55 protein-coding genes and 1 pseudogene (1 of these 56 running past the window's edge) are annotated in these 57671 nt (G+C 29.7%); 52 read left to right on the top strand and 4 right to left on the bottom strand.

Annotated elements, in window-relative coordinates:
- Window positions 1-1229, bottom strand: partial view of a membrane lipoprotein lipid attachment site-containing protein gene (locus TR13x_RS07600; protein ID WP_054871320.1) — the 5' portion only. It extends 334 nt beyond the left edge of the window; the window shows 1229 of its 1563 coding nt (coding positions 1-1229); the start codon lies at window positions 1227-1229; the stop codon falls past the left edge of the window.
- Between the two features lie 171 nt (window positions 1230-1400).
- Here TR13x_RS07600 and uvrB point away from each other — a divergent pair, with 171 nt between their 5' ends.
- The 26 genes and pseudogenes from uvrB (at window position 1401) to TR13x_RS07480 (ending at window position 24176) form a co-directional block, all read left to right on the top strand.
- Window positions 1401-3374, top strand: coding sequence for an excinuclease ABC subunit UvrB (gene uvrB, locus TR13x_RS07595; RefSeq protein ID WP_054871319.1), 1974 nt, complete (start codon window positions 1401-1403; stop codon window positions 3372-3374).
- 16 nt (window positions 3375-3390) lie between these two features.
- Window positions 3391-6216 (top strand): excinuclease ABC subunit UvrA, encoded by a 2826-nt coding sequence (gene uvrA / locus TR13x_RS07590; RefSeq protein WP_054871318.1) that lies wholly within the window; start codon window positions 3391-3393, stop codon window positions 6214-6216.
- 12 nt (window positions 6217-6228) lie between these two features.
- Window positions 6229-8094 (top strand): YgiQ family radical SAM protein, encoded by a 1866-nt coding sequence (locus tag TR13x_RS07585; RefSeq protein ID WP_054871317.1) that lies wholly within the window; start codon window positions 6229-6231, stop codon window positions 8092-8094.
- A 329-nt stretch (window positions 8095-8423) separates the two neighbouring features.
- Entirely contained in the window at window positions 8424-8969 is a 546-nt protein-coding gene (locus tag TR13x_RS07580; RefSeq protein ID WP_054871316.1) for a copper amine oxidase N-terminal domain-containing protein, read from the top strand.
- Between the two features lie 268 nt (window positions 8970-9237).
- Window positions 9238-9576 carry a Nif3-like dinuclear metal center hexameric protein gene (locus TR13x_RS07575; protein ID WP_255351325.1) on the top strand — a complete coding sequence of 113 codons (339 nt, stop codon included), beginning with the start codon at window positions 9238-9240 and terminating at the stop codon, window positions 9574-9576.
- Between the two features lie 7 nt (window positions 9577-9583).
- Entirely contained in the window at window positions 9584-9763 is a 180-nt protein-coding gene (locus TR13x_RS11430) for a Nif3-like dinuclear metal center hexameric protein (protein WP_082394830.1), read from the top strand.
- A gap of 104 nt (window positions 9764-9867) precedes the next feature.
- Window positions 9868-10497 (top strand): bis(5'-nucleosyl)-tetraphosphatase (symmetrical) YqeK, encoded by a 630-nt coding sequence (gene yqeK, locus TR13x_RS07570; RefSeq protein ID WP_054871314.1) that lies wholly within the window; start codon window positions 9868-9870, stop codon window positions 10495-10497.
- A gap of 419 nt (window positions 10498-10916) precedes the next feature.
- Window positions 10917-11669 (top strand): cyclopropane-fatty-acyl-phospholipid synthase family protein, encoded by a 753-nt coding sequence (locus TR13x_RS07565; RefSeq protein WP_054871313.1) that lies wholly within the window; start codon window positions 10917-10919, stop codon window positions 11667-11669.
- 722 nt (window positions 11670-12391) lie between these two features.
- Window positions 12392-12850, top strand: coding sequence for a hypothetical protein (locus TR13x_RS07560; protein ID WP_152912132.1), 459 nt, complete (start codon window positions 12392-12394; stop codon window positions 12848-12850).
- 198 nt (window positions 12851-13048) lie between these two features.
- Window positions 13049-13354, top strand: a complete 306-nt coding sequence (locus TR13x_RS07555; protein ID WP_054871311.1) for a DUF3795 domain-containing protein — start codon at window positions 13049-13051, stop codon at window positions 13352-13354.
- Window positions 13355-13583: 229 nt separating this feature from the next.
- Window positions 13584-14048 (top strand): annotated as a pseudogene (locus TR13x_RS11290) (DUF5680 domain-containing protein).
- A 122-nt stretch (window positions 14049-14170) separates the two neighbouring features.
- On the top strand, window positions 14171-14923 hold the full coding sequence (locus TR13x_RS07545) for an alpha/beta fold hydrolase (RefSeq protein WP_054871309.1): 753 nt from the start codon (window positions 14171-14173) through the stop codon (window positions 14921-14923).
- A 54-nt stretch (window positions 14924-14977) separates the two neighbouring features.
- Entirely contained in the window at window positions 14978-15382 is a 405-nt protein-coding gene (locus TR13x_RS07540) for a cyclase family protein (RefSeq protein WP_054871308.1), read from the top strand.
- Window positions 15383-16034: 652 nt separating this feature from the next.
- Window positions 16035-16889, top strand: a complete 855-nt coding sequence (locus tag TR13x_RS07535) for an aminoglycoside 6-adenylyltransferase (RefSeq protein ID WP_054871307.1) — start codon at window positions 16035-16037, stop codon at window positions 16887-16889.
- A 105-nt stretch (window positions 16890-16994) separates the two neighbouring features.
- The gene (locus tag TR13x_RS07530; protein ID WP_054871306.1) at window positions 16995-17243 is read left to right on the top strand and encodes an NUDIX domain-containing protein; all 249 of its coding nucleotides are present in this window, start codon (window positions 16995-16997) and stop codon (window positions 17241-17243) included.
- 148 nt (window positions 17244-17391) lie between these two features.
- The gene (locus tag TR13x_RS07525; protein ID WP_054871305.1) at window positions 17392-18306 is read left to right on the top strand and encodes a Cof-type HAD-IIB family hydrolase; all 915 of its coding nucleotides are present in this window, start codon (window positions 17392-17394) and stop codon (window positions 18304-18306) included.
- 198 nt (window positions 18307-18504) lie between these two features.
- Window positions 18505-19005 (top strand): hypothetical protein, encoded by a 501-nt coding sequence (locus TR13x_RS07520; protein ID WP_054871304.1) that lies wholly within the window; start codon window positions 18505-18507, stop codon window positions 19003-19005.
- A 54-nt stretch (window positions 19006-19059) separates the two neighbouring features.
- A complete protein-coding gene (locus TR13x_RS07515) occupies window positions 19060-19551 on the top strand; it encodes a hypothetical protein (protein ID WP_054871303.1) in 492 nt (163 codons plus the stop codon).
- A 73-nt stretch (window positions 19552-19624) separates the two neighbouring features.
- Entirely contained in the window at window positions 19625-20398 is a 774-nt protein-coding gene (locus TR13x_RS07510; RefSeq protein WP_054871302.1) for a hypothetical protein, read from the top strand.
- A gap of 46 nt (window positions 20399-20444) precedes the next feature.
- Window positions 20445-20714 carry a hypothetical protein gene (locus tag TR13x_RS07505; RefSeq protein WP_054871301.1) on the top strand — a complete coding sequence of 90 codons (270 nt, stop codon included), beginning with the start codon at window positions 20445-20447 and terminating at the stop codon, window positions 20712-20714.
- Window positions 20715-20826: 112 nt separating this feature from the next.
- Window positions 20827-21498, top strand: a complete 672-nt coding sequence (locus TR13x_RS07500) for a LiaF transmembrane domain-containing protein (RefSeq protein WP_054871300.1) — start codon at window positions 20827-20829, stop codon at window positions 21496-21498.
- 71 nt (window positions 21499-21569) lie between these two features.
- Window positions 21570-21725, top strand: a complete 156-nt coding sequence (locus TR13x_RS11245) for a hypothetical protein (RefSeq protein ID WP_176718780.1) — start codon at window positions 21570-21572, stop codon at window positions 21723-21725.
- A gap of 17 nt (window positions 21726-21742) precedes the next feature.
- Entirely contained in the window at window positions 21743-22276 is a 534-nt protein-coding gene (locus tag TR13x_RS07495) for a GNAT family N-acetyltransferase (RefSeq protein ID WP_054871299.1), read from the top strand.
- 128 nt (window positions 22277-22404) lie between these two features.
- Window positions 22405-22938, top strand: a complete 534-nt coding sequence (locus tag TR13x_RS07490; protein WP_054871298.1) for a hypothetical protein — start codon at window positions 22405-22407, stop codon at window positions 22936-22938.
- A 215-nt stretch (window positions 22939-23153) separates the two neighbouring features.
- Window positions 23154-23492 (top strand): hypothetical protein, encoded by a 339-nt coding sequence (locus tag TR13x_RS07485; RefSeq protein WP_054871297.1) that lies wholly within the window; start codon window positions 23154-23156, stop codon window positions 23490-23492.
- A 198-nt stretch (window positions 23493-23690) separates the two neighbouring features.
- The gene (locus TR13x_RS07480) at window positions 23691-24176 is read left to right on the top strand and encodes an NUDIX domain-containing protein (protein WP_255351324.1); all 486 of its coding nucleotides are present in this window, start codon (window positions 23691-23693) and stop codon (window positions 24174-24176) included.
- A gap of 210 nt (window positions 24177-24386) precedes the next feature.
- Here the strand turns inward: TR13x_RS07480 and TR13x_RS07475 are convergent, their stop codons facing one another.
- Complete coding sequence (locus TR13x_RS07475; protein WP_054871296.1) at window positions 24387-25076, bottom strand: hypothetical protein; 690 nt, start codon at window positions 25074-25076, stop codon at window positions 24387-24389.
- Window positions 25077-25210: 134 nt separating this feature from the next.
- On the opposite strand from TR13x_RS07475, the gene uvrC reads away from it, so the two are divergent.
- The 11 genes from uvrC to TR13x_RS07420 all read left to right on the top strand — a co-directional run bounded on the left by uvrC (window position 25211) and on the right by TR13x_RS07420 (window position 37237).
- Complete coding sequence (gene uvrC, locus TR13x_RS07470) at window positions 25211-27076, top strand: excinuclease ABC subunit UvrC (protein WP_054871295.1); 1866 nt, start codon at window positions 25211-25213, stop codon at window positions 27074-27076.
- 69 nt (window positions 27077-27145) lie between these two features.
- Window positions 27146-27337: a PspC domain-containing protein gene (locus TR13x_RS07465; RefSeq protein WP_054871294.1), complete on the top strand. Its 192-nt coding sequence runs from the start codon at window positions 27146-27148 to the stop codon at window positions 27335-27337.
- 88 nt (window positions 27338-27425) lie between these two features.
- A complete protein-coding gene (gene hprK, locus TR13x_RS07460; protein ID WP_054871293.1) occupies window positions 27426-28352 on the top strand; it encodes an HPr(Ser) kinase/phosphatase in 927 nt (308 codons plus the stop codon).
- A 36-nt stretch (window positions 28353-28388) separates the two neighbouring features.
- A complete protein-coding gene (locus TR13x_RS07455; protein ID WP_255351323.1) occupies window positions 28389-29147 on the top strand; it encodes a phosphatase in 759 nt (252 codons plus the stop codon).
- Window positions 29148-29160: 13 nt separating this feature from the next.
- Window positions 29161-30111, top strand: a complete 951-nt coding sequence (locus TR13x_RS07450) for an ROK family protein (protein ID WP_054871291.1) — start codon at window positions 29161-29163, stop codon at window positions 30109-30111.
- A gap of 144 nt (window positions 30112-30255) precedes the next feature.
- The gene (locus TR13x_RS07445) at window positions 30256-31596 is read left to right on the top strand and encodes a sugar ABC transporter substrate-binding protein (protein WP_242851741.1); all 1341 of its coding nucleotides are present in this window, start codon (window positions 30256-30258) and stop codon (window positions 31594-31596) included.
- Window positions 31597-31840: 244 nt separating this feature from the next.
- Window positions 31841-32755: a UDP-N-acetylmuramate dehydrogenase gene (gene murB, locus TR13x_RS07440; RefSeq protein WP_054871290.1), complete on the top strand. Its 915-nt coding sequence runs from the start codon at window positions 31841-31843 to the stop codon at window positions 32753-32755.
- 12 nt (window positions 32756-32767) lie between these two features.
- Window positions 32768-33514 carry a PHP domain-containing protein gene (locus tag TR13x_RS07435; RefSeq protein ID WP_054871289.1) on the top strand — a complete coding sequence of 249 codons (747 nt, stop codon included), beginning with the start codon at window positions 32768-32770 and terminating at the stop codon, window positions 33512-33514.
- A 4-nt stretch (window positions 33515-33518) separates the two neighbouring features.
- Window positions 33519-34370, top strand: a complete 852-nt coding sequence (rapZ, locus tag TR13x_RS07430; protein WP_054871288.1) for an RNase adapter RapZ — start codon at window positions 33519-33521, stop codon at window positions 34368-34370.
- 17 nt (window positions 34371-34387) lie between these two features.
- Window positions 34388-35701: a YvcK family protein gene (gene yvcK / locus TR13x_RS07425; protein ID WP_152912131.1), complete on the top strand. Its 1314-nt coding sequence runs from the start codon at window positions 34388-34390 to the stop codon at window positions 35699-35701.
- Between the two features lie 156 nt (window positions 35702-35857).
- On the top strand, window positions 35858-37237 hold the full coding sequence (locus tag TR13x_RS07420; RefSeq protein ID WP_054871287.1) for a tryptophanase: 1380 nt from the start codon (window positions 35858-35860) through the stop codon (window positions 37235-37237).
- Window positions 37238-37274: 37 nt separating this feature from the next.
- Here the strand turns inward: TR13x_RS07420 and TR13x_RS07415 are convergent, their stop codons facing one another.
- Entirely contained in the window at window positions 37275-38960 is a 1686-nt protein-coding gene (locus TR13x_RS07415; RefSeq protein ID WP_054871286.1) for a sensor histidine kinase, read from the bottom strand.
- A gap of 217 nt (window positions 38961-39177) precedes the next feature.
- Between TR13x_RS07415 and TR13x_RS07410 the strand changes: the two genes are divergently transcribed.
- The 8 genes from TR13x_RS07410 (at window position 39178) to TR13x_RS07375 (ending at window position 50278) form a co-directional block, all read left to right on the top strand.
- Entirely contained in the window at window positions 39178-39948 is a 771-nt protein-coding gene (locus TR13x_RS07410) for a LytTR family DNA-binding domain-containing protein (protein ID WP_242851743.1), read from the top strand.
- A 155-nt stretch (window positions 39949-40103) separates the two neighbouring features.
- On the top strand, window positions 40104-41762 hold the full coding sequence (locus TR13x_RS07405; RefSeq protein ID WP_054871284.1) for a carbon starvation protein A: 1659 nt from the start codon (window positions 40104-40106) through the stop codon (window positions 41760-41762).
- 286 nt (window positions 41763-42048) lie between these two features.
- On the top strand, window positions 42049-43359 hold the full coding sequence (locus TR13x_RS07400; RefSeq protein ID WP_054871283.1) for a nucleobase:cation symporter-2 family protein: 1311 nt from the start codon (window positions 42049-42051) through the stop codon (window positions 43357-43359).
- 151 nt (window positions 43360-43510) lie between these two features.
- Window positions 43511-43915: an NUDIX hydrolase gene (locus tag TR13x_RS07395; RefSeq protein WP_054871282.1), complete on the top strand. Its 405-nt coding sequence runs from the start codon at window positions 43511-43513 to the stop codon at window positions 43913-43915.
- Between the two features lie 30 nt (window positions 43916-43945).
- Complete coding sequence (gene whiA, locus TR13x_RS07390; RefSeq protein ID WP_054871281.1) at window positions 43946-44938, top strand: DNA-binding protein WhiA; 993 nt, start codon at window positions 43946-43948, stop codon at window positions 44936-44938.
- Complete coding sequence (locus tag TR13x_RS07385) at window positions 44907-45173, top strand: HPr family phosphocarrier protein (RefSeq protein ID WP_054871280.1); 267 nt, start codon at window positions 44907-44909, stop codon at window positions 45171-45173. Before whiA ends, TR13x_RS07385 begins: the two co-directional genes overlap by 32 nt.
- 261 nt (window positions 45174-45434) lie before the next feature.
- Entirely contained in the window at window positions 45435-46733 is a 1299-nt protein-coding gene (locus TR13x_RS07380; protein WP_054871279.1) for a DRTGG domain-containing protein, read from the top strand.
- A gap of 59 nt (window positions 46734-46792) precedes the next feature.
- Window positions 46793-50278 carry a DNA polymerase III subunit alpha gene (locus tag TR13x_RS07375; RefSeq protein ID WP_054871278.1) on the top strand — a complete coding sequence of 1162 codons (3486 nt, stop codon included), beginning with the start codon at window positions 46793-46795 and terminating at the stop codon, window positions 50276-50278.
- Here TR13x_RS07375 and TR13x_RS07370 read toward each other — a convergent pair.
- Window positions 50275-50712: a hypothetical protein gene (locus TR13x_RS07370; protein WP_054871277.1), complete on the bottom strand. Its 438-nt coding sequence runs from the start codon at window positions 50710-50712 to the stop codon at window positions 50275-50277. The genes TR13x_RS07375 and TR13x_RS07370 overlap by 4 nt on opposite strands.
- Window positions 50713-51005: 293 nt before the next feature.
- On the opposite strand from TR13x_RS07370, the gene pfkA reads away from it, so the two are divergent.
- The 7 genes from pfkA to TR13x_RS07335 form a co-directional block, all read left to right on the top strand.
- Window positions 51006-51965, top strand: coding sequence for a 6-phosphofructokinase (gene pfkA / locus TR13x_RS07365; protein ID WP_054871276.1), 960 nt, complete (start codon window positions 51006-51008; stop codon window positions 51963-51965).
- Window positions 51966-51983: 18 nt separating this feature from the next.
- Window positions 51984-53741 carry a pyruvate kinase gene (gene pyk, locus TR13x_RS07360; RefSeq protein WP_054871275.1) on the top strand — a complete coding sequence of 586 codons (1758 nt, stop codon included), beginning with the start codon at window positions 51984-51986 and terminating at the stop codon, window positions 53739-53741.
- Between the two features lie 144 nt (window positions 53742-53885).
- Window positions 53886-54305: a thioesterase family protein gene (locus TR13x_RS07355; RefSeq protein WP_054871274.1), complete on the top strand. Its 420-nt coding sequence runs from the start codon at window positions 53886-53888 to the stop codon at window positions 54303-54305.
- A gap of 16 nt (window positions 54306-54321) precedes the next feature.
- Entirely contained in the window at window positions 54322-54717 is a 396-nt protein-coding gene (locus TR13x_RS07350) for an FxsA family protein (protein ID WP_054871273.1), read from the top strand.
- Between the two features lie 10 nt (window positions 54718-54727).
- The gene (locus TR13x_RS07345) at window positions 54728-55744 is read left to right on the top strand and encodes an aldo/keto reductase (RefSeq protein WP_054871272.1); all 1017 of its coding nucleotides are present in this window, start codon (window positions 54728-54730) and stop codon (window positions 55742-55744) included.
- A 122-nt stretch (window positions 55745-55866) separates the two neighbouring features.
- Complete coding sequence (rlmD, locus tag TR13x_RS07340; protein WP_054871271.1) at window positions 55867-57228, top strand: 23S rRNA (uracil(1939)-C(5))-methyltransferase RlmD; 1362 nt, start codon at window positions 55867-55869, stop codon at window positions 57226-57228.
- 81 nt (window positions 57229-57309) lie between these two features.
- Window positions 57310-57671, top strand: a 362-nt coding sequence (locus TR13x_RS07335) for a transposase (protein ID WP_242851740.1), incomplete at its 3' end; no start/stop codon positions are given.

Genomic DNA, 57671 nt, shown 5'->3' with positions numbered 1-57671 from the left:
ATATGGTATTTGTCTATAAATTTTATTGAAAAACCTTCAGAGACTTTCTTGAGTTCATTTTCTGTTTTTAAATATATATTAAAATTTTTCGTGTTATTATTAAATTCGGTGAAAATCAAATTATTATTATAGATATCAAAGTCACTAATTTTCTTATCTGTTTCAATAATTTTATTTGTCTGATTGCTTTTGATATCGTATAAATATATTGATGAATTTTGATTTTCAGAAGTACAAGAAAAATAAAGTTTATTATCTTTCCAGATTATATTATCTATATTTGAGAAATCAGTATTTTGGATTTTTTGAATAATATTATTTTTTAAATTTATTAATATTAATTCTGAAAATTTTTCTGTATTTTCAATAACGGCTATATAATTAGAATTACTATTTATTTTGGCTGTTTTTATAATATTATGTGTAGAGTATATTTTATTAGATGTATTTGTTTTTAAGTCATATATATTTAAAGATTGATAAGGTTCATTATTATTTTCACTAGTATTAGATTCACTATAAATAAGTAATTTGTTTGACAAATCTAGTATTTTTCCTTCTCCATAGTATTTTGAAATTATTTTTTTATTTAAATGAATAATTTTACCTGTGTCAGAGTCTACTTTAACTGTTAGATTAGCTAAAAGATTATCAGAGAGTGTTCTGTCAAAGACATTATCAAGATAAACTTTCCAAATAAGTTTATTATTTTCTTTTACTAAGAATACTTTTGGTGTTGAACTTGGGGTTATCTTAAGTTCTGCGTAAATTTTACTTAATATTTCATTTTTATTGAAGGTTAGATTGATAGGTTTGTAGTTGGTACCAACAATTTTAAATGATTTATTGTTCAATTCACTGACATCCATATTATCAAATCTTATAATCAATTGAGGAACTACAATATCATTATTTTCTGTAGATAATACTCGAGTTGTATAAATTATTATTTCATTGTTAAATAGCGTTACTTTATCAACAATAATATCAGCACATTCAACAACTCCTAGGTTTACTAGTATTTTAGGAGAATTATCCGAATTTAATATTTCTACTTGAGGCAGAATAGTCTGGAAACCTTTTGTAAGAGAAGATTTTTCTACTGTAAAATCTATTGTTTTTTCTACAGCTATATCAGTTTCGTTTTTGCTACTAATCTCCATTTCAGTTTTATAACTACACCCGCTTAGGGTAATAAAGGCAAATAGAATTAATAATATTTTTTTCATAATATTAACCTCCAATCTCACTTTATATTATTCGACAAATACAAACTAAGACCTTCCTATTTTTAAAATTAGATTTTTCAAACTGTATATTGACTTAAAAAATATAAAAATATATAATTATAGCGAACAAGTGTTCCGAAAATTTAGGATATTATTAATTGAGGTGAAATAATGGGGCAATTTAAAATAAAATCTGATTTCAAACCAACAGGAGATCAGCCCAAAGCAATAGAGGCTTTGGTAGATGGGATAAATAGCAAACTAAAACATCAAACATTATTAGGAGTAACTGGTTCAGGTAAGACTTTCACAATGGCTAACATAATTGAAAGAGTACAAAAACCAACCTTAGTTATTGCTCACAATAAAACACTTGCTGCTCAATTAGCTAGCGAATTTAGAGAATTCTTTCCAGAAAATGCAGTAGAGTATTTTGTTAGTTATTATGATTATTATCAGCCTGAAGCTTATGTTCCCCAAACCGATACGTATATAGAAAAAGATGCTTCTATAAATGATGAAATAGATAAATTAAGGCACTCAGCAACAGCTGCATTATTTGAAAGAAGAGATGTAATAATTGTTGCAAGTGTATCGTGCATTTATGGTTTAGGAGACCCGATTGACTATGAAAATCTAGTTTTATCAGTCAGACCTGGGATGATTAAGGATAGAGATGAAGTTATAAGAAAGTTAGTGGATATCCAGTATGAGAGAAATGATATTAATTTTGTCAGAGGGACTTTTAGAGTAAGAGGCGATATTGTTGAGGTTTTTCCAGCGTCTTCGAACGAAAATGCAGTTAGAATAGAGTTTTTTGGAGACGAAATTGATAGAATAGTAGAAGTAAATGCACTTACAGGTGAAATAATTGGTATAAGGAACCATGTTTCCATATTTCCTGCATCTCACTATGCAACATCAAGGGAAAAAATTGAAAGAGCTATTAAGAGTATAGAAGAAGAGCTTAAGGAAAGGTTAAATGAGTTTAAAGCTCAAGGTAAACTTTTAGAAGCTCAGAGACTTCAGCAGAGAACAATGTATGATATTGAAATGCTCAGAGAAATGGGATATTGCCAGGGAATAGAGAATTACTCAAGGCATATTAGTGGAAGACCACCAGGTAGTAAACCATATACGCTTATTGACTATTTTCCTGATGATTTTCTAATGATAATAGATGAATCTCATGTTACGATACCTCAGATAAGAGCAATGTATGCTGGGGATAGGTCAAGAAAAAAGACATTAATAGAGCATGGATTTAGATTGCCTTCTGCTTATGATAACAGGCCATTGAAATTTGAAGAATTCGAAAAACTTATAAATCAGGTAATATATGTAAGTGCAACACCTGGTCCATATGAAATAGAGCATTCACAGAAAATTGTTGAGCAAATTATACGCCCTACAGGGTTACTTGATCCAGAAGTTGAAGTAAGACCTACAGAGGGGCAGATTGATGATTTAGTTAAGGAAATAAACTTAAGAATTGAAAAAGATCAGAGAGTTTTAATAACTACTTTAACAAAGAAAATGGCTGAAGACTTGACGCAGTATCTAAAAGAAATAGGCATTAAGGTTACTTATCTACATTCAGATATAGATACAATCGAAAGAATGGAAATAATAAGAGATTTAAGACTTGGTAAATTTGATGTTCTAGTTGGTATAAATTTATTGAGAGAAGGTTTAGATTTACCTGAGGTATCTTTAGTAGTAATTTTAGATGCTGATAAAGAAGGATTTTTAAGATCAGAGACGTCTATGATTCAAACAATAGGTAGAGCAGCAAGAAACTCAGAAGGTAAAGTTATAATGTATGCCGATACTATTACTAAATCTATGAAAAGAGCTATAGATGAGACAAATAGAAGAAGATTTATGCAGATGGAATATAATAAGAAGCATGGTATAACACCACAAACTATAAGAAAAGGTGTAAGAGATATCATAGAAGCGACAAAAGTAGCTGAGGATAAGGATAAATACGGTTTTGATAATGATAAGAAAATGAGTGATAGTGAAATAATTGAATTGATAAAGAAACTTGAAACAGAGATGATGAAGGCTGCTGAAGAATTGCAGTTTGAAAGAGCAGCTGAGCTTAGAGATAAAATTAATGAATTAAAAGAAAAGCTATAATAGATGAGGTGAAGATATGTCAAAGGACAAAATAATTATAAAGGGAGCTAGAGAACATAATTTAAAAAATATAGATTTAGAAATACCTAGAAATAAATTTGTAGTTTTTACAGGGCTAAGTGGTTCAGGCAAATCCTCATTAGCATTCGATACTATTTATGCAGAAGGGCAAAGACGATACGTTGAGAGTTTATCAGCTTATGCAAGACAGTTTTTAGGTCAGATGGAAAAGCCTGATGTAGATTATATAGAAGGGCTTTCACCTGCAATTTCTATTGACCAAAAGACTACTAGCAAAAATCCTAGGTCAACAGTAGGTACTGTTACTGAAATATATGATTATTTACGTTTATTGTTTGCTAGAATAGGAATTCCTCATTGTCCTAAATGTGGCAAAGTTATATCATCTCAAACAGTAGATCAGATGGTCGATAAAATTTTAGACTTAGAAAATGGTACTAAAATTCAAATCCTTGCACCTATTATACGTGGAAGAAAAGGTGAACATCAGAAGGTTTTTGAAAACATCAGAAAAGAAGGATTTGTTAGAGTAAGAGTAGATGGAGAAATAAGAGATATAAATGAAGATATAAAGCTTGATAAGAATAAAAAACATACAATTGAAGTTGTGGTTGATAGGATAAAGATTAAAGAAGGTATTCAAAATAGATTAGCTGATTCTTTAGAAACTGCACTAAATTTAAGTGAAGGTATAGTTATTATAGATGTTGTTAATGAAAAAGAGATGTTGTTTAGCCAAAAATTTGCATGTGTAGATTGTGGAATAGGCATAGAGGAATTGTCGCCTAGAATGTTTTCTTTTAACAGTCCTTATGGTATGTGTTCATATTGTAATGGGTTGGGCAGTTATAAGAAAGTTGACCCTGAGCTTATAATTCCTAATCCTAATTTATCCATTAATCAAGGGGCAATAGCTCCTTTTAACAGTACTTCAGAAGATACTTATTATTACAAGATATTCAAGGCTATAGCTGAGTATAATGGTTTTGATTTAGATACACCAATTAAGGAAGCACCGAAAAAGTTTATAAAAGAGCTATTATATGGAACAGGTAAAAGAAGTGTTACTTTCAAATATGAGAGTAGATTTGGAGGACTAAGGACTTATAAAGCTCCATTTGAGGGTATTATTAACAATCTTGAACGAAGATATAAAGAAACAGTTTCAGATTATATGAGAGAGAAAATTGAAAGTTACATGAGTATAAATCCTTGTCCTCATTGTAATGGTGCTAGACTAAGACCAGAGAGTTTAGCAGTAACTGTTGGGGGATTAAATATAGCAGAAGTTACTGAATTATCTGTTAGACAAGCTTTAGAGTTTTTTGATAAACTAGAGCTTGATGAAAGACAGAAATATATAGCAAATCAGATTTTAAAGGAAATCAAAGAAAGATTGAAGTTTTTAGTAGATGTGGGATTAGACTATTTAACTTTGTCTAGAAGTGCTGGAACTCTATCAGGAGGAGAATCTCAGAGAATAAGACTTGCAACACAGATAGGTTCTAGTTTGGTTGGAGTTTTATATGTTCTTGATGAACCTAGTATAGGACTTCATCAAAGAGATAATGAAAGACTAATTAAAACGCTCAGAAATTTGACTGATTTGGGGAATACTTTAATAGTAGTTGAACATGATGAAGATACAATGTATAGTGCAGATTATATTGTAGATATTGGACCAGGTGCTGGAGTTCACGGTGGTGAAGTTATTGCTAAAGGCACTGTTGAGGATATTAAAAAATGTGAAAAATCAATTACTGGTCAGTATCTAAGTGGTAAAAAGAAAATAGAAATACCTAAGACTAGAAGAAAACCAAATGGTAAATGGATAGAAGTTATCGGAGCTAAAGAGCATAATTTAAAAAATATAGATGTTAAAATTCCTTTAGGTGTGTTTACATGTGTTACAGGTGTATCGGGTTCTGGTAAGAGTACTTTAGTAAACGAAATATTATATAAAAGACTTTCTCAGCAGCTGCACAGAGGCAAACAAAAGGCAGGAAAACATGATGAAATAAGAGGAATAGAGCATATAGACAAAGTTATTGATATAGATCAGTCACCTATTGGGAGAACACCAAGGTCAAATCCAGCGACATATACTGGCGTATTTGACTTTATAAGAGACGTATTTGCTATGACTCCTGAAGCTAAAATGAGAGGCTATAAAAAAGGTAGATTCAGTTTTAATGTTAAGGGAGGAAGATGTGAAGCTTGCAAAGGTGATGGAATAATAAAGATAGAAATGCATTTTCTTCCTGATGTATATGTTCCATGTGAAGTATGTAAAGGTAAAAGGTATAATAGAGAAACTCTTGAAGTTAAATATAAAGGTAAGACGATATCTGATGTATTAGAAATGACAGTAGAAGAAGCATTGGAGTTTTTTGATAATATACCAAGAATAAAGAATAAATTAAAGACTATGTATGATGTTGGACTAGGATATATAAAATTAGGTCAGCCTTCAACTCAATTATCAGGAGGGGAAGCGCAAAGAATCAAACTGGCAACAGAATTAAGTAAAAGAAGCACAGGAAAGACATTATATATCTTAGATGAGCCAACTACTGGACTTCATATAGCTGATATACACAAATTAATAAAAGTATTAAACAAGTTAGTTGATACAGGAAATACAGTATTAGTAATTGAACATAATCTAGATGTTATAAAAACTGCTGATTATATAATAGATTTAGGTCCAGAAGGTGGAGATAAAGGTGGAACTATAGTAGCTCAAGGAACACCTGAGGAGATTTGCAGAGTAAAAGAGTCTTATACAGGGCAGTTTTTAAGAAAAATACTTGAAAGATAAAGGAAGGGTATTATGAAAGAGTTTTTACCTATTACGAAAGAAGATATGAAAAAAAGAGGTTGGACTGAGCTTGATTTCATATTAATTACAGGAGATGCATATGTAGACCATTCTTCATTTGGTAGTGCAATAATTAGTAGGCTGTTAGAAAGATATGGATATAAGGTTGGGATTATAGCTCAGCCCTCTTGGAAGAGTATTGATGACTTTAAGAAACTTGGAAAGCCTAGACTTGCGTTTTTGATAACAAGTGGAAATATAGATTCAATGGTTAATCACTATACAGTAGCAAAAAAGAGAAGAAAAAAAGACGTATATTCACCAGGTGGAAAAATTGGATTAAGACCTGATAGAGCTACAATAGTATATGCCAACAAAGCTAGAGAGGCATATAAAGATGTACCTATAATACTTGGAGGTATTGAGGCGAGTCTTAGACGATTAGCTCATTATGATTATTGGTCTGATAAGGTTAGACGTTCAATTTTATTGGATGCAAAAGCAGATTTATTAGTGTATGGAATGGGAGAAAGACAGATCATTGAAATAGCAGAGGCATTAGACAGTGGTATTCCTATTAATGAAATAACTTATATCAGAGGGACTGTTTACAAAACGAATGATTTAAGCAGGCCGTATAAACCTATTATCCTGCCTTCGTTTGAAGAAATAACTAAAAGTAAAGTAAAATTTGCAGAAAGCTTTAAAATACAATATCAAAATATGGACTATATAAATGGTAGAACATTGGTCGAACCTTATGAAAATATTTACATAGTACAAAATCCACCTGCAAAGTCGCTAGATCAGCTTGAATTAGATGATATCTATGATTTGCCTTATACTAGAACGTATCACCCTGTTTACGAAAAATATGGTGGTGTTCCTGCAATTGAAGAGATTAAGTTTAGCTTGACTAGCAGTAGAGGGTGCTTTGGCAATTGCAATTTTTGTGCACTTGCATTTCATCAAGGAAGAGTAGTTCAAGCTAGAAGTCATAAATCAATAGTTAAAGAAGCAGAAGAATTTGTTAAAGAACCTGATTTTAAAGGATATATACATGATGTAGGAGGACCAACAGCTAATTTTAGACATAGAGCTTGTAAAAAACAAATAAAACATGGAGTATGCAAAAATAAAGAGTGTTTATTTCCGACACCATGCAAAAATCTATATATTGACCATAGAGATTATCTAGAATTATTAAGAAAGTTGAGGGAAATAAAAGGTGTTAAGAAAGTTTTTATAAGGTCAGGTATAAGGTATGATTATTTAGTTTATGACAGAGATTTAGAGTTTTTCCATGAACTTTGCAAATATCATATAAGTGGGCAGTTAAGAGTTGCACCTGAACACATATCATCACGTGTACTATATATGATGGGCAAGCCTGATAAAAAAGTTTATTTTAAATTTGTTGATACTTTTAATAAAATAAATAAAAAGATTGGTAAAGAACAATTTATAGTACCATATTTTATATCTAGTCATCCAGGTTCGACATTAAAAGATGCAGTTGAATTAGCTGAATATCTAAATACTTTGGGATATATGCCTGAGCAGGTGCAAGATTTTTATCCGACTCCGGGAACTTTGTCTACTTGTATGTATTATACAGGAATTGATCCAAGAACTATGAAAAAGGTTTATGTTGCTAAATCTCCACATGAAAAGGCAATGCAGAGGGCATTGATGCAATTTAAGAGACCAGAGAATTATGATTTAGTCTATGAAGCACTTAAAAGGACTAATAGATTAGAATTAGTAGGCTACTCAAAAAAATGCTTGATTAAACCTAGAGAAAAAGATACCTTGAAAAATAGTGGATATAAAAATAAGAAACAAAATAAGAAGATTAGGAAGAAAAGAAAAAGATGATTAGACTGTAGACAAATAAAATATATATGAAAATAACGCTCATGCGAAAGAATTTAGAAAAAACTAAAGGTTCAAATTTTTAGAAAATCCTAACGCACCTAATCAAGACGTCCTGTCTTGTAGGATGCTGGTTTGACGTCCTGTCAAACCTACGGATTTTCTTGAAAATTTTCACCTAGTTTTTTTAACTAAATTCTTTCAAGCATTCGCTTATATTTTCATGTATTTTTTAAAAAATTAACTTTGTCAACAAGCTAAAGTTGATAATTATGTATAGTAAGAGGTATAAGTGGAAATAATCCCTGAAAACAGGTTATGGAGGTATTGTAATGAAATTGAGTAGGGGATTTATTTTCACTTTTATTTTTATATTCTTATTTTCTGTAACAGTTTTGGCTGATGGTGTTTATAAAAATATTAAAGTATACTTTGAAAATATAAGCATTAATGTAGATGGGAGTAAAATTGAAACTGATGTAGAACCTTTTATTTATAATGATAGAGTTTATGTTCCGATACGGTTTGTGGCTGAAAAATTAGATAAAGAGGTAGAGTGGAATAATGAAACAAAAACTGTTTTGATAAAAAGTTATAAAGACTTTCCTGAATGTAATTATTTAGAAGGAGAAAAGTTTGTCTATGGACTAATAACTTCAATTGACTATGAAAATAAACGAATAGTCATTGAGCAGCATTTCGATGATAACAGTATAGAAGTAACACCTTTATTAGAACTTGATGAAAATGTAGTTATTATTCTAAAGAGAAATGATAAAAAAATGAATATTGAATTTAAAGATTTAGTTGTCGGTGATGATGTAGGTTTAGTAATTAATAAATATGGAAAGATTAGAGGAATTATTATTACTATTTAAAAATACTGATACTAAAATGCCGAGGTTTATCCTCGGCATTTTCTATGTTATGTTAAAAATTAATTTACTACAAAAAATAGATAATCATGGAGGAAATTGTTATTAAATGGAGAAGCTATAAGGTAATGTAATGTCAAAAGGGGTCAGGCTTGAAAAATTTCTATTTACAGCTGACAAATATCTTTCAAATTAAAACAAATCAGAGGAGAAGATAATATGAGATTAACTGAATTAGAACAATATATAACAAATTTATTTGATACTAGAGATAACGAACATTTTTATAAAGAAAGCGGGGTTACTGTATTTTAATCACCTTCCATTAGATGATTGTGATTTTGGAACTAATAATTCTTTACTTGAAAAGCTTGGATTGCAAATTATAGAGAAGTCGCATGAAGAAGATGGCTTCTACTGTGGACGGATAGCAGAGTTTAAAGAAGAAATAACGTTAGAGGAATTAGTTAAAGAACTTGAAAACGTATTAGGAGAACCAGTAAAGGCATGGCGATTCAAAGCTGGAGGTATAAAAAGAGTTGGGTTGGTTTGTGGTGGAGGAGGATTAACATCAGATGTAAAGATAGCAGTAAGTAGAGCAAGATTGTGATGTTTATATAACTGGTGAAAAGAATTTATATACAATTGAGTATGCAAAGTTTGCAAGAATTAACTTAATAATTGGTAGCCATACTTTTACTGAAGTGTTTGGAGTTGAAAGTCTTGCAAAGAAAATAAAGGACAAGTTTGATGATGTAGATATTATTAGATTAAAAGAAGAGTATCTTGAAGTGTAATTTTGCTATTGTTGTAATTTCATTAATAGCAAGATTAGATTATAGATTTAAAATATTTCTTTTTATATGGTGTTAATTAGTATTTAATCAAAGGGGATTTTTTTATGAATAAATTGTTATCGAAATTATTAATTGGAATTGATTTTGATGGAGATATTCAAAAGGATTCGTATAATCTTCTCATTCATTATGGACAAGAAGAAGTAGCTAAACACTCTTTGAAGGTAGCGAATGAAGCTAAGAAAATAGCAAAAAAATTTGGAATAAATCAAGAATCAGCATTTATTGCTGGATGTTTGCACGATATTAGCAAAGTGTATTCAGACTCGGAAAAAATAGAAGTTGCAAAAGTCTTAGGTATTAAAGTATTAAATGAAGAGGAAGAGGTTCCCTCACTATTACATCAGAAACTTTCAAAAATTATGGCGGTTGAGATATTTAGAATCACAGATGAAGACATTTTGAGTGCAATAGAATGTCATACAACATTGAGAAATGAAGTGAAGGAAATGGATATGATTTTATTTGTAGCTGATAAATTACAATGGGATCTTAATCATAGTGAAGGTTTTAGAAAAAATGTAATTAAAGGTCTAGATATATCGTTAGGACAAGCAGCATTTGAATATGTAAATTATATGCTTAAAAACAAAGATAATATGAAAGTAGTTCATCCATGGATGTTAGATGCGTATAACTATTTAAAAGATAGATGTAAATGTTTTAGGCTCTAATTTTTTTTGATAACATGTGAAATATTTGGTTATTAAGAAAATAGCAGAAGAACTGGGAATAGTTTTTTGAAAGTAAAAATTTGCCTATGTTAAGGTTTACTTCAGTATTTTCTATGCAAAAATTAATTTACTATAAAAAAATAGATAATCGTGCAGGAAATTGTTACTAAATGGGAAAAAGTGTAATATGCTGCATTAAACAACAGTTTATATAAAAAGAAAAAATGAGATTAACTGGAATTGTGTCTAATGGGATTGTAATGCCCATATGACGTAAATATAAATTGAAAGGAGTTGGTTTGTGTGATGGTAGAAATTTTCTATAGTTATGGCAAAACTGACAGAGGAGGTATGATTAATTAATAAAATTATCATAATTCCTCTAATAATAAAATTTTAAATAATGGAGGAATGTAAAAATGGTAGATAACGAGACAAATATTTTATATAATGAAAACTTTCCACTGTCCAACAAATATGACCCTGAATGGATTTTTGATAATTCAATGGGGCCCAATGTTTTATGGTTAAGTGAATGGCTTTGTAGAAAAGTTAACTTAAAGACCAATATGAGAGTTCTTGACTTAGGAAGTGGAAGAGCAATTTCGAGCATATTTCTTGCCAAAGAATTTGGAGTAAAGGTATGGTCCTACGATCTTTGGGTTAAGCCTACAGAGAATTGGAAGAGGATTATAGAAAAAGGAGTTGGAGACATGGTGTTTCCAATTCATGGAGACGCAAGAAATATGCCATTTGCAGATGGTTTTTTCGATGCGATTATTTGTGTTGACTCATACATCTATTTTGGGACAGATGATTTGTATCTAAATTATCTGCAGAAATTTCTTTCTCCTGGAGGAATTATTGGAGTTGTTATTCCAGGGTTAATGAAAGATTTCGAGAATGGTGTTCCAGAGCATCTGAAAGATTTTTGGGGGCAAGATTGTTGGAGTTGGCATACAGTTGACTGGTGGAAAAAGTTATGGAGTAGGACTGGTTTAGTTGAAATTGAAGTTGCAGATACAATGCCAGATGGATGTGAAGTTTATACTCAATGGAAAGAAGCTCAGGACATAGTAGGTAAAAATCCTTGGCCTCAAGATACGGCTATTTTAAAAAAAGATGCAGGTGAATATGTGGGTTTCATTAGACTTGTTGCGAAGAAACTTTAGAAAATATTAGGTGAAGTGTGGTGTAGGGCATTGACATTTATGTCATGCCCACACAACTTCAGCTTATGATAGTTTTTATTTAATGTTTATCCCTCTTGGACTTAGGTCAATATTTTGGACACAAAAAGTTTAACATTTAAGAAGCATGCTTTAAATAATTCTCAAACTGTTCTGGTGTCATATAGTTTATACTGCCATGTATCCTTTTTCTGTTTTACCAGGATTCAATATATTCAAAGATAGCAAGCCTAGCTTCATTGTAATCTCTATATTTTTTATGGTTTATTTCTTCTTTCTTTAAAATAGATAAGTGATTTATCATCTATTTTTTCGCGAATATGGTTAAAGCCTTTTTTAATATTTCTATTTCTTCTTTTAATCTAGTATTTTCTTTTTTCAATTTGATAATGTTTTTGTGGGTAACAGTTTCATTATCATCAATTTATATTTCTGTATTATCTTTAATCCAGTATAGATAGTAGTTCGGGGGATACCATATTCGTGGCTTAAATCAGTTATAGTACTACCTGACTTTTATAATTCAAGTATTGTTTGTTTAAATTCTTCATTATATCTTTTACTCATATGGGCACATCCTTTCACTTAACTTAATTCTATATTGTTAAACTAAATGTGTCCATGATTTTATACTAACATCAAAAATCTTTAAGTACACAGTAAGGACCATATTCTATTCAATTGTATTTAAATGAGGTGTAAAAATGAATAAAAAATGGTTTTATTTGTTATGCATTGTTATAATCATATCTTTTATATTGTACCAACAATTTTTAAGGAAGACTAATTTGAAAGAACCTCCACAAATAATTGTAAAATCAAGCTTTGATGATATCAAAGCGGTATTAGGAACTTATTCATGGGAATATAAAACTTTATTAGGTGGTAAAACAGGTTTTTGTGCTGATTCACCAGCACCACCAGAACTTGTGAAAGATAAAGAACCTTTAGTAGTTGAAGCTAGAACAGAGTTAGAAATTGTTACATATTATAAGCCTGAGGAATTAACTGTGAGATTATGGGAAGATAGTAAAACCATAACTCAAAAGATTAGAGAAAATAAAATAGTAGTCCCGAAAGAAAAAGGTAGATATATTTATGAAGTATTAGCAAAATGGAAACAAGGTAAAGCTAATTATGCATTTTTAATAGAGGTTAAATAGTAGGCAATGGAAGACGTCCTCTAACATGAGCTTGTCGACATTGAAGCTATCAAATAAGGGAAAGTCATTAATGTCAGCAAACTCAGGAACGTTATATGCCATCACTATGAAAGTTTTTTAGATTAGTAACTCAAAGTACATATGCATAATCAGATGAATAACCATATTTGTTTACTATTAAAAAAAGGGGGAATTGTTATGGAAAAAGTTATTGGAGCATGTGGATGCATTTGTAGTGATTGCAGAATTTATGAAAAGAATTGCAAAGGATGTCATGCTATAAAGGGCAAGCCATGTTGGTTACATGAAGTAGGACTTGATGTTTGTGATTTTTATAAATGCTGTGTATTTGATAAAAAGCTAGAGCATTGTGGAGAATGTATAGAAATTCCATGTAACAAGTTTTGGAAGAATAAAAATCCTGCATGGACAGAAGAACAACACAAAAAAATTGTTGAAAAGAGGGTTGTTTTACTTAAAGGATTAGCTCAGAATAAATTTTGATTTTAGAAGTCAAAGTAATTGCTGTCATTAAATAGAAAAACTAAATAATTTTGTAGATAATAAAGGAACATATGGATAGTTGTTTTTTAAATATTATTATGTGAATGTGAAAGTAAATTTAGTGCTGAACGGGACAGCAGATAACACAGCATTCCTGCAGCTTTGCCATGGTGAATGCGAAAAGGTGCTGCTGGAATGCTCAAAACGTTAAGTGAAAAACCGCTACAATATGAAAGGGGATATTGAATTGAATAATTTAGGAAAGTTTTTAGTTAATGCAAAAAGAAATACATATGCTGCTCAAAAAGGTAAAGTTCTATCTTCTCGAAAATTTTCTAAAGATCTTGCTTTTGAAGAAAATGATTACTATTATTTAGATAGCTATTTTGGTGAAAAAGATTTTTCAGGAGAAGAAATAGTATACTTTAAACAAATACCTATATGGAGTATGAATTATTACGGCAAAATGATTAAAGAGAATATACCAGAAGGTTTTATATAAACATTAAGAGAGGCACTTCAAAAAGTGTCGGAAGAAAAACCTTTTCGTGGTCCAGAAGAATGTATCAGAGGCAAGTATAAATATAGGTGCTCAAATGAAGGAAATATTGTTTTCTTTAAAGGAACGGAAAGTATTTTTTATGAGAATGAAGAAGTATATAGATCATATTTTCATGGAGGTTATATAAAATAATGTGGAGGTTCTTCGGCTAACAGCGAGTACGCCTTCGCTCCAATTACTCAGGAATACCCTCGCAACTTCGAACGTTATATAACATCTTCTTTATGGTAAATAAAGATTGAAAGGAGTTATCTATGAGCTATATTAATTATGAAGGTTATGGTATATATTATGAAGTGATTGGTGAAGGTGAACCATTATTAATGATTCATGGAAATACTGCTTCATCTAAAATGTTAAAGGAAGAAGCGAAGTATTACTCAAATTATTATAAAATAATTCTAGTTGATATGATTGGTCATGGTAAATCCAAAAGATTAGAAGTTTTTCCTAAAGATTATTGGATTGAGAATACTAAAGTAATATTTGAGTTATGTAATAAGTTAAAGTTAAATAAGATAAATATTTTAGGTACTAGTGGAGGAGCTATTTTAGCGCTTAATTTTGCAATTAATAAATCTGAAATTGTTAATAAAGTTATTGCGGACAGTTTTATTGGTGAGAAGCTAACAATACAAGAAGCCAAAAAAATAAAAGAAGAAAGACAAATTGCAAAAAAGAATGGTGGGGATAAATTTTGGTATTATATGCATGGAGAAGATTGGGAAAAGGTAGTAGATGCAGATAGTGAAATGTTAATTAATTATGCTAGAGAATATGGAAATAATTTTAAAAATAATTTATATAAAATTACTTGTCCTGTTCTTATTACAGGGAGTTTAAATGATAATTTAGTAAAAAACATTGATAAAAGATTAACTGGTGTTGCAAAACAAATAAAATCATCGTTGACAATATTTACATCTGAAGGAGAACATCCATTAATGTTGAGTAAAAATGAGTTTTACAGAAATATAACCATTAAGTTTTTAAAGGGAGATTTATGATTCTGAGGACGTCATATAACACAGTGTTCCCGTGATGTCTGAGAACGGTTACCCTTGACTAATAGCGAAACATTTATAGATGAAATAGCTCTAGATACGTTTATAGGCAAAGGATGTTTACTAGATGTTCGGAATGAAAATGTAATTACATATAAAGAAGAATATTCAGATATGGTATCTGAAAATGATATTGTTTTACTTTATACAAATCATAGTGATAAATACGGAACAGAAGAGTATTTTACAAACTATCCTATCGTAGATAAAGAATTACCAGACTTTTTTATCGAAAAAAAGATAAAAATGTTAGGAATAGATTTACCATCGCCTGACAAATATCCATTTAAAATACACAAAATGCTCTTTAATTATAATATACTTATAGTAGAAAACATGACAAATTTATCAGAATTATTACCAATAAAAAGTTTTGAAATAATAGCATTTCCTTTAAAATAAGAGCTGAAGCATCTATAGTAAGAGTTGTAGCAAAAATTTAGCATATCGCTTGAGAATGGGTGGCAACAGCACATAACAATGTATTCTTGCAAGAGTGCTAAAGATTTTTTTGTGGTTAAGCTAACACACCACATTTTTTCGTCGGTTGCAAACACCGCCAAGAGATATTCCCTTTGGAGCTAGTTCAGAGAAGTTGGAAACAGGAATTGTTAGTTGCAATTCCTAAATAATTTTAAGTTTTATCACAATAGTAAGAAAATGTGAAATGAAAATATAATAAATGAAGTGGGAATTGTTAAGAGTATAGAAATCTGCATAAAAGAGGAGTAGAGTAGAAATGGAATTACTTGAAAGATGTATATTTAACTTGAAAAAGAATTATTTAAAACAGAAACACGACTATCGGCAGAAAAAATGAATGAATTACTTTCGAATGATTTTATCGAATTTTGTAGTTCAGGGAACGTATATTATTATAATAAAGGTGATGTCTTAAATAAAAACAATAATCTTTTTGGAATAAACTGGGAAATAAAAACATTTTACAATAAAATTATTGTCAGATGATATTGTGTTGGCAATTTATTGATCTAAGGCCAGTACATGGCACGAATTGTTTAAAGACACTTTATGGGGGAAAGGAGTAGTAGACGTGAGAAAAGAAGAGGAAGTTATCAGTCAAATTTTAAACTTTGCTAATCAAGAAGAAAGAGTTAGAGTTGTAATGATTAATGGTTCAAGAATTAATCCAAATGCTCCCAAAGATATTATGCAGGATTATGACATCGTATTTTTTATAACAAATATAGAAGATATAAGTTTTAAAACTAATCCGGCATGGATTAAAAGGTTTGGAGATATTGTTATCTTGCAACAGAATGATTTCAATGATAGCTCATATATTTTTTTAATGCAATTTAAAGATGGTGTAAGAATAGATTTAAGATTTTGTGATATTTCCAAAATAAAAGAAGTAATTAAAGAAGATACATTAAGTAAAATATTATTGGATAAAGATAATATGGCACCAAAATTAAGTTCACCAAATGAGAGTATACACTATGTAAAGAAGCCGACTAAAAATGAGTTTGAGAGAGTACTTAATGAATTTTGGTGGATTCAAACATATATAGCAAAAGGGATATGGAGAGATGAATTACCATATGCTAAATATATGTTTGATGTTATTTTAATAGACTGCATAAAAAAAGTTTTATCATGGGAAATAGGATTAAGATATAATTGGAAAGTTAATGTTGGAAAGTGTGGAAAGTGGTTTAAACGTTTATTATCTGAAAAACGCTATAATGATTTTATAAATCTATATCCAACTGTAGACTATGATGATATGTGGGAAAAACTTTTCAGAGCAGGTATTTTAATACGGAACATTGGTAAAGTATTAGCTGAAAAGTTTGAGTATACATATCCCATGCAAGACGATATAAATGTTACAGAATATATTAATAAAATTAAACATTTGCCTACTGATGCTACTGATTTTTAATAGAGTATAGTTTTGGAGTAATTAAATTACCTCAAGGGGCTGATGTTTGTGTCAGCCTCTGAATTTAGGGGAGTTTGATATAATCTAACAAGGTAGGTGGAGTAAATGAGTGATAGCTTGGAGAAAGTAACCGCGTTTATTACAAGAGAACGGAAAGGAGAAATTGATTTATTACTTTTCAAACATCCAAATGTTGGCATTCAAATACTTGCTGGAACTGTAGAATCTGAAGAAAATCATTTAGATGCAGTAACTAGAGAGACAGCAGAAGAAGCTGGATTACCTGTTATTGTTTATTCTCAAGATGAATGGATTGATTATGTTGTTAATGATTTAGAGTACACTTTCAAGTGATTATTTGGTTAGATTTCTGTTTCTAATAAGAAGAATTATATAAAAAATTATGATAATATATAACAGGAGATTTAAAGAACAAAATCTTCAATTCAAATAAAAAACATATTATAGAATTCTTAAATAAATAGGAGGATGAAATTCAGCTATGTATAGACTATTAGCATTGGACATGGATGGGACTTTGTTAAATAAAGAGCATAAGATATCAAGAGAAAATTTTGAAGCAATACAAGAAGCTTTACGTATGGATATTAAAATTGTATTAGCGTCTGGACGAATATTTGGTGGAATGCTTCCTTATTTAGAACAATTAAATATAATAGATGATGAAAATTATTCAGTATCATGTGCAGGAGGCTTGGTATTAAACAATACTATGAGCAAAGTCATTCAGAGTAATGGATTAAATATCGAAGACCTAAAATATATTTATGGTTTAACCAAAGAACTAAACTTGAGTTTAAATGTATATACAAGAGATAGTATATTAGTTTTTCAAGATGACATTTTTAGTAGATTTGAGTCTATAGCCAACAATGTACCTTTAAAACTAGTAGATTTCAATTCATTAAGCGATGATATTGAGATATATAAAATAACAATTATAAACGATAGTATTGATGCTGTAATGAAAATGAAAAAGTTTTTTAAAAAATTGCATACAAGTGATATTATACAAGACAAGCGTTACAAAGGGATTAAAAGATTGGAAGATGATATTTTAGATAAGATTTCAACAAAGCTTTCAGATAAATATACAGTAGTAAAGCCATTTCAGTTTACTCTAGAAGTTATTAATAAAAGTTGTAATAAGTGGACAGGAATTAAGAAAATAGCAGAAGAATTAGGAATACAAAACGAGGAAATAATTTGTATAGGAGATTCAGAAAATGATGAGCATATGATTAGAAATGCAGGGTTAGGAGTAGCGATGGCGAATGGTTTTTCTAAAGTAAAAGAAATTGCTGATTATGTAACATATACAAATGATCAACATGGAGTAGCCCATGTTATAAATAAATTTATCTTGGGAAAAGAGATTGCTTATGCCGAAGGTTAACTTCGGCTTTTTCTATGCAAAAAATTAATTTATACAAAAATAGATAATCATGGAGGAAATTGCTATTAAATGTAGAAAATATAGTAAACTATATTAACTATTTTGTCTTTAGATATTTTTATGAAAATAAGATGAGAGACTGGTATTTTATTGTATTTAGAAATAATATTATTTAAAACACCGATTGGAGGAATAGAAGTGAGAGAAATTATATTTATGCTTTTTATTGTTATATTATGTTTAATATTAAGTTATTTACTAGGGTTAAGTATGGTAATGCTTGTATTATCAGCAGTTTTATTTATTATGGCGGTTTTATTTTCTTATAATAAGCAATATTATAGTAAATATATTATGCTTATAACTCCTAAACGTAGTAAAATTATGAGTGAAAAAGATGAGGTGTTTAAGGAAAAATATAGAAAAGCTAATATAGTAAGTTTTTATATTCTAGCAATTTTAATGTTCATAAACGGGATAATTAGAGTAAATGATAAATTATCTTATAAATCATTATTGACAACAAAAGACTTTACAATTATTGGTGGAATAGCATTAAGTATTGGAATTATAATTTATTTTGTTGATTATTATTTTTTGAAAAAAAGCAGAGATCATGAGGAATATATGATTAAGTCTGTTATATTAGGGTTACTTATAGTAGTAATATTGTTTATTATTATGACACTTTTTTTATAGAGTTAATAAAAATAATCAAAACTATCAGAAATTTAAATGAATATGGGGGTGAATTTGATTAAAAAGAAGAAATGTTTAGTTGGTTTAATTGCTTTTACATTTTTAATTATTTTTTATAAAATTCCAATGCAAGTAGATAAAACTTATCAAGGGTATCTCTATATTCAAGATAAAGACGAACAAGGAGAAGTTATTAATATAAGGTTGGAAGGGAAATTAACTAGAAATATATTAACACCAAATGTCTTTGAAGGTGTTTTAATGATTAATAATAAACAATTAAGTGTTCATTCTTTAAAGGCTGGAAATTTAAAAGTAGCTTTAAAAATGAAATTTAAAATGAATTATTATACATTAATATCCAGAGATGAGTATGGAAATACAGTATTATGGGTTGATGTTTCTAAAGATTTTAATTTAATTTCTGGTAGTGGAGATTTTCACAAGATAGAAGATAGGTTTAGTAAGGAGTTACATTATAGTTTTGAAGCACCTGCTTTAAATAAAGAAGAAGCAAGAGAAGTAAATAAAAAGGCATATGATTAAAAACTGATTACTAATAAATCTAAATAGATTAAACTTGATATATTTAGGGATTATTTGTAGGGAGGCTATTGGCTTGAGAAATTTTTATATGTTTCATAAAAAGTCATATAGATTGATATTTGTTGTGATGTTGCTATTTCTTTTTATAGCAGGATGTGCTAAAGAAAACCAAGTAATAAATAAGAAGAATGAACCAAGTGGGCAAGATACATCTACTATAGATAGAAAGAATAGTACAGAAGAGGAAGTGTTAGAAATATTAAATAGTACTCGTGAAAACATAGAGATTAAACTTACAGAGCGAAAGGATATATATGCAATCACTTGGTCTTATGACGGACAACAAGTTGCTTTCGTTCGAGGAGATACTGAAAGTTGGTATGGGCAGATGTATATTTGGACAGTTGGTGAGAAAAAGCCTGTAAGCATAGGAGAAAAGGAAAATAGGATTTGTGAATTTATATGGGCACCAAATAGTAAATATGTTTTTGTTGATACAGGTACTTCTTGTGAAAGATGGGGATTTATTGTTTCAATAGAGGATTTTAAAATAATTGATGGAATTACATATGTAGGGATGCCACGATGGTCTTATGATTCTAAATTGATAGCTTTAGGAACTATAAGTGATATACAGCCTGTTACTCCAACTGAGTTATCAGGTACTGTTGATTTAACTATATATAATGTTGAAACCCGAGAAAAAAGGATAATTGCAAAAGCAACAAGTGATTTTTGGTATACACCAAGACAATGGGATAAAAATGGAATTTTGACATACGAAAAGATATATTTTCTTAATCATGAAGAAAAAGAACAATTAACTTATCACTATAATTCTAAATGACAAAATGTCAGCCAAGAGTATTAAAGACAATAGAGGGGATTAAACAATGGATTTTAAGAATGAAAAGTCGAAAATTTATAAAATTGGTGGTACATTTTTAAGATTGGGAGTAATCATTTCAAGTGTAATAGTGATTTTAAATAAAGACATTGATACTAAATTTAGACTGTCGGTAATAATGCAGATATTTTTTATTTTGTTTATGGTGTTGTTAGGTACACAGGAGTTAATGGCTCGAAGGAATAAAATAGGATATGTATATTACTTTATTGCAGGATTAATTTTTTGGATTTTTATTAATATAATTTTGATTTAAGATATTTTATAAATTATTGAAATTTAATGTATATTGGATAATGCATTACAGCATTTAATATTTATTTTAGTAAGCAAATTAAATAATGAGAGGTTACAAAGGGGGAATAGTTATGAATGGTAAAAAAATATTTGGAATTTTATTAGTTGTTATTGGTGTTTTTTTATTACTAGGTGAAACTGGAATAATTGACATAACTATTAGAGATATTATTTCAGGTTATTGGCCGCTAATATTAGTTATAATTGGTTTGTATAAATTATTTACAAATTCTATTTCGAAAATAACAGGGATTATATTAATAATCATAGGAATATTATTACAATTAAAGGTCTCTGAATATTTCAACATATTTGAGTATGACTTATTCTGGCCTATAGTTATTATTTTGCTAGGTATCTGGATTTTATTATCTACAAAGAGAGATAGATGGAAAGTAAGTTCTAAAGATGTCTTAAGTGCATTTGCTTTGTTTTCAGGTTTTAATATTAAAAATTCCTCTCAAAGTTTTAAAGGTGGAAATATTACATCAATATTTGGTGGGGTAGATGTTGATTTAAGAGAGGCGAGTATACTTAAAGAACAAGAAGCAAGAATTGATATTTTAATAGCTTTTGGAGGAGCAGAAATCTTTGTACCTCAAGGATGGAATGTAGTTATAAAAGGAGTTCCTGTTTTTGGTGGTTGGGATAATAAAACAGTAAATGATAACTTTGATACAAATAGTCCTACCCTTATAATAAATAGTTTTGTGATGTTTGGGGGTTTTGAGGTCAAAAATTAGTTTATAGTAGTAAAAGGTTATTTTTATGAATGTACAAATAAGATGCAAATTATAAGCTAAGGAGGTTAAGAATGGAGATACATAAAGAAAATTGTCCATGTCCTAAGAAAAAGTGTGAACGTTTCGGTAAATGTGAAGAATGTCGAGAATTTCATAAAAAGAAGAATCGATTACCTTATTGTGAAAGACCTAAGAGAGGTTTTTTGAAATTATTCAGAAAGAGCTAAAAATAGGGAGTGGTATCATGAAGGAATACATACTATCTAATGGTAAGAAAGTGATTATAAGAAAAGCAAAGAAAGAAGATGCTGAAGAGTTAATAAAGTTTATTAATGTTATTTCATATGAATCAGATTTCCTTACTTTCGAACCAGGTGAATTAAAATTAACGAAAGAACTAGAGGAGTCAATAATTGAGGAGTATTATAATTCTGATAATAAATTATATTTAGTTGCTGAAATAGAAGGTGAAATAATAGGAAGTTTAAGTTTCAAAGGTGGTAGTAGACAGAGGTTAAAACATACTGGCGAATTTGGTATAAGTGTAAAAAAAGAATATTGGAATATGGGAATAGCATCACAGTTAATTAAAGAGTTAATTGAATGGGCAAAAGCAAGTAAAATTATTAAAAAAATAAATTTAAAAGTAAGGGAAGATAATGAGCGTGCAATAAATTTATATAGAAAATTTGGATTTATTGAAGAAGGGAAAGTATCAAAAGAATTTTATGTAAATGGGAAGTATTACAGTACGATCTTAATGGGGTTAGAAATTTGATTATAGAATTTAACATAAAGTTGTAGTAATTGTTAGTATGTATTATTTTAAAATATTGTATGGTGGGATTTGAAACGAATATATAAAAACAAATATTTTAACAGTAATTGAAGAAGGAGTAGGAAAAAATGATATTTGCTATAGTTTTTGATATAATTTTAATAATATTTTTACTAATATACTATTTGAAAAGCAAAAGAACAAAAAAAGGAGAGATTCAATTTATTGAACCATTTGATATCTATAAAAGATCATTATTGTTTGTTGGACTTATTCTTGGACTTATTTTTGTTTTGATTATCTCTTCTTTGGATTTTATAGCAGAATATTTAGAAAAGAGTATTTTAGTGGTTTTGGTTTATATTTTTGTTATTACTTTATTATGTTTATTATGGATAGATTCATTTTTTTGTAGGAGATTAATAGTAACATCTGAAGGAATAGGTTATTTAGATTTGTTTAAAAATATAACCTTTTTTACTCCTTGGCAGAAAATAGAAAATTTTAAAATAGAAGGATCAAAACTGACATTATATGTGTTAGGATTAAGAAAGAAAAAAATATATTATTTTGATGTTTCAGAGGAAGAGAAAAAAGAGTTAGAAAATATTATATTGAAGAATATTAAAAGTTCAACTGACTATAGAGAAGGAATGAGGTGAATTTATTATGACTTTAATAGTTATAATAACATTGTTGTTTATATATAGAAAGTATAAAGAGGAAGATGAAGGAGTACCAGTTAAAGGCTATGCTTTTTGATTTTTTGGTTGTAATAGAAATAGTGAAAGTAATTATAAAGGATTTGATAATAGAGTTTATATTTTTGAATAAATAATAAAAAGTATAGCTAAGTAATTGATTAGGGGGGATATGCTTGAAAAAGAAGAAATATACAGGGATACTTATATTGATAGCTTTAGAGTTGATTACTTATTTCTGGAATGGTGGAGTGAAAGATTTAGAATCATTTTTTATGATATGGGCATTTATTTCGGGTGCATTTCTTGGCTATGTTTTCTTTGGAAGACCTAATACTGATTTGTCTAAAGGTGCTTTAATGAGTACTTTTATAGAAAAAATGGGACAATCAACGGGAAGTGTATCTGGAAATGTAAAGAGGAAGTTATATGATAATACTTTATATATAGTTTTCGGATTATTCTTTTTATTAAATTTAGCAGGACTTATAATTATGACTTTGATGAAATTATAACAAAACCTTCGATTTAAATAAACTGAGGAAGATTTTGTTGAAATCTATAAATGGAAATTATATTTTAAATAATCCACAATTTAACAAGGTATATAATTTCCTATGGATTATAAAAGATTCAATCACTATTTAGTTACTATACCTAAAATTATTCTAGGAGAGAGGATAGAATAACTGTATATTATTATGTTTGAAAGGATGAGAGTAGTGCTTGAAGTAAAGTTTTATGATTGCGATAAATTTGAAGAAAATAAACTTATTTTTGCAGTTGTAATGGCTAGATATAATGACAAATGGATTGTAGTAAGACATAAAGAAAGAAATACTTGGGAAATACCTGGTGGACATATCGAACCCTCAGAAAGTGTACAAGCTGCAGCATCAAGAGAGCTTTTTGAAGAAACAGGAGCAATAGATTTTACAATTTATCCAGTCAATGTATATTCGGTAAATAATGGAGAGCAAGAGACGTATGGACAACTATTTTATGCAGAAGTTAGGGAACTTGGAGAGTTACCACAAACAGAAATAGCAGAAATAAAATTAGTAGATGAATTGCCAGAGAATTTAACCTATCCATTGATACAACCAATTTTAGCAAAAAAAGTACAGGAGTATATAGAAAAGATAAAAGTAAATAAATTGAAAAATAACGCTCATGTGCAAATCTTTAGAGAAAACTAAGATTCATAATTTTGAAAAATCCTAACGCACCTAATCAAGACGTCCTATCTTGTAGGATGCTGGCTTAGCGTCCTGCTAAGCCTACGGATTTTTCTGAAATTCTTCATCAAGTTTTCTTTGCTAAAGCTTTGCAATTATTCGCTTTTATTTTTCAATTATTATAAATCTATTTTGTTTATAGCTTAAATGCTGAGGAATAACCTCAGCATTTTAAGTGAATTTCTTCATTTCTATTTTATTCTGTTTTAAAATTCCAGAGACTTGTCGTGCAAGTTCACTATCAGATTTAAAAGTTAACTTACCTTGCTCAAGTATTAAGTAAAGGTCTATATAATCTGGGAAAATAAAATAGTTTTCAATGTCATTATAGCTATAATATCCAGAATCATTGTGTACCTGAGTTCCGTAAACAATTGGCAAACCTATTCTTATATCAAACCCTGTTATTAAAATTCCATTTCTAAGAAAATAAATTTTGATTGTTTTATTAGATAGCCTTAGTAAGACTTCTATAAGTACTAAAGTTATTACAAATAAAACAACTCTTATTATAATCATTTTAGCAGATATTGGGTTTCTGAATATTGGTACAAAGTATATTAATGCTACCAAGAGATAATACCAAAGTCTTTCATTTAAATTAAACTTGTCTATGTTAACAGATAATAGGACTGCGCTGTTTTTTAATATTCTTTTATTGTATGCATATCTTAGCAAACCTTGGAAAGAACCGAAAAACAGTAACGCTATAGTAAGCAAAATTGGGAACACAATATTATTTACTACGTTTCCACTTAAATTAGAGATGTAAGGCATAATTATTCTGGAGACGATTGATATGAACATTATAGTCGAAAAGAAAGCCATTATGAAATTTGTAGTTTTTTTTGTATTTGACATAAAAATTTCCTCCTTTGTACATTCTCAGATGTAGCTGTAAATTCCACTGTATTAATTATATACAAATTTCAAAATAACCGCAATTGTGGTATATTATAAATAATTAATGTATAGATTGTGGAAGGTGATTTGGTTTGTTTAGTATAGATGAAGAATTGAAAAAACTTCCAGATAAACCTGGTGTATACTTAATGAAGAATGAAAATGGACAGATTATATATGTTGGGAAGGCTGTTAATCTTAAAAAGAGAGTTAGACAATACTTTCAAGCTTCAAGTTCTAAGACACCAAAAGTTAAGGCAATGGTAAAAAGTATTGCTGAATTTGAATATATAATAACTGATAATGAATTAGAGGCTCTTATTTTAGAGTGTAATCTTATAAAAAAGCATAAGCCTAAATATAATATACTTTTAAGGGATGATAAACAATATCCTTATATAAAAGTTACAACTAATGAGAAATTTCCTAGAGTTATTAAGGTTAGAAAAATAGAAAAAGATAAGGCTAAGTATTTTGGACCATATACTAGTACATCTGCTGTAAATGATACGCTTGAAATTATTAGAAATATATATCCCTTAAGAAGTTGTAGGAAGAATTTAGATAATATTAAAAAGAAAGAGAGGCCCTGTTTAAATTATTTTATAGGTAGGTGTTTAGGTCCTTGTCAAGGTAATGTAAATGAAAAGGAATATAAGGAAATGATAGAGGAAGTTTTATTATTTCTTGGGGGCAAAGAAGATAAGCTAATACGTTTGATAGAAGAAAAAATGAAAAATGCCGCTAAACAGCTAGATTTTGAGAATGCGGCAAAATATAGAGATCAATTAAATTCGATAAAGCATATACTAGAGAAGCAGAAGATAGTTTCACCTACTTTGATTGACCAAGATATTATAGGAATGGCTAGAGGAATAGAAGATGTGTGCATACAAATATTTTTTATACGTGGAGGGAAATTGGTCGGCAGAGAACATTTTATTTTAACAGATACATCTGAAATGGTACGAGGTGAAGTATTGAGTTCTTTTGTAAAACAATTTTATATGAATTCATCTTTTGTTCCTAAAGAGATTTTAATAGAAGAAGAGATACAAGATAAAGAGTTAATAAGCAGATGGCTAAGTCAAAAAAAAGGCTCTAAAGTTCAAATAAAGGTACCGGTTAGAGGCGAAAAAAACCTACTTATGGAAATGGTAAGAAAAAATGCTATGGAAACATTAGAGAACCATAGTGAAAGAATCAAAAGAAAAATTCAGCTAGACAGAGCTGCTCTTGATGAATTAGCTAATTTATTAGAATTAGAAAGAATACCAAAAAGAATTGAAGCTTTTGATATTTCTAATATTCAAGGTGTAGAATCGGTTGGTTCGATGGTAGTTTTTCAAGAAGGTCAGCCTAGAAAAAGTGATTATAGAAGATTTAAAATAAAGTCAGTATCAGGACCTAATGATTATGGAAGTATGGAAGAGATAATATATAGAAGATTTGAAAGAGGAATAAATGAAAGAGAATTTATAAAAGATAATAAAGTAGATTTAGGAGGCTTTTCTATATTTCCTGATTTAATAATGGTTGATGGAGGAAAAGGTCAGGTTAATGCAGCAAAAAAAGCTATCCAGCAATTCAATTTAAATATTCCGGTATGTGGTCTAGTTAAAGATGATTTTCATAGAACTAGAGGAATAATATATGAAAATAAAGAGATGAACATACCAAAAGATTCTAATTGTTTTAAGTTAATTACGAGAATACAAGATGAAGCTCACAGATTTGCAATTAGTTATCACAGAAGCTTAAGAAATAAAAAGTTTTTTAAATCGCAGTTAGATTCTATAAAGGGTATTGGTGAAAAAAGAAAAAAAGCTTTGCTTAAGTCGTTTGGTTCGATAGAAAAAATAAAAAATGCTTCTATAGAAGAGTTAAAATCAGTAGGGGGAATGAATATAAAGGTAGCCGAAGCAGTATATAATTATTTTAGAAAGTTTAAAGAATAATATTTTTTACATTATTTACTTAACGGTTGTTAAAGTATATAATATGTACTAAAAAGGGGGTGCTTTTTAGTGAAGAAATTGTTTTTATCTTCAACTGACAAGAAGTTAGCAGGGGTTTGTGGAGGAATAGCAGAGTACTTTGAGATAGATTCAACAATGGTTAGATTAATATGGGTTTTATTGACTATATTTAGTATGGGAATTGGTGGAATTATAGCTTATATCATAGCTGCATTAATTATACCTTCAAAAGATTTTTAGTTTAATTATAATTATATTTTTTAAGTCTGATGGGATATTATTTGACCCACATGGCCAAAATCAACTTATATTTATATAGGAGGTTATCATGAAGTCTATACCTATAGATAATCTAATAAATGATATGAATTTAGAAGTGATTTACAAGCCTGAAAATCCTGATATAGAAATTACTAAAAGTGACTTAAATAGACCAGGACTTCAACTTACAGGTTTTTATAATCATTTTGCGTACGAAAGAATTCAGTTAATTGGAAATGTTGAATGGAGTTACTTAACTTCATTAGATAAAAAAACGAGAGATGAAAGATTTAAAAGATTATTAGAATATCCAATACCAGCTATAATATTTACTAGAAACTTAGAAGTTTTTCCTGAAATGATAAAATGGGCGAAGGAATTCGGTAGAACTATTTTAAGAACGAAACTGACAACTACAAAGTTTATAAGTAAACTTATAAACTATTTGGATGATATGTTAGCACCTCAAATAACTATACATGGTGTATTAGTAGAAGTATATGGCATAGGTATATTAATTACAGGGGAAAGTGGTGTTGGTAAGAGTGAAACAGCACTAGAGCTTATTAAGAGAGGGCATAGGCTTGTTGCTGATGATGCTGTTGAAATAAGAAGAGTAGAAGAAAATATTTTAAGAGGTAAGGCACCTGAATTGATTAAACATTTTCTAGAAATAAGAGGTATTGGAATATTAGATATTAAGAGGTTATATGGTGTAGGAGCTATAAGAAATTCCAAAGTTATTGATTTGGTAGTCAAATTGGAATACTGGGACGATAAAAAGGCGTATGACAGAGTAGGTTTAGATGAAGACTATGCAGTTATATTAGATACAAAAGTACCTAAAATAACTATTCCAGTTAGACCAGGTAGAAATTTAGCTATGATTGTTGAAGTAGCAGCTAGAAATCATAGACAGAAAAGAATGGGATATAATGCAGCTGAAGAATTAGATAAGAGGATCTTATCTCTTCATGAACATGATAAAAATTAATTAATAAAATTCATCATAAGCAAATGAAGAGAGGATGTGGTTAAATTGAAGCTTCTTATGGATACTCATTGTCACACTGTTGCAAGTGGCCATGCTTATAGTACAGTTATGGAAATAGCTAGAGAAGCTAATAATAAAGGACTAAGATTAGTAGGAATAACTGATCATGGGCCCAATATGCCTGGAGGGCCTCATTTATTCCATATAGGTAATCAAAGAGTTATACCTGAAAAAATATATGGAGTGGAAATTCTTAAAGGTGTTGAAGCTAATATTATAGATTTTGATGGAAATCTAGATGTTCCTGAGGAATATTTAATCAAATTAGATTTAGTTCTAGCTGGACTACATGAACCGTGCATTGAACCTGGTAATGTTAATCAAAATACAAATGCAATAATAAAAGCTATGGAAAATAAATATGTAGATATAATTGTCCATCCAGGTAATCCAGTTTTTCCACTTGATTATGAGAAAATGGTTTTAAAAGCAAGAGAAACTGGAAAACTTATAGAAATAAATAACAGTTCATTTGGTCCAAGCAGAAGTGGAAGTAGAGATAACTGCATTAAAATAGCAAAGTTGTGTAAGGAGTATGGTGTAAAAGTTATAGTTGGTAGCGATTCACATATTGCTTTTGATGTAGGAAGATTTGAAAAAGTAATTGAATTATTTGAAATAATTGATATGCCTGAAGAATTGATTATAAATACTTCTGTAGAAAAATTCAAGAACTTTCTTAAAGCAAAAGGCAAGAAAAGATTTATGGAAAGCTATATCAAACCAGAAATGTAGAGGGGGAAATATGATGTATATAGGAATAGATATTGGTGGAACTGCAATAAAAGCTGGTATTGTAGACAAAAATGGTGATATAGTATATAAGAAACAAATAGATACCAAAGCAAAAAGAGGATATTTGGAAGTAGAAAAAGATATTATTGAATTAATAAAAGGCTTAATAAATATTGCAGAGGATAAGGGCAATAAAGTAAAATCTATAGGAATAGGCGTACCAGGAGTAGCAGATCCAGAAGGTAACAAAGTTATATATTGTCCAAACCTAGGATGGGCAAATGTACCTCTTGGTGAGAATTTGAAAAAAGAATTTGAGTTTCCTATTTATATAGAAAATGATGCAACTGTAGCAGGTATAGCAGAAAGTATCAAAGGTGTTACAAAGGGCTACGAAAACTCTATTTTTATAACACTAGGAACAGGTGTTGGTGGCGGAATAATACTAAGTGGCAAAGTATATAGTGGAGCACATGGAATTGGATCAGAAATAGGTCATATGATTGTAGGAGAGAATTTTTATGATTGTAATTGTGGAAATAATGGATGTCTTGAGACTTTTTCTTCAGCTACCGCTATAATAAAATATGCTAAGAAATTAATAAAAGAAGGGCAATATGAAACAACTTTAATGAAAAAAGTTAATGATGATTTGATGAAGTTAAACAGCAAAATAATATTTGATAGTGCTAAAGAAGGAGATCAATTAGCTAACGAGGTAGTTGATAGAATGGTTAAGTATTTAGGAATAGGTATAGCCAATTTAATAAATATTTTAGATCCTGATGTGGTAGCAATAGGTGGAGGAGTTTCAAAAGCAGGAATTTTTCTATTAGAGAAAATAAAAAGAGAAGTTTCTAAATATGTTTTGTATAAGGAAGCAAAACATGCTGAAATATTTTTAGCTGAATTAGGTAATGATGCAGGCATTATTGGTGCAGCATTATTAAGTGAATATAAATAATATATAAGTTTAGCGGCCTTTGGCCGCATATTTTTTCTATTTTCTGTTCTCTGTTCCTTGTTCCCTGTACTCTGTTCTCTATTAAAAAACTAAAAACATATTAAGCACTCCCTAAGAATATTTATAGTTAGGGGGTGCAATAGTATGTCAAAAAAGCTTATACAAGCATTTCTGCAAATTATAGTAGTTCTATTGATATTGTCTAGCCCTTTATTAATTGTTAATTATAGAAAACAAATAAATGAAAAAAGAATAGAAAAAGAAGAGACATGGAGGGGAGTAATAACTCTTTGGGATTTTCCACGATTAAATGTTAAAACTGGTAGTAGATATGGTTGGATATTAGATAAAATTAAAAAATTTGAAAGAGAAAATCCAGGTGTTTATATAGAACTTAAGCCTATTGATTGGAAAAAAGGCCCCATTGAATTAGAAGAAGCTATAAAAACAGGCAGATATCCAGATATTGCTCCAATAGCAGCTGATTTTAATTATATGAGAGAAGATATATTAGAGCCTTTGGATAGATTTTTTACAAAAGAAGAAAAAAATAAATTCAAATATCAAGCTTTAAGAGCTGTTACCTATAACGGTAAAATGTGGGGAGTACCTTTTATGATGACGACTTATGTTATGTATCTCAATTTAGATCTTTTCATGGAGCGAGGAGTTGAACCTCCAATTGATGGTAATTGGACTTATGAGGAATTTGTTGAAAAAATGAAAATGCTAACATGGGATTCAGATAATGATGGTAAGATAGACCATTATGGTTTTACTTCTTTTATTAAACCAAATTATTATAATGTATGGGGTATTATACTTAGTGATGGTGCCGATATAATTGATGAAAACAGTGGCAAATATATTTTTTATGGAGATAAGGCACTTAAAGGTTTAAACAAGTTAATTGATTTAAAATATAAATATAAAGTGACTCCAGAAAATTTTGGAATGTTGAATGAGAATGAAGCATGGGAAATGTTTTATAAAAAGAAAAATGTAGCTGTATACCCAACTGGCACTTGGGCTTTAAGAGTTTTAGAGAATCTTAGGAATAAAGGAGAAGGTTTTGAGTTTACTGTAGCAAATTATCCTATAGGAGACATGAGATTACCTGTATCACTTAATAATAGCATAAGTGCATATGGTATATTCAAACAGGAAAATGAAGCAAAGCTTAAGATGTGTGTAAAATTTTTAAAATATATCACTAGGGAGAAATATCAAAAAGAATTAGAGGATTTAGGAGTATTTCCTGCAAAATCAGGTGTAACAGATTTATATATGTATGACAGTAAAATGAAGAGAATAGAAAATTCATTATCGTATACAAAAATAATTCCTCGACACGAGAAATGGAAAGAAATTGATAAAATTCTTCAAAACCAAATTAAACTGGCACTGATTGGTGAAAAAAGTAGTAAAGAAGCATTAGATGATGCCAAAGAGCAAATACAGAAATTGTATATGAATGAGAAATAATATATTTTTTGGATTTACAATAGTTGTTTAATAATCATAAAAAGGATATACTTTAATTATATAGTTTACAGTTAACAGTTGCTAGATAGCAGTATTGGTTGTTGATGGCAGCTTTTAGCGAATAGCGAACGACGAATAACCATTTTAGCAAGCAGAACTTAATTGTTAAGAATTTAGATATAAATTTAGTTATAGTGTATAAAGTTAGAAAAATATAAAAATTATAAATGTAGGAGTGGTATATTTGAATACGAAAAAAATTGTAGAGATTTTTAAAGAAAGATTTTCAGAAAGTGAAATATTAATAGATGAACCAATGAAAAATCATACTTCATTTAAGATTGGAGGCCCTGCAGATATTTTATTTATACCTAAAGAGATTGAGCAAATTTCTCAAGCTGTAACTCTATGTAAAGAATTAGACGTAGATTACTTTATAATGGGTAATGGTTCAAATTTACTTGTAAGCGATAAAGGCATAAGAGGAGTAGTAATAAAAATTTCAGAAAATCTAAGCAATGTTAAAGTTAAAGGCAATAAGATTATAGCACAATCAGGTATTTTATTATCTAAATTGTCTAAAATTGCATTAAAATATTCTTTGACCGGCTTAGAGTTTGCAAGTGGGATACCTGGTTCCTTAGGTGGTGCTATAACTATGAATGCAGGAGCTTATGGTGGAGAAATGAAGGATGTTGTAACGTTAGTAAGATGCATTGATGAAAAGGGTGAAATTATAGAGTTTACAAATGAACAGATGAAGTTTGGCTATAGAAGTAGTATTATAGATGAGAGAGAATTAATAGTTGTTGAAGTTGAAATGGAACTTAAAAACGGTAATTATGAAGATATAAAGAAGTATATGGATGAACTTACACAAAAAAGGACTTCTAAACAACCTCTAAACCTTCCAAGTGCTGGCAGTACGTTTAAAAGACCAGAAGGACATTATGCTGGAAAATTAATAGAAGATGCAGGTCTAAGAGGCTTGAGATTTGGAGATGCACAAGTTTCTGAAAAACACTGTGGTTTTGTTGTGAATTTAGGTAATGCTACTTGTAATGATGTTCTAACTTTAATTAAAGTTATTCAAAAAACAGTTAGAGATAAATTTGGCGTCGAACTCAAAACAGAAGTTAAGATTATTGGAGAAGAATAACGGAGGGAACTTATGAAGATTTTTGCTGATTATCATACACATACTAAGTATAGCCATGGAAAGGGTACTATTAGAGAAAATGTAGAGAGCGCTAGAAAAAAAGGGCTTAAGGAGATAGCTATATGCGACCATGGTCCTAATCATATAGGGTTTGGTGTCAAAATAGAAAACTTTAAAAGAATGAGAGAAGAAATAGATAAGTTAAATGAAGAATATAAAGATATAAAAATTCTTCTGGGTGTTGAAGCTAATATAATAAGCTATAACGGAGAGATTGATGCCGACGATAAAATAATAGACATGCTAGATATTTTACTTGTTGGTTTCCATTTTGGAGCTAGACCTAAAACTATAAAAGATGCATATAATTTTTATATTGTAAATTATACAGGCAAAATCATTTCATCTGTAGCTGAGAAAGCTAGATATATGAATACGATGGCCATTATAAAAGCTATTAATAACTATAATATTGATATAATAACTCACCCAGGTGCAAAGGTTAATATAGATACTAGAGAACTTGCAAAAGCAGCAGCAAAGAAAGGTACAGCGTTAGAGATAAATGCTAGTCACGGTTATCTTAATTTAGAATACATAAAAATTGCTATGAAAGAAAATGTAAAGTTTGCAATTAATAGTGATGCTCATACTCCAGATGATGTTGGAAATGTAAAAAGGGGAATAGAAAGAGCTATAAAAGCAGGTTTAAAAGCTAATCAGATAATAAACGTTTTGGATGAAAAAGAAAGGGGATAAAACTATGGAATTTGTTATAGTGACTGGTTTATCAGGAGCAGGAAAGAGTCAAGCTATAAAGGTAATGGAGGATATTGGTTTTTATTGTATGGACAACCTCCCACCAGTACTGTTGCCCAAATTCGCAGATTTATGCTTTCAATCCAAAAGAACTATTGATAAAGTAGCAGTAGTAGTTGATATCAGAGGTGGTAAATTTTTCGATGATTTATTCCATAGTTTAGAACTATTAGAAAAACGGGGTTTTAAATATAGGATTATATTTTTAGATGCATCTGATGAAGTTTTAATTAAGAGATTTAAAGAAACAAGAAGACAGCATCCTTTAAGTAGAGATGGAAGAATTATAGATGGTATTGAAGAAGAAAGAAGAATTCTTAAAGACGTAAAAGAAAAATCAAACCATTTAATTGATACTTCAAAGCTTACTATAGGTATGTTAAAAGAAGAGATTAAGAAAATTTTTCTAGAAGGAAAAGAAGCACAAAATTTAACAATATCAATACTTTCTTTTGGATTTAAACATGGGCTTCCTTTGGATGCAGACTTAGTTTTTGACGTGAGATTTTTACCTAATCCATATTATATAGAAGAGCTTAAAGAATATACTGGTAATGATAAAAATGTAAGGGATTATGTAATGAATTGGGAGCAAACTAAGACTTTTGTTGATAAGCTTATTGATTTAATAGATTTCTTAATACCATATTATATAAAAGAAGGTAAAACACAACTTGTTATTGCGATAGGTTGTACTGGTGGCAAACATAGGTCTGTTACTATTGCGAATGTATTATATGAAACACTTAAGGATAAAGAGCATAGAGTAGTAATATCACATAGAGATTGCAAATAGTAACAGAGGTGTTTAAAATGAATTTAAATAAGCAAGTAAAATCAAGTTTTGGTATTAAGATATGGCTCTTGTTAGGGATATTAGGGTTAGTTATGTTTTCATACGGCGTTTCACCGATATATGTAGAGATAGATTTGTTGTATAATCATATGTTTAAATATTTATTCTTTTTTATATTAGGAATATTATTATTATATTTCTCTATTAAAAAGAGTTTTGAGTCTTTTTTGCGATATTATAATGTTGAGAATATTGATGATAAACATAATTTTAAAATAAGTGATTTAATTAACAGTTCAAAGTCTAAGCTTGAAGATAGGAATTTAAAGCTTTTTAGCAAGAAAAAAGCACTTAATAAAGGACCTAAAATAGTAGTTATAGGTGGTGGAACAGGTCTTTCGGTACTTTTGAGAGGATTAAAAAAATATACTACGAATATAACAGCTATTGTTACTGTTGCAGATGATGGCGGAGGTTCTGGGGTTTTAAGAGAAGATTTAGGAATGCTGCCACCTGGAGATATAAGAAACTGCATATTAGCTTTAGCTGATACAGAACCAATAATGGAAAAACTATTGCAGTATAGATTTGAAGATGGTAAGTTAAAGGGACAGAGTTTTGGTAATTTGTTCATTGCTGCTATGAATGGTATTTGTGGCAATTTTGAAGTTGCAATAAAAGAAATGAGTAATGTATTAGCAGTAACAGGAAAAGTACTTCCTATGACTCTAGAAGATGTAAAATTATATGCAAAATTAGAAAATGGTGAGGTTATTGAAGGAGAGTCAAACATTCCAATTGAAAATAGGAAAATAGGTAGTAAAATAGATTATGTTTATATTAAGCCTAAAGAAAGTTATCCACTCAAAGAAGCTATTGAAGCTATCAAAGAAGCAGATTGTATTGTTTTAGGGCCAGGAAGTCTTTATACTAGTGTTATTCCTAATTTGTTAGTAAATGGTTTGAGTGATGCAATATCTAATTCAACTGCAATAAAAGTATATGTAGTGAATGTGATGACTCAACCAGGTGAAACAGATGGATATGATGTTTTAGACCATGTAAATGCTATATTAAAGCATAGTAAAGATGAGTTGATAGATTATGTTATAGCCAACAAAGAAGAAATACCAAATGAAACTTTATTAAAGTATTATAAAGATGGAGCTAAACCTGTTATTATAAATGAAGAACAAGAGCAGAAGTTAAAAGCAAAAGGTATAAGCGTAATAAAGGATAATTTGGTCGATATAAAGAAAAACTATATTAGGCATGATGCATTGAGAGTTAGTAAGATACTAATTAAATTAATATTAGAAAGTAATCTTTAGCGGCCATTGGCCGCATTTACTTTAACATATATTGATAACTGGCAGTTTATAATTATTAAAATTACTTAAACTTTAAAGGATTATTATATTTTTTTATAGAATATGATATGATGTTATTAGTGTTATTTTTAAAATAATATCAAGGAGGGTAAAGTTATGTACGATAAAATGGCAGAACCATATAAAATAAAAATGGTTGAAAGAATAAGACTGATCCCTAAAGAAGAAAGAGAAAGAAAGATTAAAGAAGTAGGTTACAATGTTTTTGGTTTAAGGGGAGAAGATATTTTTATTGATTTACTTACAGACAGTGGTACAGGAGCTATGAGTGATAATCAATGGGCTGGAATTATGCTAGGTGACGAATCTTATGCTGGTAGTAGAAACTTTTATAATTTAGAAAATAGTGTTAGAGACATAATTGGATATAATTATGTAATTCCTACACATCAAGGTAGAGGTGCGGAAAACGTTTTATTCCCAATACTTATAAAAGAAGGTCAGTATGTTTTAGGAAATATGCATTTTGATACTACTAAGGCTCATATTGAGTTAAAAGGTGGTAGGGCAGTTAACTTAATAATTGAAGATGCTTTTGATACACAAAAAGAACATCCTTTCAAAGGAAACTTTGATATTGAGAAATTAGAGAGATTTATTGAAGAAAAGGGAGTAGAAAATTGTGCTTTTATTTTAGTAACTGTTACATGTAATAGTGCCGGAGGACAGCCGGTTTCAATGCAAAATATCAAAGAAGTAAAAAAAGTAGCTGATAAATATGGATTAAGAGTATTTTTTGATGCTGCAAGATTTGCTGAAAATGCTTACTTCATAAAACAAAGAGAAGAAGAATATAAAGATAAGAGTATACCAGAGATTATTAAAGAAATGTTTTCTTACGGCGATGGTTTAACAATGAGTGCTAAAAAAGATGGTATAGTAAATATTGGTGGTATGATAGCAATTAAAGAAGATGAAGAGTTATATAACTTAGTAAGACAGATGTTAGTACCAATTGAAGGATTCCCTACTTATGGTGGATTAGCTGGTAGAGATATGGAAGCTTTAGCTAGAGGGTTAAGAGAAGTGGTAGATGAAGCTTATTTAAGTGCAAGAATTGGTCAAGTAGAATACCTGGGAAGAAGATTAGATGAGGCTGGAATTCCTATACAAAAACCTGTAGGAGGACATGCAGTATTTGTTGATGCTAAAAAATTATTACCACATATTCCATATCATCAATTCCCTGCACAAGCATTATGTGTAGAATTATATAAAGAAGCAGGAGTAAGAGCTGTAGAGATAGGTTCATTCCTATTAGGTAGAGATCCAGATACTGGAGAGCAAATAGAATCTCCACTAGAGTTATTAAGACTTACTATACCTAGAAGAGTATATACAAATAATCATATGGATGTTGTTGCAGAAGCACTTATTAATATAGCTAAGAGAAAAGATCAAATAAAAGGATATGAATTTGAGTACGAGCCTAAAATTTTAAGACACTTTACAGCTAGATTAAAACCTGTAAAATAACGGGTGAGGTTATACACCTCTACCCGTTTTTTTTAAATTAATAGCATTTAGGAATTGTCATTGTAACAATTGTTCCAACCCCCAGTTCACTTTGAATTTTTAGACCATATTTTTCTCCATATTTGTTTTTGAGTCTATTATTTACATTAATAAGACCTACAGAGGTATTTTCATTACTATTTGAAAAAATACGTTCTAAGTATTTTTTGTCTATTCCAACTCCGTTATCACTAACAATTAATTTTGTTCCATTTTCTTCACTAATAGCTTTGATTTCTATAGTGCCACCTTCTATTTTTTCCATTATTCCATGTTTAATAGCATTCTCAACAATTGGCTGTAGGGTTAATGGTGGCAGATAGCATTTTATGTTTTTAGGTATTTCGAATTTAACATTTAGCTTATTACCAAATCTAGCTTTTTCAATTTCAAGATAAGATTTTATATGGTCTATTTCTTTTTCTAATTCAACTACATCTTCATTTTGTTGTAAATTCTTTCTGAAATAAGAACTTAAATGTAATAGAAGCTCTCTTGCTTTATCTGGTTTAGTTCTTATAAAAGACACAATGGTGTTTATAGCATTAAAAAGAAAATGTGGATTAATCTGAGCTTGTAGAGCCTTTAGTTCAGCTTTAGCTAATAGCTTTGCTTGATATTCTATTTTACTTAACTCAACTTGTGTTGAAAAAAGTAGTGCTAGACCTAAAGCAAGCTCTATATCAACTTGTGAGATTGATTTTTCTGAAGTTTTATAAAGTTTCAAAGTACCAATTACTTTGTTTTTTTCTTTTATTGGAACAATAATAGCTGAATTGAGCTTGCAATTTGGAATATTACAGCCTATTTCATGTTTATAATTTGCTATTTTATATTTACCACTTTTAATGACTTCTTTGGTAAGTGAAGTAATTATTTCATCACCAGCTCTGTGATGATCATCTCCTACACCTATATGTGCAAGTATTTTTTCTCTATTTGTCAAAGCAACAGCTTTTAAGTCTGTCATTTCATATATAATTTGTGCTGTTTTAAAAGCAGTCTCAGTACTAAATCCTTTTCTGAAATATTTTAATGTTTTATTTGCAATTTTTAATGCGATTTGTGCTTGATATGCAGCTGCTCTTTCTTGATCTTTAAAAATACTTTCTATAATACTTATTGATATGCTTATTCCAATTGAATTTGTAATTATCATTGGTAATCCAATAATTTCAACAAGTTTTACTGCATCAATAAATGGTTTTGCAACTATTAATATTATAATCATCTGAATTGTTTCTGAAATTATACCTGCAACTAATGCAAAAAGCCATTTATTTTTTGATTGATAAAAATATTTACTTAAATAGCCTGCAAGTATACCTTCTACAGTTGTAGATAGCGCACAGGCTATTGAAGTAAAGCCACCGATATCTATTAAGTGTCTGTGCAATCCAGCTATCAACCCAGAAAAAGTACCAATAAATGGTCCGCCTAAAAGTCCACCGACAAAAACCCCTATTACTCTAGAATTGGCTATTGCTCCCTTAACTGGTATACCAGAGTATGTTCCTATAATACCAAATAATCCGAAAAATATAGCAAGAATAATTTTATCAAAGAGACTAATATTTCTATTAATAATTAGTTTTTTGAAAAGGTTAGTTCTAGACATAATAAAGGCCAATATGATTATAATTCCAAGCTTATTTATAAGAGCTGTAAGTATTGTTAAAATCATTATTGTTGCACCTCATTATTTACCGAGTATTTAGAAAATTAAAAAGTATTTAATTATTATTATAACATTAATATTTAATAAAGAATAATTTTACTATTATATTAGTTTAATAGTATCATACAATTTGTTGAACCTTGAAGTATTCTGTAAATTTTTATAAAATGGAGTAAAATATATTCATAAAATTCGAACAAATTAAAAGGAGTTGTTTATTGTGATGGACAAACTGAAAATTTTTATAGTTGATGATGAAGTTCCTGCTCGCCAAGAACTCAAATATCTGTTAGAAGAGAATTTTAAAGATAGGGTTAAGGTAGTTGGGGAAGCTGAGGATGGTTGGTCGGCTTTAGAAAAAATAAATGAGATGAACCCTGATGTAATATTCTTAGATATTAAAATGCCAGAAATCAGCGGTCTTGAGGTTGCACAGATTATAACTGAAAAAAACTCATCAATAAAGATAGTTTTTGTAACAGCATTTGATGAATTTGCTTTAAAAGCTTTTGAAATAAATGCAATTGATTATCTAGTTAAGCCAGTTTGTCTATCTAGATTAAGAAAGACTATTTTAAGATTGAATGATAGTAAAAATACTACTAAAGATTATGAAAAGAAAATAGAAAAACTTATTTCTAAAATAGAAAAGTTATACAACTATCAGCAAATAGAAAAAATACCTTGTGAAGAATATGGAAAGTTTATTTTGATTAAACGAAGTGAAATTTGCTATTGTATGGCTGAAAATGGAAAATCTTACGTATGCACAAAAGATAAAAAATTAAAAACTTTTTATTCATTGAAAGAGTTAGAAAATAAGTTAGGTTTATTTCGTGCTCATAGGAGTTATTTGGTAAATTTAGATTATATTAAAATGGTACAGCCTTTATTTCATGGTTCATTTTCACTAATATTAAATGATGGCTTTGAAACTGAAATTCCTGTAAGCAGAATTCAATCAAAAAAATTACGTGAAATCCTCCATTTATAAATACTTATATATAGCTATTCATTTTAAAATATTACTACTTAGCCGTATTTTTTTACCATTGGTAGGTAAAATATTGACGATAAGTTCTGAAATTTCAGATAATTAAGTTGTAATATATTTAGCTATAAAAATATAATTTAAGGGGGAATTATTAAATGAATTCTGCTTTACTAATTGTAATTGCTATTGCTTGGTTTTGGGCTGCTTACAAGTGGTATGGTACTAAAGTTGAAAACAAATTAGTTAGCCCAAATGATGATTTGTCAACTCCTGCTTTAGCAAAGAACGATGGAGTTGATTTCTATCCAAGTAAGGCTATGATTTTATTTGGGCATCATTTTTCATCAATAGCTGGTGCTGGTCCAATTCTTGGTCCAATTGCTGCAGTTGCTGCTTTTGGATGGGGCGGTACTATTTTATGGATATTTTTAGGAACTGCTTTTTTAGGTGCAGTGCATGACTATCTTTCACTTATGATATCAGTAAGACATGAAGGTAAATCTATACCAGAAATTGCACAGACTGTTATTGGCAAAAGAGCTAGAAACTTGTTTTCTATCTTTGTATTAATAACACTAATTCTTGTAGTAGCTGTATTTGGTTTTGTTGCTGCTAAAACATTAATGTCAACTCCACAAGTAATAATACCAACTTTTGGATTAATTCCTGTTGCAATGATATTTGGTTATATGGTTTATAAGAAGAATACACCTCTTACAATTAGTACTATAGTGGCATTAGCGAGTTTATTCTTTTTAATTTGGCTAGGATATAAAATTCCTATTTCATTACCTTTTGAAGCTCATACTAGTTTTGCTATTTGGTTCATTTTATTAATGGGTTATGGTTTAGTTGCTTCAGTATTGCCTGTATGGATGCTTTTACAGCCTAGAGATTATATTTCTAACTGGATATTAATAATAGGTTTAGCCCTAGGATTAATTGGGACTTTAATTTCACATCCAACTATAAATGCACCTGCATTTACTGGTTTATCTAGCAAAAGTGGACCAATTTGGCCAATGCTATTTATTATGGTAGCTTGTGGTGCAATTTCAGGTTTCCATTCATTAGTGGGAAGTGGCACTACTTCAAAACAGTTAGCTAAAGAATCTGATGGTAAATTGGTTGGATATGGTGCAATGTTGGTTGAAGGTGTTCTTGCTACTTTAGCATTATTAGCAGTAAGTGCAGGTTTGTTCTGGAATGCACCTGCAGGAATGGAACAGTTTGGATTCTTTAATATTTTGAGTGATGGAGGACCGATTAAAGCTTTTGGTGTTGGTTATGGAAGATTAGTAGAACCTTTACTTGGTGTATTTGGTATGTTATTTGGTATAACAATGTTAAAAACTTTCGTTATGACGACTTTAGATACAACTATTCGTTTAGGAAGATTTATTGCTTCTGAACTTATAGGTCCTAAAGTACCTGCTATGAAGAATAGATATGTTGCATCATTATTTATTGCAATTCCAGCTTTTTATCTAGGTTATACAGGAACTTATAGCATAATTTGGCCTATGTTTGGTGCATCTAATCAGTTAGTTGCTGCATTAGCTCTACTTGTTATAACAGCTTATCTTGTAGGGGTTAAGAAACCTACAAAATATACATTGTATCCGGCGATATTTATGATAATTACAACTTGTGGTGCTTTGGTATATCAAGGATACCATCACTTATTTGGAGACAAACCAAACTATGTACTAGGAATTACTTCTATTGTATTATTAATTCTTGCAATAGTGGTGGCAGGAGAAGCTAAGGATATATTAACTAAATCTAAACAAACTGATAGTAATGTAGCATAGATAAATTAAGGGTGGATTAAATCCACCCTTTTTTGTATATAATTGTAAAAATACAACAATTATAAATAATTAACAAAAAATAACACATTTTAGCCACTAAAAATTAATTTTTTTATAATTTTTATACAAAAACATAGCTTTAAAATTTATTAAATTAAGATTGTAAATGTTATTATAAAAAAACATAGATGAAAAAATAAAATCCCATTTATATAAAGACTACAAAGGAATTAGATAAAACAAAAAGAAGATATATATTATTTTAAAAAGCATATGGGGGGATTTTATGGAGACAGATACTAAAGCTATCATTAAAGAAGAGATAACTTATAAGATTGATGACAAACCACCACTTAAAATTGCAATTCCTTTAGCAGTACAACATTTACTTGCAGCATTTAGTGGGATAGTAGCTGTTCCATTAGTTGTTGGTGGAGTATTAGGATTACCTTTTGATCAAATGACTTTTTTAGTAAATGCAGCACTTTTTATGGCTGGTTTAACAACTTTTATTCAAGCATATGGAATTGGTCCTGTAGGAGCTAAATTACCATGTGTAATGGGAACTGATTTTACGTTTGTTGGGCCTTCTATAGCTGTAGGAAGTACATTAGGTCTTCCAGGTATATTTGGTGCAACTGTAGGAGCATCATTTGTTGAGATGATATTAAGTAGGTTTACTAAGAAGTTATTGAAATATTTTCCACCTGTTGTTACAGGTACAGTTGTTACATTGATAGGTTTAACAATATTACCTGTTGCTGTTGACTGGGCTGCTGGAGGATATGGTGTAGCTGATTATGGAAGCTTGAGAAATATATTTTTAGCATTAACTGTAATGGCAATTATAATTGTACTAAATCAGTGGGGAAAAGGATTTACTAGGTCAGCAGCTATCTTAATAGGTATTATTTGTGGTTACATAATTTCAATTCCTTTTGGTTTGTTAGATATAAGTAAGTTAACTAGCGCTTCATGGCTGGATTTTCCAACACCAATTCGATATGGTATTAAATTTAGCATTCCAGCTATAATAGCTTTTATACCAGCTTATTTAGTTACTACAGTGGAAACTGTTGGTGATTTAATTGCTGTTGCAGATGCTAGTGATCATAAAATAACAAGTGATGAATTATCAAGAGGTTTGTTATGTGATGGTGTAGGTAGTTTTCTAGCAGGTATTTTTAATGCGGGACCAAATACATCTTTTAGTCAGAATGTAGGGATTATACCTATTACTGGTGTAGCAAGTAGATTTGTAGTTATGATTACTGGCATAATCCTTATGTTAGCAGGTATATTTCCAAAGTTGGGTGCTTTAGTTGCTATTATGCCTAACCCTGTATTGGGTGGAGCAGGGATAATTATGTTTGGTATGATAGCATCTTCAGGGATTAAGATATTGAAAAATGTTGAATTTACAAGAAGAAATATGTTAGTAATTGCCATTTCTTTAGGATTGGGCTTAGCAGTAGTTGTAAGACCAAATATATTGCAATATTTTCCTTCAGCTGTTAAAACTGTTTTAGAATCAGGTATAACTACAGGTACTTTAACTGCTTTATTACTCAATATATTATTACCAAAGGACTTATAGAGTATGTAAGCTTGTTGCTTACATGCTTTTTTATTTTCTAGCTAATACCCAAGATATTTTGTTAAAAGTGTAATTGAAAGGACTATATTATGTGTTATAATAAATATAAATATTATTTTTATCTTCTGTTTTTGCTAGGAGAGTGGCATGTATGAGAGAAGAGATTAGTGCAGGTGGGGTGGTGTATTTTGGGAATGCTATCCTACTACTTCGAAAATATAATGGCGATTGGGTATTACCTAAAGGAAAAGTAGAAAATAATGAAAAACTTAAAGAAGCTGCTACTAGAGAAGTATTTGAAGAGGGTGGAGTTAAAGCAGAAATAATAAAGTATTTGGGTAAAATAAATTACTCATTTAGACATATAAGTGAAAATGAAGAAATAGTTAATAAAACTGTGCATTGGTTTTTGATGGTTGCAAAAAATATGGAGTGTATACCTTTAAAAAAAGAAGGGTTTATAGATGCAAGGTTTGTTCATATGAATAGAGCTACAGAACTTGCTAAGTATGATGATGAGAGAAAGATTATTATAAAAGCGATAAAAGAAATGTAATATTGATTAATTTATAGGAGTAGATGTAAAATGTCATTCTCGTCTAAAACTAAAAATGAATTATCAAGATTAGAAATAGATAATAAGTGTTGTATTATATCAGAACTGGCAGCTCTTATACGTATGAGCGGCTCTATACAAATAATGGGTTTAGGAAAAGTAAATATTAAATTTGCAACAGAAAATGCTGCTATAGCTAGGAGAATTTTTACTTTATTAAAAAAATTGTATAATGTGCAGTCTGAGGTTATGGTTAGAAAAAATAGACAGTTGAAGAAGAATAATAGTTATTTGATGGTTGTAAATAATGCATATGAAGCGAAGAGAATATTGGAAGATACGGGTATTTTTGCAAAGGATGGCATAAATCATTTTGAAATAAATTATGGGATACCAGAAAAACTAATAGAAAATAGATGTTGTAAAAGAGCATATATTCGAGGAGCCTTTTTAGGAGGAGGTTCTTTAAGTGACCCTGAAAAAACATATCATTTAGAGTTTGTAACTAATAGTGCCAAACATAGCGAAGATTTATGTGAATTGATAAATTCTTTTGGCTTAAATTCAAAAATTGTTACTAGGAAAGATAATTTTGTTGTATATATTAAAGAAGGTGAACAAATAGTTGATTTACTTAATATAATAGGTGCACATAATGCATTATTAAAGTTAGAGAATATTAGAATACTAAAAGATGTTAGAAACAATATAAATAGAATAGTAAATTGTGAAACTGCTAATTTAAGTAAGACTATTAATGCAGCATTAAGGCAGATAAAAAATATAGAATACATAGATAGAACTATTGGCATTGATAAATTACCAGAGAACTTAGTAGATATTGCAAGATTAAGACTGATTAACAAAGAAGCAAGCCTTAAAGAATTAGGGCAGATGCTAGATCCTCCTATAGGCAAGTCTGGTGTAAACCATAGACTTAGAAAAATAGAACAAATAGCAGAAGAACTAAAAAAAGAGAGGGGGGAATTAGATGGAAAAGAGGACTATTATAGTAAAAAATAAAACAGGATTACATGCTAGACCAGCAGCACTATTTGTGCAAACAGCTGGAAAGTTTTTAAGTGAGATTACTGTAAAAAAAGATGACAAAGAAGTCAATGCAAAAAGTATAATGGGAATAATGGCTTTAGGAGTTTCTCAAGGTAATGAAATTACAGTAATAGCTAGAGGTGAAGATGAAAAAGAGGCTGTAGAAGCTTTGGTAGATTTATTAGAAAATAAGCTAACAGAAGAGTAGGAGGGTCCTACTCTTTTTTGTTTTTTAATTAACTAGTAATGTATTATTATTTCCATCAAGGTCTGTTATAAGGGTTTTATATTATAGTAAGGCATATAAATTGGTAAAATCAGCAGATGTTAACATAATGTTTGAGAATTTAAAAGTAATAATAGAATTGTTGATGATATAAAGTAATAGATTTTTGGTATAATTAAGATAGTGATTTAACACTATCTTTTTTTCTATTCAATTTCTACACCCTTAAGGAGCGTTGATTAGATGACTAAACATGAAAGAATAATTAAATATATAGAAGAGTTAGAGGTTGGTTCAAAAATTTCTGTAAGAAGTATTGCACAGCAATTAGATGTTAGTGAAGGTACAGCTTATAGAGCTATAAAAGATGCAGAGAGTAGAGAACTAGTTAAAACAATGCCGAGAGTAGGGACTGTGAGAATAAAAAAAGTAGAAAAGGGTAACATTGAAAAATTATCCTTTGCTGAAGTCGTTAACATAGTAGAAGGCTCTATACTTGGAGGACATGAAGGAATTCATAAAATGTTAAATAAATTTATAATAGGAGCTATGACTATAAAAGAAATGGAAAAATATCTACAGCCTGGTAGTTTAGTTATAGTTGGGGATAGAGAGGAAGTTTATGAGGAAGCATTAAATAAAGGTTGTGCGATATTGATAACAGGTGGGTTTGGATGTAGCGAACGTATAAAAGAAAAAGCCAACATAAAGAAACTACCTGTAATAACAACAGCTTACGATACATTTACAATAGCCACTATAATAAATAAGGCTATATATGAAAGAAAAATAAAGAAAGATATTTTATTGGTTGAGAATATAATGGACAAGAATCCACCATATATGTTTGAGTATCAAAATATTGGTGAATGGAAGCAAAATGTAATAACACGCAAATTAAGCAGCTTTACAATTGTTGATAAAGATATGAATGTAGTTGGAGTAGTAACTCCTAAAGATGTTACTGGTATTGAAGATAAAGTATTTTTAAAAGAAGTAATGACCAAAGAACCAATTACTTTACCAAGAACAACTTCGGTTGCTTATGTTTCTCATATAATGACTTGGGAAAACATAGAAATAATTCCTATAGTAAAAGGCAGGAAATTAATAGGAGTTGTAAATAGACAAGATGTAATTAAAGCTTTAAGGCATATGAAAAGTCAGCCACATATAGGTGAAACTGTAGAAGATATGATTATCGATAATTTTAGTTTGGAGATAATGAGTAATGGATTAAAATTTAAAGGAGAAGTTATGCCGCTAATGCTAAATCAGCTAGGGGCTGCAAGTTGTGGTACAATGGCTATGGTTATGGCAGCAGCAGGCTCAATCACTCTTAAAGAGAAGAAACATTATGATGTATTTACTGATAGTTTTATGGTATATTTTATAAAACCTTTACAGGTTGACAACAAAATTGAGATAGTTACAGATATAATAGATATGGGAAGAAATTTTTGTAAGGTTGATATAGAAATTTTACACAATAAGGGTGTAGTAGCCAAAGCAATGATGTCAGCAAAAATTTTGAAAAAATAAGTTTTGAAGAATAGCGAATAACGAATGATCAAAGACGATATTTATAAGGATGTGTTAATATGGAAAGCACTAAAAAATTTGTTCATTTACATGTTCATACTGAATTTAGTTTATTAGATGGAGCAGCTAGGATTAGTAAACTTATGGATAGGGTTAAGGAGTTAGGAATGGATAGCATAGCTATTACTGACCACGGTTCTATGTTTGGTGTTGTAGAGTTTTATAAAACTGCATTTAAAAAAGGAATAAAGCCAATTATTGGTTGTGAGGTATATATTTCTAGAGGCAAGTATACAGAAAAGGACCCTAATAGAGATAAGTTTCAATACCATTTAGTTTTACTTGCTGAAAATAATGAGGGATATTCCAATTTAATCAAGATAGTTTCAGAAGGTTATGTAAATGGATATTATTATAAGCCGAGAGTAGATTCAACTATATTGAGTAAATATAGTAAAGGTATAATAGCTTTGAGTGCTTGCCTTGGTGGGGAAATTCAGTATCATATACTTAACAATAATTATAAAAAAGCTAAAGAAGTAGCACTTAAATATAGAGAAATATTTGGTGAAGATAATTTTTATTTAGAACTTCAAGACCACGGAATGAAGGATCAGAAATATGTAAACCATGAGTTAATTAGATTGAGTAGAGAGACTAACATACCACTTGTTGCTACTAATGATGTTCATTATATTAATCAAGATGATGCTAAAGTGCATGATATTCTCTTGTGTATACAAACAGGTAAGACAATTAATGATAAGGATAGAATGAGATTTCCAACTTCTGAATTTTATTTAAAATCACCTGAAGAGATGTCGAGTCTATTTCCAAATATACCTGAAGCAATTGAAAACACAGTAAAAATAGCTCAAAGGTGTAATGTAGAGTTTGATTTTAATACTTTACACTTACCTAAGTATAATGTACCTGAAGGATATACTAATTCACAATATTTGAGAAAATTATGTTATGAAGGACTTAAAAAGAGATATAAGGTAATTACAGATGATATAAAAGAGAGGCTTAACTATGAAATAAATATTATAGAAAATATGGGTTATGTTGACTATTTCCTGATAGTATGGGACTTTATCAAATTTGCAAAGGATAATGGGATAATGGTAGGCCCTGGTAGAGGTTCAGCAGCAGGAAGTTTAGTTTCTTATACTCTAGGAATTATAGATATAGATCCTCTTAAATATGGTTTGATTTTTGAGAGATTTTTGAATCCTGAAAGGGTTACCATGCCTGATATAGATATAGATTTTTGCTATGAGAGAAGAGAAGAAGTCATAAGCTATGTTATAAATAAATACGGAGAAGATAAGGTAGCACAAATAGTAACTTTTGGTACTATGGCAGCAAGAGGTGCTATAAGGGATGTTGGTAGGGCCTTAGATATGCCTTATGGAGATGTAGACTTTATAGCCAAACAGATACCAATGGAATTAGGTATAACTATAGATAAAGCTTTAGAGACTAACAATAAGTTACTTAACTTATACCAAGAAGATGAAAAAGTAAGAGAGCTAATCGATTTGGCAAAAGCTGTTGAAGGAATGCCGAGACATACTTCAATACATGCTGCAGGAGTAGTTATTTCAAAGGAACCTATAACAGAATATGTTCCTTTGTCAAAAAATAATGATTCAATAACTACTCAATTTACTATGACTGAGCTTGAAGAACTAGGACTTCTAAAAATGGACTTTTTAGGTCTTAGAACGCTTACAGTAATTAGAAATGCTATTCAGTTAGTTAAACAAAACTATGGAATAGAAGTAGACTTTTCTAATTCTGATTATGATGATAAAAAAGTATATGAAATGTTTAGCAAAGGTGAAACCTTAGGGGTATTCCAGTTCGAAAGTTCTGGTATGAGGCAATTTCTTAAAGAATTAAAGCCTACATCATTCGAAAATATAATAGCAGCAAATTCACTATTTAGACCAGGTCCAATGAAGCAGATACCAAAATACATTGAAAATAAGAATAATCCTAGTAAGATAAAGTATGCTCATCCAAAACTCGAGCCTATATTAGGAGTAACTTATGGCTGTATGGTTTATCAGGAACAAGTAATGCAAATAGTTAGAGATATTGGTGGCTTTAGTATGGGACGGTCAGACCTAGTTAGAAGAGCTATGGGTAAAAAGAAAATGGACGTAATGGAAAGGGAGAGGAAGCATTTTATATATGGTAAGTTAAATGAAAATGGAGAAATTGAAATTCCTGGGGCAATAAGAAATGGTGTAGATGAAGAAACAGCAAATAAGATATATGATGAAATGATAGATTTTGCGAAATATGCATTTAATAAATCACATTCTGCAGCATATGCTGTTTTAGCATATCAAACAGCGTGGCTTAAATGTTATTATCCAGTTGAGTTTATGGCTGCTTTAATATCAAGTGTTATGGGAAATACAAATTCAGTTTCATTATATATACAAGAGTGTAAAAGGCTTGGTATTGAAATTTTGCCACCAGATGTAAATGAAAGTTATAGTGATTTTACGGTTAATGGAAGAAAAATAAGATTTGGACTAGCTGCTGTAAAAAATGTAGGAAGACCTGCTATCGAAGCTATTATTAAAGCAAGAGAATCAGATGGGAAATTTAAAAGCTTTACAGATTTTTGTAAGAGAGTAGATTTAAATTTTGTAAATAAAAGGACGGTAGAAAGTTTAATAAAATGTGGTGCATTTGATTCGCTAGGATTAAAAAGAGCACAGCTTTTGGCAGTATATGAGAGAATTATAGAAAGCATACATCAAGATAAGAAGAGAAATATTGAAGGACAATTTTCATTGTTTGAAACTATTTCTAAGTCTGATAAAGAGATTTATACAGATGATTTACCAGAGATAGCAGAATTTCCTGATAAAATACTTTTATCTATGGAAAAGGAGATGCTGGGTATATATATAAGTGGTCATCCATTAGCATCTTATGAAAAAGAATTAAAAAAGATCTCAAATATAACTACAAGTGAAATATATGAATTTTTAGAAGGAACTGAAGAAGAAAACAGAAGTTTTAAGATTACTGATGGTAAAGAAGTTGTAATTGGAGGCGTTATTACAAGTAAAAAGAATAAAATAACCAAGAATAATAACATTATGGCTTTTGCTACATTAGAAGATTTATATGGTTCTATAGAGCTAATAATTTTCCCTGCAACTTATGAGAGATATTCAAATTATATAAATGAGGATAGTTTGGTAATAGTAAAAGGAAGATTAAGTATACATGAAGAGGAGGAGCCTAAAATTATTTGTGATAGTTTTAGACCCCTCACTAAAATGAATGTAGAGAAACTATATTTAAAGGTACCTAGAAATAAATCTTTGAGTGTGCTAAATGAAATTAAAATCATACTTTCTAATTATACAGGTAATGTCCCTGTATATGTATATTTAGAGAATAAGAATAAAACAATAATGGCAGAGAGGAATTATTGGGTAGATATAACAAATGACAAATTACTAAATAATTTAAAGAAACTATTAGGGCAAGATTGTGTTAAAGTTTGCTAGAGTAGTTTTATTAAAGATGCTGATGCTATTACACATATTATTTCATCAAGAAATGTGTTTATATTATTTTTATATAAGATATCTTTAAGTACATCATTTTTGTAATTTATTAAATATGAAAAGTATGTTACTGCTTGTGGCCCAAACTGATTAATAACACCTGTAGCTAATACTTTGTCTAAGTCGAATAATTGGTCGTTTCCAGAAATGATTTGAGAGAGAGGTTCAGGTAGTAAGTTATTTTCTGTATAGATATCTAATATAACTCCTAGAGTTATGTAATCTTGAATTTCTTTAATAGATAAAATGTTTAATATGGATTGTTCAATATCATCAGCGTCTGTTGAATCTATTTTTAGGCATTCAGTTAGTTTAATAATATCTTTTATTTTAATTCCTCTACTTTCTAGTAGTTCAAGAACTGCATTTTTCAAGATAATCCCTCCTAATAAAATTAATTGAATAAATAATAGTTATTAGATAGCAGCTTGTTTTTGATAATTTCAAAAGTATATAGATTAATAGAATGCTGTTTTTAGTGTGAAACTCTATTTTATATGTTATAATATGTGTGTTGGTTTTATTTGGTGCAATAAATTTATAAAACATATTGAAATATATAATTAGTTAGGGTACAATAGAAAATTATAATGTTAGTAAAAAATAATTTTTATGATATCTGGGACATTTTATGACCATGATGGTAGAAAAGTGAGGAGGTAGTAAAATGAAAACTATAGGTGTTTTAACAAGTGGCGGAGACGCACCTGGTATGAATGCTGCAGTTAGAGCAGTTGTAAGGACAGCTATATACAATGGGCTTAAGGTAATGGGAGTAAAACAAGGATATAATGGGCTTATTAGTGGTAATATTGAAGAAATGAACCTATCATCTGTAGCAGACATTATACATAGAGGAGGAACTTTTTTAAGAACAGCTAGATGTGAAGAGTTCAAAACTGAAGAAGGTAGAAAAAAAGCTCTTACAGTTTTAAAAGTGTTTGGAATTGAAGGTCTAGTAGTTATAGGTGGAGATGGTTCATTCCAAGGAGCAAAAAAATTAAGTGAGCTAGGCATTCCTACAATTGGTATTCCAGGTACTATAGATAATGATTTGGGGTATACTGATTATACAATAGGTTTTGACACAGCAGTTAATACAGTTTTAGATGCAATTAGTAAAATAAGAGATACATCAACTTCTCATGGTAGAGCAGTAATTGTAGAGGTTATGGGTAGACATTGTGGAGACATAGCTTTATATGCAGGGCTTGCTGGAGGAGCAGAAAGTGTTATTGTTCCTGAAGAAGGTTTCAATATAGACGATGTATGTAAGAGATTAATTCAAGGCAGAAATAGAGGGAAATTGCACAGTATAATTTTATTAGCAGAAGGTGTAGGCAAAGCTTATGAATTAGGTGAAGAAATTCAAGAAAAAACAGGTATAGAGACTAGAGTTACTGTTTTGGGACATATTCAAAGAGGAGGAAGCCCAACAGCTTTCGATAGGATTTTAGCAAGTAAAATGGGAGCTAAAGCTGTAGAATTATTGTTAGAAGGTAAATCAGGTAGGGTAATAGGTGTTAAAGGAAATGAGTTATTTGACATGGATATTGATGAAGCACTTGCATTAGACAAAAACTTTGATAAAGATATGTATAATTTGACTAAGATACTTTCAATATAATAACGGGAGGTTATGCAAATGAAACGCACAAAAATAGTTTGTACAATAGGACCTGCATCAGAGAATGAAGAGGTTTTAAGACAACTTATTTTAAATGGTCTAAATGTTGTGAGATTAAATTTTTCTCATGGCGACCATGAAGAACATAAAAAAAGAATAGATTTGGTTAAGAAATTAAGAGAAGAATTAGATATGCCAGTAGCTATTATGTTAGATACTAAAGGACCAGAGATTAGAACTGGTAACTTTGAAAAAGGAGTAGAGGAATTAAAAGAAGGCCAAGAATTTATTCTTACAACAAGAGATATTTTAGGTAATGATAAGATTTGTAGCATTACTTATAAAGGATTACCTAATGATGTAAAAAAAGGCGATACTATACTTATAGATGATGGACTAATTGGTCTAGAAGTTGTAGATATCATAGATGGTACTGATATAAAATGTATTGTAAAAAATGCTGGAACAATTAAGAATAAAAAAGGAGTTAACGTACCAGGAGTAAAAGTAAATCTTCCTGCTATAACTGAAAAAGATAGAGCAGATATAGAATTTGGTATCGAAAATGGAATAGACTTTATAGCTGCTTCATTTATTAGAAAAGCTGCAGACGTTATAGAGATAAGAAAAATTTTAGAAGAAAATAATGCAGAACATATACAAATTATTTCAAAAATAGAGAACCAAGAAGGCGTTGACAATATAGATGAAATTTTAGAAGTTTCTGATGGTATAATGGTAGCAAGAGGAGACCTTGGGGTTGAAATACCAACAGAAGAAGTACCATTAGTGCAAAAAATGATTATTAGAAAATGTAATGAATTAGGTAAACCTGTAATTACAGCAACTCAAATGCTAGATTCAATGATAAGGAATCCAAGACCAACAAGAGCAGAGACTACTGACGTAGCAAATGCTATTATGGATGGAACTGATGCAATAATGTTATCAGGTGAAACTGCAGCAGGTAAATATCCTGTAGAAGCAGTTAGAACAATGGCTAACATAGCAAAGAGAACAGAAGCTTCTCTTGATTACAAGGCGATTTTAAGATCAAAAACTATGGGCAAAGACATTACAGTTACAAATGCAATAAGTCATGCTACTTGTGCAACAGCTGAAGATTTAGGGGCTACAGCTATAATAACAGCAACTTCATCAGGATATACAGCAAAAGCTGTGTCAAAATTCAGACCAAGTGCTCCAATTATTGCAGCTACACCAAATAAGCAGGTTATGAGAAGATTAGCTATAGTTTGGGGAGTGTATCCAGTATATGCTCAGCATTCTGGTTCAACTGATGAAGTAATAGAATTATCTGTAAAAAGTGCACTTGAAAAAGGCTATATAAATAATGGTGATTTAGTAGTTATTACAGCTGGAGTTCCTGTTGGAGTAGCTGGAAGCACAAACCTAATTAAAGTACACATAGTAGGAGATGTAATATTAAAAGGTACTGGTATAGGTAATAAAGCTGCAATTGGTAAAGTATGTGTAGTACAAAACGCAGAAGAAGCTGAAAAGAAGTTTAATGATGGAGATGTTCTAGTTACAGTAAATACTGATAGAGAAATGGTTAAATATATGGAAAAAGCTGCTGCTATTATAACAGAAAAAGGTGGATTGACTTCACATGCAGCTATTGTTGCTATCAATATAGGAAAACCTGTAATAGTAGGAGCAGAAAATGCAACTAAAGAATTAAAAGATGGAGAGACTATAACTGTAGATAGTATAAGAGGTTTAGTATATAAAGGAAAAACACAAGTACTATAATGTAAACAAAAAAGTAGTGGCGATTTTTTGCCACTACTTTTTTGTTTTTAGCAGGAATATTTAAATATTTTAGAGGATAATAGAATTTTTTAAAGAATAAAATATTTAAATAGAAATATTATATACATATACTGGAGGGGTTCAATGGTTAATGAAACAGTTATCAGAGTAAGATATGGTGAAACTGACCAGATGGGAGTTGTGTATCATGCAAACTACTTTGCATGGTTTGATATAGGAAGAACAGAGTTTTTTAGAGGAATTGGAATGGAGTATAAAACACTTGAAGAAAAAGATGTACTTTTGCCAGTAATTGATGTAGGATGTAAATATATCGTTTCAGCAAAATATGATGATGAGATAATAATAAGAACAAGGGTAACTGAGCTAAAAGGAGTTAGGTTAAAGTTTAATTATGAAATAGTCAGGAAAAACGATATGACTAAATTAGCTGAAGGTTATACAGCTCATGCTTTTGTCAATTCTGAATTAAAACCTATTAATTTCAAAAAGAAATTTAAAAACATATGGGAAATGTTAAAAAAATCAATAGAAAATTATTAGGTATTAGGAGGTAGTTATGTTTTTTAAGCTAATTTTACTTTTTACAATAACGCCGATAATCGAGTTATTTTTGCTATTACAACTATCAAAAGTGACAAGTGTGTGGACTACTATTGGTATTGTGTTAACTACAGGTATAGTAGGTGCATATCTTGCTAAAAGTGAAGGTAAGTTAGTTTTAAGTAAGATCAGAACTGAACTAAACTATGGAAGAATACCTGGCAACGAACTTCTAAATGGACTTTGTATTTTGATAGGTGGTGCATTATTATTAACTCCAGGTTTAATAACTGATACATTGGGTTTTGTATTAGTAATACCGGGTACAAGAGAGATATTTAAGAGTATCTTAAAAAGAAAATTTAAGAAAATGATTGAATCAGGGAATATATATTTTCACTTTAGAAGATAGGAGGTTAAATATGCATAAGAGAAGACTTGGGAGAACAAACTTTGAAGTTTTTGTAATAGGTTTTGGAGGTATTCCAATTCAGAAAGTAAGCAAGGAAGAAGCCATAGAGTTAATTATGACTGCAAATAAACAAGGAATAAACTTTATAGATACTGCTCGTGGATATGGAAAAAGTGAAGAGTTAATAGGTTATGGCATTGAAAAATGCGGAAGAGATAAATTTATAATAGCGACTAAATCACCAGTTAGAGATTATGAAGGAATGAAAAAAGAAATAGAAACTAGTTTGAAGTTATTGAGAACTGATTGTATTGATTTATATCAATTACATTTGGTTAGAACAGAAGAGCAATATAAAATGGTTATGAGTGAAAATGGGGCATTAAGAGCTTTAAAAGAAGCAAAGTCTAAAGGACTTATAAAAGAAATAGGAATTACAAGCCATGATGTTCATATATTAGAAAAAGCTATAGAAACTGGAGAGTTTGCTACTATTCAGTTTCCATATAGTCCAGTTGAAAGACAAGGTGAAAAATTATTTGAAAGAGCTAAAGAGTTAGATATAGGAGTAATTATTATGAAACCTGTAGCTGGTGGGGCAATAAGAAATGTTAGTCTTTCATTAAGGTTTATAATAGAAAATCCTAATATTTCAGTAGTAATTCCAGGAATGGACAAAATAAATCAGGTTATTGAAAATAGTAGTGTAGGAAAAGATGTAAGGCCTTTAACAGATGAAGAAAGAGCAGTTATAATAAAGGAGGCCGAAGAATTAGGTAGTGAATTTTGTAGAAGATGCGGATATTGTGCTCCATGTCCTCAGGGGATAGATATACCTACTCAATTTGTATTAGAAGGTTATTATTTAAGATATGACTTAAAAGACTGGGCTAAAGAAAGATATCAAAAATTACAGTACAAAGCTAGTGATTGTATTGAATGTGGACAATGTGAACCTAAATGTCCTTATGATTTACCAATAAAGCAAATGCTTAAGCGCGTATCAAAAAATTTTAGTGACGATTAGAAAAATAAAATTTTGTTAATAATATATAGATAGTTTGATATAATAAGGGCATACTGATTCTAATTTATCGGCACACCATGGGTGTGTTTTCTTTTTAATTATATTTAGGAAGGAGTTAAGGAATGAGTGTAATTAAATTGAATGAAATATATGAAGTGAAAATAGAAGATATTAATCATAAAGGTCAAGGAGTAGCTAAAATAGAAGGGTTTACTGTATTTATAGATGGAGGATTACTAGGAGATAAATGTAAAGTTAAGTTAGTAAATATAAAGAAAAATTATGGAGTTGGAGAGATTGTAAGTATAATAGAACCTTCAACAAAAAGAATTATGCCTAAATGTAAACTTAGTTATGCTTGTGGAGGTTGTCAAATACAAGGACTTGATTATCAAGAGCAATTAAAAATAAAAACTAATAAGGTGAAAAATGATATTAAAAAGATTGGACATTTAGAAGATGTTGTAATACATGATACTTTGGGTATGGATAACCCTTATAGATATAGAAATAAAGCACAATTTCCTGTAGGAAGGAAGAATAAAAAAGTAGCAATAGGTTTTTATAAAAGAGGAAGTCATGAAATTGTTGATACGAATTCATGTATTATACAGCATGAAGTGAATGACAAGGTAATAGAGTTAATTAGAGCATATATGAAAACATATAACATAAAGCCTTATGACGAAAAAACAGGAAAGGGCTTAATTAGACATATACTTACAAAAACTGCATTTAAAACTGGAGATGTAATGGTTGTAATTATTACAAATGGCCAAAAACTGCCGTATAAAGACAAATTAATAGAAATTCTTAAAAGTAATATAGTAAATTTGAAAAGTGTAATACAAAACATAAATACTAAAAAGACTAATGTTATTTTAGGAGATAAAACAAAGGTATTGTTTGGTACTGAAAAAATTATAGACTATATAGGAGATTTAAAATTTAATATATCAGCAAAATCATTTTTTCAAGTAAATCCTATGCAGACAGAAGTACTTTATAATAAGGCTTTAGAGTATGCACAGCTTGAAGGAGATGAAATAGTATTTGATTTATACTGTGGTATAGGAACAATTTCTCTATTTCTAGCCCAAAAAGCAAAGAAAGTATATGGAATTGAGGTTGTAAAGGAAGCTATAGTTGACGCTAAGGAAAATGCTAGGATAAATGGTATTGAAAATGTTGAGTTTTATGAAGGTACAGCAGAAGACATATTTCCAAAACTATATAATCAGGGTATAAGAGCAGATGTGGTTGTAGTTGATCCTCCTAGAAAAGGGTGTGACAAAGAAGTATTAGATACAATAGTTAAAATGTCACCGAAAAGAGTCGTGTATGTATCATGCAATCCATCTACATTAGCAAGAGATCTAAAATATTTAGACCAAAACGGATATAAAACTATTGAAATACAGCCAGTAGACATGTTCCCACATACTATGCACGTGGAGTCAGTAGTATTGATTAAAAGAAAATGACACAAGGGGACGGTTCTTGTGTGTTGTTTGATGTTGTTATCACCTTTAGTTTGTGATAAGCTTAACTAGAGGTGATTTTTTATGCCAAGGAAAAGAAGAGAAAAAAGTAGCACGGGAATATACCATGTGATGCTTAGAGGTATAAATGGACAAGTAATATTTCATGAAAATGAAGATTATGAGAAATTAATCCAAACATTAAAAGAGTATAAAAAGGTATGTGAGTATGAAATATATGCTTTTTGTCTTATGAGTAATCATATACACTTACTAATAAAAGAGGGAAAAGAAGATTTGGGGATTGTTTTTCGAAGAATAGGAGCAAGATATGTGTATTGGTATAACCGGAAATATAATAGAAGTGGACATTTATTTCAAGATAGGTATAGAAGTGAGGTAGTAGAAAACGATAAATATTTTATGACAGTACTGAGATATATACA

The organism is Caloranaerobacter sp. TR13, assembly GCF_001316435.1.
In the GTDB taxonomy this organism is placed as follows: Bacteria; Bacillota; Clostridia; order Tissierellales; family Thermohalobacteraceae; genus Caloranaerobacter.
Note: the sequence above shows the minus strand (reverse complement) of the source record. Positions and strands in the feature narration are given on the sequence as shown.

Bases quoted from the DNA above. Each gene is read 5' to 3' on its own strand.
- uvrB (WP_054871319.1), top strand. From the start codon at position 1,401: ATGGGGCAATTTAAAATAAAATCTGATTTCAAACCAACAGGAGATCAG.
- uvrA (WP_054871318.1), top strand. From the start codon at position 3,391: ATGTCAAAGGACAAAATAATTATAAAGGGAGCTAGAGAACATAATTTA.
- TR13x_RS07585 (WP_054871317.1), top strand. From the start codon at position 6,229: ATGAAAGAGTTTTTACCTATTACGAAAGAAGATATGAAAAAAAGAGGT.
- TR13x_RS07580 (WP_054871316.1), top strand. From the start codon at position 8,424: ATGAAATTGAGTAGGGGATTTATTTTCACTTTTATTTTTATATTCTTA.
- yqeK (WP_054871314.1), top strand. From the start codon at position 9,868: ATGAATAAATTGTTATCGAAATTATTAATTGGAATTGATTTTGATGGA.
- TR13x_RS07565 (WP_054871313.1), top strand. From the start codon at position 10,917: ATGGTAGATAACGAGACAAATATTTTATATAATGAAAACTTTCCACTG.
- TR13x_RS07560 (WP_152912132.1), top strand. From the start codon at position 12,392: ATGAATAAAAAATGGTTTTATTTGTTATGCATTGTTATAATCATATCT.
- TR13x_RS07555 (WP_054871311.1), top strand. From the start codon at position 13,049: ATGGAAAAAGTTATTGGAGCATGTGGATGCATTTGTAGTGATTGCAGA.
- TR13x_RS07545 (WP_054871309.1), top strand. From the start codon at position 14,171: ATGAGCTATATTAATTATGAAGGTTATGGTATATATTATGAAGTGATT.
- TR13x_RS07530 (WP_054871306.1), top strand. From the start codon at position 16,995: ATGAGTGATAGCTTGGAGAAAGTAACCGCGTTTATTACAAGAGAACGG.
- TR13x_RS07525 (WP_054871305.1), top strand. From the start codon at position 17,392: ATGTATAGACTATTAGCATTGGACATGGATGGGACTTTGTTAAATAAA.
- TR13x_RS07505 (WP_054871301.1), top strand. From the start codon at position 20,445: ATGGATTTTAAGAATGAAAAGTCGAAAATTTATAAAATTGGTGGTACA.
- TR13x_RS07500 (WP_054871300.1), top strand. From the start codon at position 20,827: ATGAATGGTAAAAAAATATTTGGAATTTTATTAGTTGTTATTGGTGTT.
- TR13x_RS11245 (WP_176718780.1), top strand. From the start codon at position 21,570: ATGGAGATACATAAAGAAAATTGTCCATGTCCTAAGAAAAAGTGTGAA.
- TR13x_RS07495 (WP_054871299.1), top strand. From the start codon at position 21,743: ATGAAGGAATACATACTATCTAATGGTAAGAAAGTGATTATAAGAAAA.
- TR13x_RS07490 (WP_054871298.1), top strand. From the start codon at position 22,405: ATGATATTTGCTATAGTTTTTGATATAATTTTAATAATATTTTTACTA.
- TR13x_RS07480 (WP_255351324.1), top strand. From the start codon at position 23,691: ATGAGAGTAGTGCTTGAAGTAAAGTTTTATGATTGCGATAAATTTGAA.
- TR13x_RS07475 (WP_054871296.1), bottom strand. From the start codon at position 25,076: ATGTCAAATACAAAAAAAACTACAAATTTCATAATGGCTTTCTTTTCG.
- hprK (WP_054871293.1), top strand. From the start codon at position 27,426: ATGAAGTCTATACCTATAGATAATCTAATAAATGATATGAATTTAGAA.
- TR13x_RS07450 (WP_054871291.1), top strand. From the start codon at position 29,161: ATGTATATAGGAATAGATATTGGTGGAACTGCAATAAAAGCTGGTATT.
- TR13x_RS07445 (WP_242851741.1), top strand. From the start codon at position 30,256: ATGTCAAAAAAGCTTATACAAGCATTTCTGCAAATTATAGTAGTTCTA.
- TR13x_RS07435 (WP_054871289.1), top strand. From the start codon at position 32,768: ATGAAGATTTTTGCTGATTATCATACACATACTAAGTATAGCCATGGA.
- rapZ (WP_054871288.1), top strand. From the start codon at position 33,519: ATGGAATTTGTTATAGTGACTGGTTTATCAGGAGCAGGAAAGAGTCAA.
- yvcK (WP_152912131.1), top strand. From the start codon at position 34,388: ATGAATTTAAATAAGCAAGTAAAATCAAGTTTTGGTATTAAGATATGG.
- TR13x_RS07420 (WP_054871287.1), top strand. From the start codon at position 35,858: ATGTACGATAAAATGGCAGAACCATATAAAATAAAAATGGTTGAAAGA.
- TR13x_RS07415 (WP_054871286.1), bottom strand. From the start codon at position 38,960: ATGATTTTAACAATACTTACAGCTCTTATAAATAAGCTTGGAATTATA.
- TR13x_RS07410 (WP_242851743.1), top strand. From the start codon at position 39,178: ATGGACAAACTGAAAATTTTTATAGTTGATGATGAAGTTCCTGCTCGC.
- TR13x_RS07405 (WP_054871284.1), top strand. From the start codon at position 40,104: ATGAATTCTGCTTTACTAATTGTAATTGCTATTGCTTGGTTTTGGGCT.
- TR13x_RS07400 (WP_054871283.1), top strand. From the start codon at position 42,049: ATGGAGACAGATACTAAAGCTATCATTAAAGAAGAGATAACTTATAAG.
- TR13x_RS07395 (WP_054871282.1), top strand. From the start codon at position 43,511: ATGAGAGAAGAGATTAGTGCAGGTGGGGTGGTGTATTTTGGGAATGCT.
- whiA (WP_054871281.1), top strand. From the start codon at position 43,946: ATGTCATTCTCGTCTAAAACTAAAAATGAATTATCAAGATTAGAAATA.
- TR13x_RS07385 (WP_054871280.1), top strand. From the start codon at position 44,907: ATGGAAAAGAGGACTATTATAGTAAAAAATAAAACAGGATTACATGCT.
- TR13x_RS07380 (WP_054871279.1), top strand. From the start codon at position 45,435: ATGACTAAACATGAAAGAATAATTAAATATATAGAAGAGTTAGAGGTT.
- TR13x_RS07375 (WP_054871278.1), top strand. From the start codon at position 46,793: ATGGAAAGCACTAAAAAATTTGTTCATTTACATGTTCATACTGAATTT.
- pfkA (WP_054871276.1), top strand. From the start codon at position 51,006: ATGAAAACTATAGGTGTTTTAACAAGTGGCGGAGACGCACCTGGTATG.
- pyk (WP_054871275.1), top strand. From the start codon at position 51,984: ATGAAACGCACAAAAATAGTTTGTACAATAGGACCTGCATCAGAGAAT.
- TR13x_RS07355 (WP_054871274.1), top strand. From the start codon at position 53,886: ATGGTTAATGAAACAGTTATCAGAGTAAGATATGGTGAAACTGACCAG.
- TR13x_RS07350 (WP_054871273.1), top strand. From the start codon at position 54,322: ATGTTTTTTAAGCTAATTTTACTTTTTACAATAACGCCGATAATCGAG.
- TR13x_RS07345 (WP_054871272.1), top strand. From the start codon at position 54,728: ATGCATAAGAGAAGACTTGGGAGAACAAACTTTGAAGTTTTTGTAATA.
- rlmD (WP_054871271.1), top strand. From the start codon at position 55,867: ATGAGTGTAATTAAATTGAATGAAATATATGAAGTGAAAATAGAAGAT.